This window comes from Pseudomonas sp. QTF5, assembly GCF_000512695.2.
GTDB lineage: Bacteria > Pseudomonadota > Gammaproteobacteria > Pseudomonadales > Pseudomonadaceae > Aquipseudomonas.
In genome coordinates this window covers 1-57278 of record NZ_AZRW02000027.1, presented here as the reverse complement: position 1 = coordinate 57278, position 57278 = coordinate 1, and the positions used below count along the sequence as shown (strand labels likewise).

Annotated in this window: 55 protein-coding genes and 1 pseudogene (1 of these 56 running past the window's edge); 35 read left to right on the top strand and 21 right to left on the bottom strand. The window is 58.6% G+C overall.

The window, feature by feature from the left end; genetic code table 11:
• Nucleotides 1–65, bottom strand: partial view of an NAD(P)-dependent oxidoreductase gene (locus IC37_RS19965; RefSeq protein WP_030128168.1) — the 5' portion only. It extends 928 nt beyond the left edge of the window; only the first 65 of its 993 coding nucleotides appear in the window; the start codon lies at nt 63–65; the stop codon falls past the left edge of the window.
• A gap of 103 nt (nt 66–168) precedes the next feature.
• A complete protein-coding gene (locus IC37_RS19960) occupies nt 169–1062 on the bottom strand; it encodes a LysR family transcriptional regulator ArgP (protein ID WP_030128169.1) in 894 nt (297 codons plus the stop codon).
• Nucleotides 1063–1158: 96 nt separating this feature from the next.
• On the opposite strand from IC37_RS19960, the gene IC37_RS19955 reads away from it, so the two are divergent.
• From IC37_RS19955 to IC37_RS19945, 3 genes are all read left to right on the top strand, one after another.
• Nucleotides 1159–1560 carry an ACT domain-containing protein gene (locus IC37_RS19955; RefSeq protein ID WP_030128170.1) on the top strand — a complete coding sequence of 134 codons (402 nt, stop codon included), beginning with the start codon at nt 1159–1161 and terminating at the stop codon, nt 1558–1560.
• 5 nt (nt 1561–1565) lie between these two features.
• Entirely contained in the window at nt 1566–2168 is a 603-nt protein-coding gene (locus tag IC37_RS19950) for a LysE/ArgO family amino acid transporter (RefSeq protein WP_030128171.1), read from the top strand.
• 175 nt (nt 2169–2343) lie between these two features.
• Nucleotides 2344–2940: a superoxide dismutase gene (locus tag IC37_RS19945; protein WP_007898423.1), complete on the top strand. Its 597-nt coding sequence runs from the start codon at nt 2344–2346 to the stop codon at nt 2938–2940.
• Nucleotides 2941–3156: 216 nt separating this feature from the next.
• Here IC37_RS19945 and IC37_RS19940 read toward each other — a convergent pair whose 3' ends face one another.
• A complete protein-coding gene (locus IC37_RS19940; protein WP_030128172.1) occupies nt 3157–3525 on the bottom strand; it encodes a DUF6124 family protein in 369 nt (122 codons plus the stop codon).
• 593 nt (nt 3526–4118) lie between these two features.
• On the opposite strand from IC37_RS19940, the gene IC37_RS19935 reads away from it, so the two are divergent.
• The 7 genes from IC37_RS19935 to IC37_RS19905 all read left to right on the top strand — a co-directional run bounded on the left by IC37_RS19935 (nt 4119) and on the right by IC37_RS19905 (nt 16181).
• Nucleotides 4119–6197 (top strand): putative bifunctional diguanylate cyclase/phosphodiesterase, encoded by a 2079-nt coding sequence (locus IC37_RS19935; protein ID WP_371916336.1) that lies wholly within the window; start codon nt 4119–4121, stop codon nt 6195–6197.
• Between the two features lie 337 nt (nt 6198–6534).
• Nucleotides 6535–7878 carry an imelysin family protein gene (locus tag IC37_RS19930; protein WP_030128174.1) on the top strand — a complete coding sequence of 448 codons (1344 nt, stop codon included), beginning with the start codon at nt 6535–6537 and terminating at the stop codon, nt 7876–7878.
• A gap of 276 nt (nt 7879–8154) precedes the next feature.
• The gene (locus IC37_RS19925; protein WP_030128175.1) at nt 8155–9582 is read left to right on the top strand and encodes a di-heme oxidoredictase family protein; all 1428 of its coding nucleotides are present in this window, start codon (nt 8155–8157) and stop codon (nt 9580–9582) included.
• 27 nt (nt 9583–9609) lie between these two features.
• Nucleotides 9610–10674, top strand: a complete 1065-nt coding sequence (locus tag IC37_RS19920) for an imelysin family protein (RefSeq protein WP_030128176.1) — start codon at nt 9610–9612, stop codon at nt 10672–10674.
• A 14-nt stretch (nt 10675–10688) separates the two neighbouring features.
• On the top strand, nt 10689–11786 hold the full coding sequence (locus tag IC37_RS19915) for a DUF1513 domain-containing protein (protein WP_030128177.1): 1098 nt from the start codon (nt 10689–10691) through the stop codon (nt 11784–11786).
• Nucleotides 11787–11992: 206 nt separating this feature from the next.
• Entirely contained in the window at nt 11993–13141 is a 1149-nt protein-coding gene (locus IC37_RS19910; RefSeq protein WP_030128178.1) for an efflux RND transporter periplasmic adaptor subunit, read from the top strand.
• Between the two features lie 13 nt (nt 13142–13154).
• Nucleotides 13155–16181, top strand: coding sequence for a multidrug efflux RND transporter permease subunit (locus tag IC37_RS19905; protein WP_030128179.1), 3027 nt, complete (start codon nt 13155–13157; stop codon nt 16179–16181).
• Between the two features lie 119 nt (nt 16182–16300).
• Here IC37_RS19905 and IC37_RS19900 read toward each other — a convergent pair whose 3' ends face one another.
• From IC37_RS19900 to colR, 4 genes and pseudogenes are all read right to left on the bottom strand, one after another.
• Complete coding sequence (locus IC37_RS19900) at nt 16301–16528, bottom strand: hypothetical protein (RefSeq protein WP_081729249.1); 228 nt, start codon at nt 16526–16528, stop codon at nt 16301–16303.
• A 2-nt stretch (nt 16529–16530) separates the two neighbouring features.
• A pseudogene (locus IC37_RS19895) lies at nt 16531–16635 on the bottom strand (InaA protein); the annotation flags it as partial.
• 168 nt (nt 16636–16803) lie between these two features.
• Entirely contained in the window at nt 16804–18078 is a 1275-nt protein-coding gene (locus IC37_RS19890; protein ID WP_030128180.1) for a HAMP domain-containing sensor histidine kinase, read from the bottom strand.
• Complete coding sequence (gene colR, locus IC37_RS19885) at nt 18068–18751, bottom strand: two-component system response regulator ColR (RefSeq protein ID WP_030128181.1); 684 nt, start codon at nt 18749–18751, stop codon at nt 18068–18070. The genes IC37_RS19890 and colR overlap by 11 nt, the downstream gene beginning before the upstream one ends.
• Nucleotides 18752–18969: 218 nt before the next feature.
• Between colR and IC37_RS19880 the strand changes: the two genes are divergently transcribed.
• A complete protein-coding gene (locus tag IC37_RS19880) occupies nt 18970–19713 on the top strand; it encodes a phosphatase PAP2 family protein (protein ID WP_030128182.1) in 744 nt (247 codons plus the stop codon).
• A gap of 217 nt (nt 19714–19930) precedes the next feature.
• On the opposite strand, the gene groL is transcribed toward IC37_RS19880, so the two are convergent.
• The 4 genes from groL to IC37_RS19860 all read right to left on the bottom strand — a co-directional run bounded on the left by groL (nt 19931) and on the right by IC37_RS19860 (nt 23439).
• Entirely contained in the window at nt 19931–21574 is a 1644-nt protein-coding gene (groL, locus tag IC37_RS19875; RefSeq protein ID WP_008032122.1) for a chaperonin GroEL, read from the bottom strand.
• Between the two features lie 49 nt (nt 21575–21623).
• Nucleotides 21624–21917, bottom strand: a complete 294-nt coding sequence (locus tag IC37_RS19870) for a co-chaperone GroES (RefSeq protein ID WP_030128183.1) — start codon at nt 21915–21917, stop codon at nt 21624–21626.
• Nucleotides 21918–22164: 247 nt separating this feature from the next.
• Complete coding sequence (locus tag IC37_RS19865) at nt 22165–22641, bottom strand: FxsA family protein (RefSeq protein ID WP_030128184.1); 477 nt, start codon at nt 22639–22641, stop codon at nt 22165–22167.
• Between the two features lie 66 nt (nt 22642–22707).
• Nucleotides 22708–23439 (bottom strand): HugZ family protein, encoded by a 732-nt coding sequence (locus IC37_RS19860; protein WP_030128185.1) that lies wholly within the window; start codon nt 23437–23439, stop codon nt 22708–22710.
• A gap of 166 nt (nt 23440–23605) precedes the next feature.
• On the opposite strand from IC37_RS19860, the gene IC37_RS19855 reads away from it, so the two are divergent.
• On the top strand, nt 23606–24364 hold the full coding sequence (locus tag IC37_RS19855; protein WP_030128186.1) for an SDR family oxidoreductase: 759 nt from the start codon (nt 23606–23608) through the stop codon (nt 24362–24364).
• Nucleotides 24365–24433: 69 nt separating this feature from the next.
• Here the strand turns inward: IC37_RS19855 and apbC are convergent, their stop codons facing one another.
• Nucleotides 24434–25528, bottom strand: a complete 1095-nt coding sequence (apbC, locus tag IC37_RS19850; RefSeq protein ID WP_030128187.1) for an iron-sulfur cluster carrier protein ApbC — start codon at nt 25526–25528, stop codon at nt 24434–24436.
• 367 nt (nt 25529–25895) lie between these two features.
• On the opposite strand from apbC, the gene metG reads away from it, so the two are divergent.
• The 8 genes from metG to IC37_RS19810 all read left to right on the top strand — a co-directional run bounded on the left by metG (nt 25896) and on the right by IC37_RS19810 (nt 32771).
• Entirely contained in the window at nt 25896–27947 is a 2052-nt protein-coding gene (gene metG, locus IC37_RS19845) for a methionine--tRNA ligase (protein WP_030128188.1), read from the top strand.
• Nucleotides 27948–28076: 129 nt separating this feature from the next.
• Entirely contained in the window at nt 28077–28646 is a 570-nt protein-coding gene (locus IC37_RS19840) for an Rnf-Nqr domain containing protein (RefSeq protein WP_030128189.1), read from the top strand.
• Nucleotides 28643–29650, top strand: a complete 1008-nt coding sequence (gene rsxB, locus IC37_RS19835; RefSeq protein WP_030128190.1) for an electron transport complex subunit RsxB — start codon at nt 28643–28645, stop codon at nt 29648–29650. The genes IC37_RS19840 and rsxB overlap by 4 nt, the downstream gene beginning before the upstream one ends.
• Entirely contained in the window at nt 29637–30629 is a 993-nt protein-coding gene (locus IC37_RS19830) for an RnfABCDGE type electron transport complex subunit D (RefSeq protein ID WP_030128191.1), read from the top strand. Before rsxB ends, IC37_RS19830 begins: the two co-directional genes overlap by 14 nt.
• Nucleotides 30626–31237, top strand: a complete 612-nt coding sequence (locus tag IC37_RS19825; protein ID WP_030128192.1) for an RnfABCDGE type electron transport complex subunit G — start codon at nt 30626–30628, stop codon at nt 31235–31237. Before IC37_RS19830 ends, IC37_RS19825 begins: the two co-directional genes overlap by 4 nt.
• Entirely contained in the window at nt 31230–31820 is a 591-nt protein-coding gene (locus IC37_RS19820) for an Rnf-Nqr domain containing protein (protein ID WP_030128193.1), read from the top strand. Before IC37_RS19825 ends, IC37_RS19820 begins: the two co-directional genes overlap by 8 nt.
• A 25-nt stretch (nt 31821–31845) precedes the next feature.
• Nucleotides 31846–32484, top strand: a complete 639-nt coding sequence (nth, locus tag IC37_RS19815; protein ID WP_007938911.1) for an endonuclease III — start codon at nt 31846–31848, stop codon at nt 32482–32484.
• Between the two features lie 107 nt (nt 32485–32591).
• Nucleotides 32592–32771, top strand: a complete 180-nt coding sequence (locus IC37_RS19810; protein WP_030128194.1) for a PA3496 family putative envelope integrity protein — start codon at nt 32592–32594, stop codon at nt 32769–32771.
• A 91-nt stretch (nt 32772–32862) separates the two neighbouring features.
• On the opposite strand, the gene IC37_RS19805 is transcribed toward IC37_RS19810, so the two are convergent.
• Nucleotides 32863–33489 carry a response regulator transcription factor gene (locus IC37_RS19805; RefSeq protein WP_008069501.1) on the bottom strand — a complete coding sequence of 209 codons (627 nt, stop codon included), beginning with the start codon at nt 33487–33489 and terminating at the stop codon, nt 32863–32865.
• Nucleotides 33490–34050: 561 nt separating this feature from the next.
• Between IC37_RS19805 and IC37_RS19800 the strand changes: the two genes are divergently transcribed.
• The gene (locus tag IC37_RS19800; RefSeq protein WP_030128195.1) at nt 34051–34632 is read left to right on the top strand and encodes a hypothetical protein; all 582 of its coding nucleotides are present in this window, start codon (nt 34051–34053) and stop codon (nt 34630–34632) included.
• 175 nt (nt 34633–34807) lie between these two features.
• Here IC37_RS19800 and IC37_RS19795 read toward each other — a convergent pair whose 3' ends face one another.
• A complete protein-coding gene (locus IC37_RS19795; protein ID WP_017738284.1) occupies nt 34808–36025 on the bottom strand; it encodes an argininosuccinate synthase in 1218 nt (405 codons plus the stop codon).
• A 129-nt stretch (nt 36026–36154) separates the two neighbouring features.
• On the bottom strand, nt 36155–37063 hold the full coding sequence (locus tag IC37_RS19790; protein WP_030128196.1) for an OmpA family protein: 909 nt from the start codon (nt 37061–37063) through the stop codon (nt 36155–36157).
• Between the two features lie 157 nt (nt 37064–37220).
• On the opposite strand from IC37_RS19790, the gene pyrC reads away from it, so the two are divergent.
• Both pyrC and rnt read left to right on the top strand, forming a co-directional pair.
• A complete protein-coding gene (gene pyrC / locus IC37_RS19785; protein ID WP_030128197.1) occupies nt 37221–38267 on the top strand; it encodes a dihydroorotase in 1047 nt (348 codons plus the stop codon).
• A complete protein-coding gene (gene rnt / locus IC37_RS19780; RefSeq protein WP_007898509.1) occupies nt 38264–38941 on the top strand; it encodes a ribonuclease T in 678 nt (225 codons plus the stop codon). The genes pyrC and rnt overlap by 4 nt, the downstream gene beginning before the upstream one ends.
• A 119-nt stretch (nt 38942–39060) precedes the next feature.
• Here the strand turns inward: rnt and IC37_RS19775 are convergent, their stop codons facing one another.
• Nucleotides 39061–39663 carry a peroxiredoxin gene (locus tag IC37_RS19775; protein WP_030128198.1) on the bottom strand — a complete coding sequence of 201 codons (603 nt, stop codon included), beginning with the start codon at nt 39661–39663 and terminating at the stop codon, nt 39061–39063.
• A 316-nt stretch (nt 39664–39979) separates the two neighbouring features.
• Here IC37_RS19775 and IC37_RS19770 point away from each other — a divergent pair, with 316 nt between their 5' ends.
• The gene (locus IC37_RS19770; protein WP_030128199.1) at nt 39980–40198 is read left to right on the top strand and encodes a bacterioferritin-associated ferredoxin; all 219 of its coding nucleotides are present in this window, start codon (nt 39980–39982) and stop codon (nt 40196–40198) included.
• Nucleotides 40199–40396: 198 nt separating this feature from the next.
• Nucleotides 40397–40870 (top strand): bacterioferritin, encoded by a 474-nt coding sequence (bfr, locus tag IC37_RS19765; protein WP_030128200.1) that lies wholly within the window; start codon nt 40397–40399, stop codon nt 40868–40870.
• 197 nt (nt 40871–41067) lie between these two features.
• Here the strand turns inward: bfr and grxD are convergent, their stop codons facing one another.
• From grxD to IC37_RS19750, 3 genes are all read right to left on the bottom strand, one after another.
• Nucleotides 41068–41409, bottom strand: a complete 342-nt coding sequence (gene grxD, locus IC37_RS19760) for a Grx4 family monothiol glutaredoxin (RefSeq protein ID WP_007898513.1) — start codon at nt 41407–41409, stop codon at nt 41068–41070.
• A 97-nt stretch (nt 41410–41506) separates the two neighbouring features.
• On the bottom strand, nt 41507–43615 hold the full coding sequence (locus IC37_RS19755; protein ID WP_030128201.1) for a molybdopterin oxidoreductase family protein: 2109 nt from the start codon (nt 43613–43615) through the stop codon (nt 41507–41509).
• Nucleotides 43616–43750: 135 nt separating this feature from the next.
• Nucleotides 43751–44041 carry a hypothetical protein gene (locus tag IC37_RS19750; protein ID WP_030128202.1) on the bottom strand — a complete coding sequence of 97 codons (291 nt, stop codon included), beginning with the start codon at nt 44039–44041 and terminating at the stop codon, nt 43751–43753.
• 388 nt (nt 44042–44429) lie between these two features.
• Here IC37_RS19750 and argF point away from each other — a divergent pair, with 388 nt between their 5' ends.
• Nucleotides 44430–45350, top strand: coding sequence for an ornithine carbamoyltransferase (argF, locus tag IC37_RS19745; protein ID WP_030128203.1), 921 nt, complete (start codon nt 44430–44432; stop codon nt 45348–45350).
• Complete coding sequence (locus IC37_RS19740; protein WP_030128204.1) at nt 45347–46456, top strand: ABC transporter ATP-binding protein; 1110 nt, start codon at nt 45347–45349, stop codon at nt 46454–46456. Before argF ends, IC37_RS19740 begins: the two co-directional genes overlap by 4 nt.
• 70 nt (nt 46457–46526) lie before the next feature.
• Here IC37_RS19740 and IC37_RS19735 read toward each other — a convergent pair whose 3' ends face one another.
• Nucleotides 46527–47309 carry a PhzF family phenazine biosynthesis protein gene (locus IC37_RS19735; protein ID WP_030128205.1) on the bottom strand — a complete coding sequence of 261 codons (783 nt, stop codon included), beginning with the start codon at nt 47307–47309 and terminating at the stop codon, nt 46527–46529.
• Between the two features lie 116 nt (nt 47310–47425).
• Complete coding sequence (gene ybaK, locus IC37_RS19730) at nt 47426–47896, bottom strand: Cys-tRNA(Pro) deacylase (protein ID WP_007898520.1); 471 nt, start codon at nt 47894–47896, stop codon at nt 47426–47428.
• 371 nt (nt 47897–48267) lie between these two features.
• On the opposite strand from ybaK, the gene IC37_RS19725 reads away from it, so the two are divergent.
• The 8 genes from IC37_RS19725 to IC37_RS19690 all read left to right on the top strand — a co-directional run bounded on the left by IC37_RS19725 (nt 48268) and on the right by IC37_RS19690 (nt 57131).
• The gene (locus IC37_RS19725; RefSeq protein WP_030128206.1) at nt 48268–49119 is read left to right on the top strand and encodes an MIP/aquaporin family protein; all 852 of its coding nucleotides are present in this window, start codon (nt 48268–48270) and stop codon (nt 49117–49119) included.
• A 76-nt stretch (nt 49120–49195) separates the two neighbouring features.
• Entirely contained in the window at nt 49196–50701 is a 1506-nt protein-coding gene (gene glpK / locus IC37_RS19720) for a glycerol kinase GlpK (protein ID WP_030128207.1), read from the top strand.
• A gap of 95 nt (nt 50702–50796) precedes the next feature.
• Nucleotides 50797–51552: a DeoR family transcriptional regulator gene (locus IC37_RS19715; RefSeq protein ID WP_030128208.1), complete on the top strand. Its 756-nt coding sequence runs from the start codon at nt 50797–50799 to the stop codon at nt 51550–51552.
• 329 nt (nt 51553–51881) lie between these two features.
• Nucleotides 51882–53420, top strand: coding sequence for a glycerol-3-phosphate dehydrogenase (glpD, locus tag IC37_RS19710; RefSeq protein WP_030128209.1), 1539 nt, complete (start codon nt 51882–51884; stop codon nt 53418–53420).
• 454 nt (nt 53421–53874) lie between these two features.
• Nucleotides 53875–54789: a glutamate/aspartate ABC transporter substrate-binding protein gene (locus tag IC37_RS19705; protein WP_030128210.1), complete on the top strand. Its 915-nt coding sequence runs from the start codon at nt 53875–53877 to the stop codon at nt 54787–54789.
• A gap of 193 nt (nt 54790–54982) precedes the next feature.
• Nucleotides 54983–55729, top strand: coding sequence for an amino acid ABC transporter permease (locus IC37_RS19700; RefSeq protein WP_030128211.1), 747 nt, complete (start codon nt 54983–54985; stop codon nt 55727–55729).
• Nucleotides 55729–56400 (top strand): amino acid ABC transporter permease, encoded by a 672-nt coding sequence (locus IC37_RS19695; RefSeq protein ID WP_030128212.1) that lies wholly within the window; start codon nt 55729–55731, stop codon nt 56398–56400. The genes IC37_RS19700 and IC37_RS19695 overlap by 1 nt, the downstream gene beginning before the upstream one ends.
• The gene (locus IC37_RS19690; RefSeq protein WP_030128213.1) at nt 56397–57131 is read left to right on the top strand and encodes an amino acid ABC transporter ATP-binding protein; all 735 of its coding nucleotides are present in this window, start codon (nt 56397–56399) and stop codon (nt 57129–57131) included. The genes IC37_RS19695 and IC37_RS19690 overlap by 4 nt, the downstream gene beginning before the upstream one ends.
• The last annotated feature ends 147 nt before the right edge of the window (nt 57132–57278 follow it).

The window sequence follows — 57278 nt, the reverse complement described above, 5'->3', positions numbered from 1 at the left end:
TCCAGGGCGAAACGCGCAAAGCGTCCGCCAATGAAGCCGCTTGCGCCGGTGACCAGAATCTTCATGAATTGCTCCGAATATTTCGTTTTGCGTTTTGCGTTTTGCGTTTTGCGTTTTGCGTTTTGCGTTTTGCATATTGCGTAGGGCGTGAGGTCTTGACGCTGCCGGTCAGTCCAACGGCACCAGCCATTGCTTCGACGAGCGCACCAATTGATCGGTGAGCAACCCCAAAAGCTGACCACCATTGCGCCAATGATGCCAGTACAGCGGCACATCGATCGGCTTATCTGGCAAAAGCTCCTGCAGGATTCCGCGCTCAAGTTGCTTATGCACCTGCAATTCAGGCACCAGCCCCCAGCCAAGCCCTGCTTCCGTGAGACGAAGAAACCCTTCGGACGATGGGCATAAATGGTGTTCGAAACCGCCATCCACCCCGAGGGATGCGAGGTAACGATGCTGTAGGAAATCGTCCGGGCCAAACACCAGGGCCGGGGTTTTGGCCAACTGATCGGCGCGCACACCTTCGGGAAAATGCCGGGCAATAAACGCCGGGCTCGCCATCGCACGGTAACGCATAGCCCCCAACAGAACGCTACGCGCACCGGCCACCGGCCGCTCACTGGCACAGACACACGCCGCCACTTCGCCTGCGCGCATGCGTTTGAGGCCGACGGTCTGGTCTTCGACCACCAGATCAAGCAGCAAATGTTGTTCCGCGCAAAAGTCCCCCACCGCCTCGGCCCACCAAGTCGCAAGACTGTCGGCATTGAGCGCGATACGCAGGCGTTCCGGCAGACCTTCTTCGTCCAGCGCCGGGACCAACGTTTGTAGATCCCGCTCAAGCAACCGCACCTGCTGCACATGGTTGAGCAATCGCCGGCCAATCTCCGTCGGCGCCGGGGGGGTGACCCGTACCAACACCGGTTGGCCGACCCGCGCCTCCAGCAGTTTGATGCGCTGGGAGATGGCCGATTGGGACAAACCCAACACCTGCGCGGCGCGTTCGAATCCGGCCTGCTCGATCACGGCGGCGAGCGCGGAAAGTAACTTGTAGTCGAACATCAGTTTTCCTAATGGGCGATCATCACTATTGGTTTTTCTTATACAGCGTTGAACCGGAGAATGACCAGCAAGAACTCTTGAACAAGGATCACCGACATGGCTGGCGAAACGTCATTGGCAACCCTGCTGCGCAGCATGAGCCCGCAACTCAACGACGGCGAATACGTGTTCTGCACGTTGCGCGACGGCAAGCTGCCCGAGGGCCTTGAGATTGTTGGCAGTTTTCGCGAGCAGGAAGGCCTGACGGTGATTCTGCAACGTTCCCACGCTGAGAAAGCCGGTTTCAGCTTCGACTACGTCGCCGCCTGGATCACCTTGAACGTGCACTCGGCCCTCGAAGCCGTCGGCCTGACCGCCGCGTTCGCCACGGCATTGGGCAAGGCCGGCATCAGTTGCAACGTGATCGCCGGGTATTACCACGACCATTTATTCGTCGGCCAGGCCGATGCCGAACGCGCCGTGCAGGTCCTGCGGGATTTGGCGTCCAACGCGGAGTAATACGTATGTGGCAAAGCTATGTGAACGGCCTGTTGGTGGCCGCGGGGCTGATCATGGCGATCGGCACCCAGAATGCGTTTGTGCTGGCGCAGAGCCTTCGGCGTGAACATCACCTGCCGGTGGCGGCGCTCTGCGTGACCTGCGATGCGTTGCTGGTGGCCGCCGGGGTGTTCGGCCTGGCGACGGTGCTGGCGCAAAATCCGACCCTGCTGGCTATCGCCCGTTGGGGTGGCGCGGCGTTTTTGATCTGGTACGGCAGCCTGGCGCTGCGTCGGGCCTGCACGAAACAAAGCCTGCAACAGGGTGAAAATCAGACGGTACGCTCACTGCGGGCGGTGCTGCTCAGTGCGTTGGCGGTGACGCTGCTCAATCCGCACGTCTATCTGGACACCGTGTTGCTGATCGGCTCCCTCGGCGCACAACAAACCGAACCCGGTGCTTATGTCGTGGGCGCGGCCAGTGCGTCATTGTTGTGGTTTTTTACTTTGGCCCTTGGCGCGGCATGGCTGGCGCCGTGGCTGGCACGGCCAAGCACCTGGCGAATCCTCGATCTATTGGTCGCCGTCATGATGTTCTCTGTGGCCTTTCAATTAATCGCGGCTGGCTGATTATTCCAAAAGGCTCTGGAACCTCTATTCCACACAGTTGTTGCGTGGTTATGCCGCACCCCCGGTGCTATGATCCGATCCCTGCGCCGCAAAGAGTACAAACTCCCCGGCGCATGTCTGGCCGCCCGTGATCGGCCTTGCGCTCACCGCAACTGACCTGATTAGGAGAATCATCATGGCTTTCGAATTGCCGCCGCTGCCTTACGCACACGATGCCCTGCAGCCGCACATTTCAGAGGAAACTCTGCAGTACCACCACGACAAGCACCACAACACCTATGTCGTGAACCTGAACAACCTGGTGCCAGGCACCGAGTTCGAAGGCAAGACCCTGGAAGAAATCGTCAAGACTTCCTCGGGCGGTATCTTCAACAACGCCGCTCAGGTCTGGAACCACACTTTCTACTGGAACTGCCTGGCGCCAAACGCCGGCGGTCAACCAACCGGCGCGCTGGCTGATGCCATCAACGCAGCTTTCGGTTCGTTCGACAAGTTCAAGGAAGAGTTCAGCAAAACCTCCATCGGTACCTTCGGTTCCGGTTGGGGCTGGCTGGTGAAAAAGGCTGACGGTTCCCTGGCCCTGGCCAGCACCATCGGCGCCGGCAACCCGCTGACCAGCGGCGACACCCCGCTCCTGACCTGCGACGTCTGGGAACACGCTTACTACATCGACTACCGCAACCTTCGTCCGAAGTACGTCGAAGCGTTCTGGAACCTGGTCAACTGGAAGTTCGTGGCTGAGCAGTTCGAAGGCAAAACCTTCACCGCTTAAGCTTCGCGCCAGTCAAGAAACCCGGCTTTTGCCGGGTTTTTTTATGGGCTGTGGGAAAGCTCGGGAACCTGGATTGCCTGACAAAAATGCGGCGCCTGCCAAGCCGCCTTCGCGAGCAAGCCCGCTCCCACAGGGGTTCATCGTCGTTCACAGATTCGGTTTACGACACAAATCAACTGTGGGAGCGGGCTTGCTCGCGAAGAACGATAACGCGGTCTATGCCGGATCGACGTTATCCAGCGCCCGATTCACCGCCAACTCCGCCACCATGATGATCTGCTGAATCGCCAACGCTATATGGCGCTGCGGGCCGATCAGATTGTTGGCGAAATCGCTGGCCAGGACACTCGCTGACGCCAACGATTCGTAGGCGTGGGCCAGCAGGCTTTCGGTGTCGGCACCCGGGGCGACCATGAACATCGTGCTGGGACGACGGTTTTTTTCAGTGTATTGCGCCGGGGGATCGAGGTAGTAGTCGAGGGCGCGTTTTATCGCTTCGCGGTCTTTGAGTAATTCTTCGGTGCGCGAAGCTTCGGCGTTGGGGGTGGTGGTGTTGAAGGGTGGGTCGGGGATTAACTTATCCATACAAACTCCTGCTGAAATGGTGCCACCACTCGCCGGATCTCAAGCGGCGAAGAGGTGGCAGCTATGTGCAGAGTGAGATCACCGGTAGCAGGCACCCGGCCAGACCGAAGTCTGCCCGCACACAGCCGCCATAACGCATTTACAGGCAGCGGATAAGCTGGCGCCAATTATGGTGGTATTGGCGCTAGATGCATACTAGTTGCCGGGGATCTCACGCCCGGTCGCTGAATTTGCAGCGACAGCCAAAGGTTAGGGAATCCGCTTCCCACCCGGCAACCTGAAAAATGCGTGGGAAAGATCTGCGTTCTGACAAGCCCATTAAACAACCCACGCCAGACGGTCTCTGTAGGAGAGAGCATTCCCACAACGCGAGTGGCATTCGCCCTCTTGCCCCCACATCACAGCCGTCTAACATCAACCACAAGGAAAAATTGTCCCGTTCCCCTCAAGTTGAGGGCCCCACCAACCGACACAGTGTTAATAGGGCAAATACTCCAAACAACAGCATATCCGCCAAGCTACCGGCAAAATCCCCTGGGTTGGATTGTCCCTTTGACTGACATCACGGGATTGCCAATACTCATGGCAACTTGATGCTACCGCACGGAACAAGGAATAACCCTTTGAAGCTGGAACTCAAGAACAGCTTGTCGGTGAAGTTGCTCCGGGTCGTGCTCCTGTCGGCATTGATCGTCGGCGTGGTCTTGAGCTGCGCGCAGATCGTTTTCGACGCCTATAAAACACGCCAGGCCGTGGCCAACGATGCTCAGCGCATACTCGATATGTTCCGTGACCCCTCCACCCAGGCCGTCTACAGCCTGGACCGGGAAATGGGTATGCAGGTGATCGAAGGCCTGTTTCAGGACGACGCCGTGCGCATGGCCTCCATCGGCCACCCTCACGAAGCCATGCTCGCGCAAAAAAACCGCGAGCTGCAGCACTCCAACAGCCGCTGGCTGACCGACCTGATCCTCGGTAAGGAGCGCACGTTCACCACCCAACTGGTAGGCCGCGGCCCTTACAGCGAGTACTACGGTGACCTGAGCATCACGCTCGACACCGCTACCTATGGCCAGGGTTTCATCGTCAGTTCGGTGATCATCTTCATCTCAGGCGTATTGCGCGCCCTGGCCATGGCTCTGGTGCTGTATCTGGTTTATCACTGGCTGCTGACCAAACCACTGTCGCGGATTATCGAACACCTGACCGAAATCAACCCGGACCGGCCCAGCGCCCACAAGATTCCGCAGCTCAAGGGTCATGAGAGAAACGAGTTGGGCGTCTGGATCAACACCGCCAACCAGTTGCTCGAATCCATCGAGCGCAACACCCACCTGCGCCACGAAGCGGAAAACAGCCTGCTGCGCATGGCCCAGTACGACTTCCTCACCGGTTTGCCGAACCGCCAGCAATTGCAGCAACAACTGGACAAAATTCTCGTCGACGCCGGCAAATTGCAGCGTCGGGTTGCGGTGTTGTGTGTCGGGCTCGATGATTTCAAAGGCATCAACGAACAGTTCAGTTATCAGACCGGTGACCAATTGCTGCTGGCCCTGGCCGATCGCCTGAGAGCCCACAGCGGCCGCCTCGGCGCCCTCGCCCGTTTGGGTGGCGACCAGTTCGCACTGGTTCAGGCCGACATCGAACAACCCTATGAAGCGGCCGAACTGGCCCAAAGCATTCTTGATGATCTGGAAGCGGCGTTCGCCCTCGACCATCAGGAAATCCGCCTGCGCGCCACCATTGGCATCACCCTGTTCCCCGAGGACGGTGACAGCACCGAGAAGTTGCTGCAAAAAGCCGAGCAGACCATGACCCTGGCCAAGACTCGCTCGCGCAACCGCTATCAGTTCTATATCGCCAGCGTCGACACGGAAATGCGTCGGCGTCGCGAGCTGGAAAAAGACCTGCGCGATGCCTTGATCCGCGACCAGTTCTACCTCGTTTATCAACCGCAGATCAGCTACCGCGATCATCGCGTGGTGGGCGTCGAGGCGTTGATTCGCTGGCAGCATCCCGAACACGGGCTGGTGCCGCCGGACCTGTTCATCCCGCTGGCCGAGCAGAACGGCACCATTATCGCCATCGGCGAATGGGTGCTGGATCAGGCCTGCAAACAATTGCGCGAATGGCACGATCAGGGTTTCGACCTGCGCATGGCGGTGAACCTGTCCACCGTGCAATTGCACCACGCCGAGTTGCCGCGGGTGGTCAATAACCTGCTGCAGATGTACCGCCTGCCACCGCGCAGCCTGGAACTGGAAGTCACCGAAACCGGCCTGATGGAAGACATCAGCACCGCCGCCCAGCATCTGCTGAGCCTGCGTCGCTCCGGCGCGCTGATCGCCATTGACGACTTCGGCACCGGTTACTCATCACTGAGCTATCTGAAAAGCCTGCCGCTGGACAAGATCAAGATCGACAAGAGCTTCGTTCAAGACCTGCTCGATGACGACGACGATGCGACCATCGTTCGGGCCATCATCCAGCTGGGCAAGAGCCTGGGCATGCAGGTGATTGCCGAAGGCGTGGAAACCGCCGAGCAAGAGGCCTACATCATCTCCGAAGGCTGCCATGAAGGTCAGGGCTATCACTACAGCAAACCGCTGCCGGCACGGGAATTGAGCGCCTACCTCAAGCAAGCCCAGCGCAGTAATGCAGTCATTCTTTGAAACAGCATTTGTAGCAGCTGGAAAAACCCTGTGGCGAGGGAGCTTGCTCCCGCCGGCCGATCCGCGCCCGGGCGCAGCAGTCGCAATCAGGATGACGCGATACTTCCGGCAGAACCGGGTTGCAGAATTTGGGACAGCTTCGTCGTCCAGCGGGAGCAAGCTCCCTCGCCACAGGGCTGCGCCAGCTGCTATAGATCATGTTCCTGGCATTCAACCGCGCGAATAAGAAATATTTACAAGCACAACCCTTTACACATAATGCGAAAGATTTGCATTATGTCGCAGTTTTGCGCGCCCTCCACGCGCGTCCATTAATCACCGAAGCAGGATGTTCGCCATGATTCGTATGCCTCTGGCCACCGCCAGTCTGCTGGCCATCGCTATTTCCCTCGCCGGTTGCGGCGAAGGCAAAGACAAGGCTGCCGCTCCACAAGCGCCGACCCCGGCCGCCAGCACCGCTGCCCCGGCTGCGCCTGCTGCTACCGGTAAAGTCGATGAAGCTGCCGCCAAGGCTGTGGTCGCGCACTACGCCGACATCGTCTTCGCCGTTTACAGCGACGCCGAATCCACCGCGAAAACCCTGCAAACCGCCGTCGACGCATTCCTCGCCAAGCCGAACGCCGACACTCTGAAAGCCGCCAAGGCGGCCTGGGTCGCGGCCCGCGTGCCTTACCTGCAGAGCGAAGTGTTCCGCTTCGGCAACACGATCATCGACGACTGGGAAGGTCAGGTGAACGCCTGGCCACTGGACGAAGGCCTGATCGACTACGTCGACAAATCCTACGAACACGCACTGGGTAACCCGGGCGCCACCGCCAACATCATCGCCAACACTAAAGTTCAGGTCGGCGAAGACAAGGTCGATGTGAAAGACATCACCCCGGAAAAACTCGCCAGCCTGAATGAGCTGGGCGGTTCCGAGGCCAATGTCGCGACCGGCTACCACGCCATCGAATTCCTGCTCTGGGGCCAGGACCTGAACGGCACCGGCCCTGGCGCCGGCAACCGTCCGGCTACCGACTTCCTGGAAGGCAAAGGCGCTACCGGCGGTCACAACGATCGTCGTCGCGCTTACCTGAAATCCGTGACCCAACTGCTGGTCAACGACCTGCAAGAAATGGTCGGTAACTGGAAGCCGAACGTGGCCGACAACTACCGCGCCACCCTGGAAGCGGAACCGGCTGAAACCGGCCTGCGCAAAATGCTGTTCGGCATGGGCAGCCTGTCCTTGGGCGAACTGGCGGGCGAGCGTATGAAGGTTTCCCTGGAAGCCAACTCCCCGGAAGACGAACAGGATTGCTTCAGCGACAACACCCACAACTCGCACTTCTACGACGCCAAAGGCGTGCGTAACGTGTACCTGGGCGAATACACCCGCGTCGATGGCACCAAAATGACCGGCGCCAGCCTGTCGTCGCTGGTGGCCAAAGCCGACCCGGCAGCCGACACCGCGCTGAAAGCCGACCTGGGCACCACCGAAGCCAAGCTTCAGGTCATGGTCGATCACGCCAACAAGGGTGAGCACTACGACCAACTGATCGCTGCCGGCAATACCGCTGGCAACCAGATCGTGCGCGACGCCATCGCCTCGCTGGTCAAGCAGACCGGTTCGATCGAAGCGGCCGCCGGCAAACTGGGCATAAGCGACCTGAACCCGGACAACGCTGATCACGAGTTCTGATCAACGCTGGCTAACTGAAAAAGGCGACCTTCGGGTCGCCTTTTTTGTTAGCCCGAACGCAGATCAAAATGTGGGAGCGGGCTTGCTCGCGAAGGCGGCGTGTCAGGCAACATTGATGTCGACTGACACTCCCTCTTCGCGAGCAAGCCCGCTCCCACATTTTGATCTGCGTTGAGAGTATTGCCCCACATCAACCAAACGATAATTCCTCTTATTCAAACTCCCCTGCCCTGTTAGACTTTGCGCCCTTGTTTTGCTCGTCTTGCAGGATGTCCGATGCCCTCGCTGCCTCTTCGCTTGTCCGCACTGTTGCTGGCCCTGGGCCTGAGTGCCTGCGATGACGCCCCGCGTTTTACCCAGGCCGAACCCGGTGAAGCCCGCTCCGGTGGCAGTGCGACGGTGCGCAAGACCGATCAGAACTCATTCTCCCTGCCTTCCGCCAATCTGCCGCCGTCACGGAGAGTCGATTTCAGCGTCGGCAACAGTTTCTTTCGCAGCCCTTGGGTGATTGCCCCGTCGACCACCACCGCCCGCGATGGCCTTGGTCCGTTGTTCAATACCAATGCCTGCCAGAACTGCCACATCAAGGACGGGCGCGGTCACCCGCCCGCACCCGATGCGCCGAATGCGGTATCAATGCTGGTGCGCCTGTCGATCCCCGATGCGCCGGCCTATGCCAAGGCCATCGAACAACTGGGTGTGGTTCCGGAGCCGGTCTACGGCGGGCAGTTCCAGGACATGTCGGTGCCCGGCGTCGCCCCGGAAGGCAAGGTGCGCGTCGATTACACAACGGTCCCGGTGCGTTTCAAAGACGGCAGCGAAGTCGAGTTGCGCAAGCCGACCCTGCAGATCACTCAACTCGGCTACGGCCCGATGCACCCCGACACGCGTTTCTCGGCGCGCATCGCACCGCCGATGATCGGCCTGGGCTTGCTTGAAGCGATCCCCGACGAAGCCATCCTGGCTAACGCCGAGGCCCAGGCCCGGGAGAAAAACGGCATCGCCGGACGGCCGAACCGGGTCTGGGACGACGCGCAGCAGAAAACCGTCCTCGGGCGATTTGGCTGGAAGGCCGGGCAACCGAACCTCAATCAACAAAACGTTCACGCGTTCTCTGGTGATATGGGCCTCACGACCAGCCTGAAATCCACCGATGACTGCACCGACGCGCAAACCGCTTGCAAGCAGGCGCCCAACGGCAATGGCCCGGATGGCGAGCCGGAAGTCAGCGATAACATCCTGCGTCTGGTGCTGTTCTACAGCCGTAACCTCGCGGTACCGGCCCGTCGCGATGTCGGCGCGCCGCAAGTGCTGGCCGGCAAGAATCTGTTTTTCCAGGCGGGATGCCAGTCCTGTCACACCCCTCAATACACCACCGCCGCCAACGCCGCGGAACCTGAATTGGCCAATCAAGTGATTCGCCCTTACAGCGACCTGCTGCTGCATGACATGGGCGACGGCCTGGCCGACAACCGCAGCGAATTCCAGGCCAGCGGCCGCGACTGGCGCACCCCGCCGTTGTGGGGCATCGGCCTGACGCAGGCGGTCAGCGGCCACACTCAGTTTCTGCATGACGGCCGCGCCCGCGACCTGCTCGAAGCCGTGCTCTGGCATGGCGGCGAGGCACAGGCGGCGCAGCAACAGGTTTTGTCTTTCAATGCCGAGCAGCGCGCGGCGTTGCTGGCGTTTTTGAATTCCCTTTAATACGTATTCCTTCCGCGGGAGCCCGACATGTTCCGTCCCAAATTGTTGTTCACCAGCCTGGCCGCCCTCGCCCTGGGCGCCTGTTCGCCCCAGGATCCGCAAGCGGTCACGTCGGCAGCCATCGCCAAGCAAGTGATCCTGCCGACCTATAGCCGCTGGGTCGAAGCCGATCGGCAACTGGCGGTCAGTGCCCTGGCGTTCTGCCAAGGCAAGGAAAACCTCGAAACCGCCCGCGCCGACTTCCTGCACGCGCAGAAAGCCTGGGCCGAGTTGCAACCGCTGCTGATCGGGCCGTTGGCCGAGGGCAACCGTTCGTGGCAGGTGCAGTTCTGGCCGGACAAGAAAAACCTCGTGGGCCGTCAGGTCGAGCAACTGGTCACCGCACAACCGCAGATCGATGCTGCTGCCCTGGCCAAGTCCAGCGTTGTGGTTCAGGGGCTCTCGGCCTATGAATACATCCTGTTCGACAGCAAGATCGACATGGCCGACAGCGCGCAGAAAGCCAAATACTGCCCGCTGCTGACCGCCATTGGCGAACGCCAGAAGCAACTGGCCGAAGAGATCTTGTCGCGTTGGAACACCAACGACGGCATGCTCGCGCAGATGAGCAAATTCCCGAACCAGCGTTACGCCGACTCCCACGAAGCGATCGCCGATCTGCTGCGCGTGCAAGTGACGGCGCTGGACACCCTGAAGAAAAAACTCGGCACGCCGATGGGTCGCCAGAGCAAGGGCACGCCACAACCGTTCCAGGCCGATGCCTGGCGCAGCCAATCGTCGCTCAAAAGCCTGGAAGCAAGCCTGAACGCGGCGCAAACCGTCTGGGTCGGTGTCGACAACAAAGGCCTGCGCGGTCTGTTGCCGAGCGAGCAAAAACCCTTGGCCGACAAGATCGACGCGGCCTACGCAGCGTCCCTGAAACTGCTCGCCAGCAACCAGCGCTCGCTGACCGACATGCTCACCGACGATGCCGGGCGCCAGCAGCTCAACGCAATCTACGACAGCCTCAACGTTGTCCATCGCCTGCACGAAGGCGAACTGGCCAAGGCGCTGGGCATCCAACTGGGCTTCAACGCCAACGACGGTGACTGATGAGGGCAAGTGCCATGCTGCGACGCCAGGCTCTGACGTTAGGGAGTTTGCTGCTGGGTGCGGTGACACTGGGCGGCTGGACGCTGTTCAAGCAAAAGGACAAAAGCCCGCTGCTGCTCTCGGCGCGGGACGATGGTGATGGCAAGCACTACGCCGTCGGTTATCGGCTGGATGGCACCCGGGTGTTTGCCACCCAGGTCGGCCAGCGTTGCCACGACATCATCAACCACCCGACGCTGCCGATAGCGTTGTTCGTCGCTCGGCGTCCGGGTACCGAGAGTTACCTGATCGACTTGCGCGATGGCACGTTGCTGCAAACCGTGAAGTCGCAGCCGAACCGGCACTTCTACGGTCACGCAGTGATTCACCAGAGCGGCGACTGGTTGTACGCCACCGAGAACGACACCTCCGATCCGGGTCGTGGCCTGCTCGGCGTGTATAAGTTCGAAGGTGAGCGCCTGGTGCACAGCGGCGAGCTTTCCACCCACGGTGTCGGCCCGCATCAGGTGTCGTGGATGCCCGATGGCGAGACGCTGATTGTCGCCAACGGTGGCATTCGCACCGAGGCGGAAAGCCGGGTCGAGATGAACCTTAACGCGATGGAGCCGAGCCTGGTGTTGATGCAGCGCGATGGCACGTTGTTGAGCAAGGAAACACTGGCTCAACAGATGAACAGCGTGCGGCACTTGGGCATCGCCAGCGATGGCACCATCGTCGCCGGCCAGCAGTTTATGGGCGCTGCCCACGAGTCATCGGAGCTGCTGGCGATCAAGCGGCCCGGCCAACCGTTCGTGGCGTTCCCGGTGCCTGAGCATCAGTTGCAGGCCATGGGGCATTACACCGCCAGCGTCGCCGTGCACAGCGAACTGCGTCTGGTCGCCCTGACCGCGCCGCGGGGTAACCGCTTTTTTATCTGGGACCTGGACAGCGGTGAAGTACGCCTGGACGCGCCACTTCCCGATTGCGCCGGCGTCGGGGCTGTGGCCGATGGTTTTGTCGTGACCTCCGGTCAAGGCCGATGCCGGTACTACGATTGCCGCCAGACAACCCTTGTTGCAAAACCTCTGGAGTTGCCTGCGGGGCTCTGGGACAACCATCTTCATCTGATCTGACTTCATCCTCCCTTGTAGGAGCGAAGCTTGCTCGCGAAAGCGGTGTATCAGTCAGTACATCAATTGGCTGACACACCGCTTTCGCGAGCAAGCTTCGCTCCTACAGGGTTTGCGTCATTCTGTAATAACTGCCAGTTGGAATCCCCTTCGCAGTGGGAGTAATGTTCCCGCCTGTCTCACCTGATTTTCTCCAAGGAACTGGAAATATGCTGCGTCGCCGCATGCTGATCATGTTGGGTGTTGTTCTGCTAATCGTGCTGGTCCTGGCCGGTTACAAAGCCTTCTCCATCTATACGATGATGCAGGGCTTCTCCGCGCCGAAACCGCCGATAAATGTCGCCGTGGCCACCGCCACCGAACGTCCGTGGCAAAGCCGTTTGCCAACGGTCGGCACTCTCACGGCGCTGCAAGGGGTCGACCTGAGTCTGGAGATCGCCGGCACCGTCAAAGAGGTGCAGTTCGAGTCGGGACAGAAGGTCAAGGCCGGTCAGCCTATCCTGCAACTCGACACCGCCGTGGAAACTGCCCTGCTGGCAACCGCTCAAGCCGACCTGGGACTGGCGCAACTGGATTACGGTCGCGGCAGCCAATTGGTGGGCAGCCAGGCTATTTCCAAAGGCGAGTTCGACCGACTCTCGGCGGTGTTGCAAAAGAGCCGGGCCACGGTCAATCAACTCAAGGCGGCACTGGAGAGAAAACGCATCCTCGCCCCGTTCAGCGGGACCATCGGCATTCGTCAGGTAGACGTCGGCGACTACGTGGCCAGCGGCACGATGATCGCCACCCTGCAAGACATCAGCAGCCTCTACGTCGACTTCTTTGTGCCCGAACAATCGGTGCCGAAAATCGCCCTCGGCCAACCGGTACAGATCATTGTCTCGGCCTACCCGACAGAGAGTTTCCCCGGCACTATCAGTGCGATCAACCCGAAGGTCGAGAGCAGCACCCGCAACGTGCTTGTGCGCGCAACCCTGGCCAACCCCGATGGCAAGCTGCTGCCGGGCATGTTCGCCAGCTTGCAGGTGCTGTTGCCCGATCCGCAACCACGCATCGTCGTGCCGGAAAGCGCGATCACCTACACCCTTTATGGCAATTCGCTGTACGTCGTCGCGCAGAAAAAGGCCGAAGACGGCAGCCTCGAAAAAGACGACAAGGGCGAGCCGATTCTGATTGCCGAACGACGTTTCGTCGAAACCGGCGAGCGCCGCGACGCAATGGTCATGATCACCAAAGGCGTGCAGAACGGCGAAAAAGTGGTCACGGGGGGCCAGATCAAACTGGACCACGGCGCGCACATTGCCATCAGCGACGACAAGACCCTAGCCGAGAAGAGCAGTCAGCCGCGCGCTGACTGATCAAGGAATCCCCATGGCTTTTACCGACCCGTTCATCCGCCGCCCGGTGCTCGCCACCGTGGTCAGCCTGTTGATTGTGCTGCTGGGCTTCCAGGCCTGGAGCAAATTGCCGCTGCGCCAATACCCGCAAATGGAAAACGCCCTGATCACGGTGACCACCGCTTACCCCGGGGCCAACGCCGAAACCATCCAGGGTTACATCACCCAACCGATGCAGCAGAGTCTGGCCAGCGCCGAAGGCATCGACTACATGACGTCGGTCAGTCGCCAGAACTTTTCGGTGATCTCGATCTACGCGCGCATCGGCGCCAACAGCGACCGCTTGTTCACCGAGCTGCTGGCCAAGGCCAACGAGGTCAAGAACCAGCTACCCCAGGACGCCGAAGACCCGGTGCTGAGCAAGGAAGCCGCCGACGCCTCGGCGCTGATGTACATCAGCTTCTTCAGCGACGAGCTGAGCAATCCACAGATCACCGATTACCTGTCACGGGTCATCCAGCCGAAACTGGCGACCTTGCCGGGCATGGCCGAAGCCGAGATTCTCGGCAACCAGGTGTTTGCCATGCGCCTGTGGCTGGACCCGGTGAAACTCGCCGGTTTCGGCCTGAGCGCCAGCGACGTGACCAACGCCGTGCGCCAGTACAACTTCCTCTCCGCCGCCGGCGAAGTGAAAGGCGAGTATGTGGTCACCAGCATCAACGCCAACACCGAACTCAAATCCGCCGAGGCCTTTGGCGCGATCCCGCTCAAGGTAGAGGGCGACAGTCGCGTACTGCTGCGGGACGTGGCGCGGGTCGAGATGGGCGCGGAGAACTACAACTCCGTCAGCTCCTTCGGCGGCACGCCTTCGGTGTACATCGGCATCAAGGCCACGCCCGGCGCCAACCCGCTCGACGTGATCAGGGAAGTACGCAAGATCATGCCGGAGCTGGAAGCCCAGTTGCCGCCGAACCTGAAAGGTGAAATCGCCTACGACGCCACGCTGTTCATCCAGGCCTCCATCGACGAAGTGGTGAAAACCCTGTTCGAAGCGGTGCTGATCGTGATCGTGGTGGTGTTTCTGTTCCTCGGCGCCCTGCGCTCGGTGGTGATCCCGGTGGTCACCATTCCGCTGTCGATGATCGGCGTGATGTTCTTCATGCAGATGATGGGCTACTCGATCAATCTGCTGACCTTACTGGCGATGGTATTGGCCATCGGGCTAGTGGTGGACGACGCCATCGTGGTGGTGGAAAACATCCATCGGCACATTGAAGAAGGCAAGACACCGCTGGATGCCGCGATTGAAGGCGCTGCGGAAATCGCCATGCCAGTGGTGTCGATGACCATCACCCTGGCGGCGGTCTATGCGCCGATCGGTTTCCTGACCGGCCTGACGGGGGCGCTGTTCAAGGAATTCGCCCTGACCCTGGCCGGGGCGGTGGTGATCTCCGGCATCGTTGCCCTGACGCTGTCGCCAATGATGTGCGCCCTGCTGCTGCGCCATGATGAAAACCCCACGGGCCTGGCCCATCGCCTGGATGTGATCTTCGAAGGCCTCAAGCGCCGTTACCAGAGTGTGCTTCATGGCACTCTCAATACCCGGCCGGTGGTGCTGGTGTTCGCGGTCATTGTGCTGTGCCTGATTCCGGTGCTGCTCAAGTTCACCAAGTCGGAACTGGCGCCGGACGAGGATCAGGGCGTCATCTTCATGATGGCGAACGCCCCGCAGACGGCCAACCTCGACTACCTGAACACCTACACCGACGAGTTCCTCGCGATTTTCAAAGAATTCCCCGAGTACTACTCCTCGTTCCAGATCAACGGCTTCAACGGCGTGCAATCGGGGATCGGCGGCTTCCTGCTCAAACCCTGGAACGAACGCGACCGGACTCAAATGCAGATCCTGCCCGAGGTCCAAGGCAAACTGGAGAGCATTCCCGGGTTGCAAATCTTCGGCTTCAACCTGCCTTCCCTGCCGGGCACTGGTGAAGGCTTGCCGTTTCAATTCGTGATCAACTCGGCCAACAGCTATGAGTCATTGTTGGAAGTGACGGACCGGGTGAAAAAAAGAGCGATGGAGTCCGGCAAATTCGCCTTCGTCGACGTCGATCTGGCCTTCGACAAACCCGAAGTCGTGGTGGATATCGATCGCGCCAAGGCTGCACAGATGGGTGTGTCGATGCAGGATCTGGGCGGCACCCTCGCAACTTTGCTGGGTGAAGCGGAGATCAACCGTTTCACCATCGAAGGCCGCAGCTACAAAGTCATTGCGCAGGTGGAACGGCCATTCCGGGATAACCCCGACTGGCTGAACCATTATTACGTCAAGAACACCAAGGGCGAATTGCTGCCCCTGTCGACCCTGATCACCGTGACCGACCGGGCGCGACCGCGCCAGTTGAATCAGTTCCAGCAACTCAATTCGGCGATTCTTTCCGGGGTCCCGCTGGTCAGCATGGGTGAAGCCATCGACACCGTGCGCCAGATCGCTCGGGAAGAAGCGCCGGCGGGTTATGCCGTCGACTATGCCGGTGCGTCACGGCAATACGTTCAGGAAGGCAGCGCGCTGTGGGTCACATTTGCCCTGGCGCTGGCGATCATCTTCCTGGTGCTGGCGGCCCAGTTCGAAAGCTTCCGCGATCCACTGGTGATTCTGGTGACCGTGCCGCTGTCGATCTGTGGCGCGTTGATCCCGTTGTTCCTCGGCTGGTCGAGCATGAACATTTATACCCAAGTGGGATTGGTGACGTTGATCGGGCTGATCAGCAAGCACGGGATCCTGATCGTCGAATTCGCCAACCAGCTACGCAAGGAGAAGGGGCTGTCGCCCCGCGAAGCGGTGGAGGAAGCGGCGGCCATTCGCCTGCGTCCGGTATTGATGACCACGGCGGCGATGGTGTTCGGCATGGTGCCGTTGATCATCGCCACGGGCGCGGGTGCCGTCAGCCGGTTCGACATTGGCACAGTGATCGCGACGGGGATGTCTATCGGGACGCTGTTCACGTTGTTCGTGTTGCCGTGTATTTACACGTTGCTGGCCAAGCCCGATAAACCTTGAAGAACAGCCATAATCCTGTGGAGCCTTCAATCCTATGGGCGACGCCGCTCCCACATTGAACGATCGGATACAAAAAAGGCCTCGCATTTGCGAGGCCTTTTATGTGGGCTTCAATCTGTTCAACTTTGTGGCCTCAGTCCCTGAGAAAGTCCGAACATGAACAGTAACAAGTCATGATCGGGTTGAGTGGCCACGGGTGCTTTGGCAACCCGGGGCAACGGGCAATGCGCGTCACCGCGCACGGAGCTGAGGACTTGCGTGCGGGGCTGTTCCCATGCCGCCACCGCCAATGAAGCAACTGCCAAGGCTCCGGCTAAAAACAAACCTCGTGCAATTTCGAGTTTCATTGTTATAAGCCTTTGATAGCGCTGCCAAACGCCGTCTTATAAAAATAGACGAGTTTTTTCCAGTCTGTATCGCTGAACGACGAGTGGCGACGCAGTTGCTTAAATTCGAGCTTGATCAGACCAGCCATCACTGCAGTCTCCTGAACATCTGATGACCACCACCCTAGGTAGCACCGTGTCAGCGTCAGGTCGTGCGTTTGTGAAAAAACTGTCATGTAAAACCCGGAATTATTTCAGGGTTTACAGAGCCGAATTCATTAAAAGCCCGCTCACCGCTATTCCTGATTGAACTCCACCTGAAAACGGCAGCCATTGGGTTCCATGTTCGTCAGGCTGACACTCCAGCCCTGGTTCTCGCAAATCCGCTGCACCAGCGACAGCCCCAACCCCAGGCCGTCGCCGCGTTTTTCATTGCCGCGCACGAAAGGCTCGAACATCGCCTCGCGTTTTTCCTCAGGAATGCCTACACCACTGTCCTCGACCACGAACCCTGTATCCGTCAGGGCGAGGCGGATATAGCCGCGCTCGGTATAATGCAGCGCATTGCGCAACAGGTTGCCCATCACCGCATGCAGAAGGGTCGCGTTATAGCGGGTGTCCGGCGGATTGCCCGGCTCAAAGTTCAGCGTCAGGCCCTTGGCTTCGATCGGCTCGCGCCATTGACTCAGCAGCCCGTCGGCTACCTGGCTCAGGGTCTGCTGGGGGGCCATGCTGGCGTCTTCATGTTGAGCACGCGCCAGCATAAGGAAGGTTTGCACCAGCTCGCGCATCTCGGCACACGCACGGGCGATTCGCTCCACCTGAGCACGGCCGCGCTGATCGATGCCGGGGTTTTCCAGCAACAGCTCACAGGAACTGGCCAACACCATCAACGGCGTGCGCAGCTCGTGGCTGACGTCACTGGTGAACAATCGCTCACGGGTCAATGCCTGACGCAAACGCCCGAGGGTGGCGTCGAAGGCCACGGCCAGTTCGCCCACTTCATCGGCGGCATAGTCCGGCGCCAGCGGCGGCGCCAGGCCCAGTAACTGATCGCGATGACGCACCTGACGGGCCAGTCGCACCACCGGCGCCATGACCTTGCGCGCCAGCACCCAGCCAAGAAATACCGCCAATGCCAGGCTCAGGACGAAACCTACCAGCACCACGGCAAACAGCACCCGTTCACGCTCTTCGAAATCACTCTGGTCCTGCAACAACACGTAACGCCGACCGTCGACGATTTCGACCATCGCGTGATACGACAGTTGCTCACGAAAAACTTCGTGAAAGCCCGAGTCCAGATGCCGCAAATCCTTGGGCAAATCGAAGTCGCCCGGCCCGCCGCTGAAATAGAACAGCTGGTCCGGCTCAGGGCGGTGGCTCCAGTCCGACACGCTGTCCATCAGCAACAGGCGTTGCAAATCGCCGCCCAGCCCCGCCGAAATCAGCTTTTCCTCCACCAGATGCACGGTCGCCACAATGCCCATGGCGAAGGCTCCCGCCACCAGTGCGCTCATCAACGCAAAGGCGATGATGATCCGCTGAGCAAGACTTTGCTTAAACTCCATCACGGCCCTCGGCCAAGCGATAACCGACGCCGTGCACCGTGTGCAGCAAGGGTTTGTCGAATGGTTTGTCGATCACCTGACGCAGTTGATGAATGTGGCTGCGCAGGCTGTCGCTGTCCGGGCAGTCATCGCCCCACAGGGCCTCTTCGAGAATTTCACGGCGCAGCACGTGTGGGCTTTTCTGCATCAACACGGCCAGCAACTTCAGGCCCACCGGGTTGAGTTTCAGCAGACGGCCTTCGCGCATCACTTCCAGAGTATCGAGGTCGTAGCTCAGATTACCGACTTGCAAGGCACGGCGACCGCCCCCTTGGGCACGGCGCATGACCGCCTCGACGCGCGCGGCCAGTTCGGACAGGGCAAAGGGCTTGATCAGATAGTCATCAGCACCGGATTTGAAGCCTTGCAAACGGTCGTCCAGTTGATCGCGCGCGGTGAGCATGATTACCGGCGTGTCGCGGCGGGCGTCCTCGCGCAAGCGTTTGCACAGGGTGTAACCGTCGATGCCAGGCAGCATGATGTCGAGCACGATCAAGTCGTAGTGCTCGGTGGCCGCCAGGTGCAGGCCCGACAGACCGTCCTGCGCGCAATCCACGGTGTAACCCTTGAGCCCAAGATAATCGGCCAGATTGGCCAGGATATCGCGGTTGTCTTCAACCAATAGAATTCGCATCGGCACCTCCTCCGTACACAGTAACGGCTGTCTTGGCGCGCAGCTTAAGGCCAAGTGTGGCTCAGGGATAGGGTGGCGTGCAGGGGTAAATCCGACAAAAAAAGCCTGAGATGGCCTTAACAACTTTTTCACCATCGATTCACAGGCTGACGACAGAGGCGTGTTCAGACTCCCCGCGGTTGCGCCCTTCAGAACATTTCACTCACCAAGGAATTGCCATGGTTTCGACCGCCGCCCGCCCCGCTTCCAGGCCACTGAATGCCTGGCTGTGCCTGGGAGTGCCCGCCATTGCGGCGATAACCCTGCTGTTGCTCGAACTGACGTCCCTGGACATGGACCTTGCCAAGCGGTTCTATGACCCGATCGCTGGCGAGTTCATCGGACGACACAGTTACTTCCTGGAAGACATCCTGCATGACCGGGCCAAGCAAGTGGTCATCGCCTTTTCGATGTTCGCCATCCTGGGCTTCGTCAGCTCCTTTTTCATGGAAAGGCTCAAACCGCTCAAACGTGAACTGGGTTGCCTGGTGCTGTCTCTGGCGCTGGCAACATCGTTCGTCACCCCGGTCAAAGCGGTGACGGCGGTGCAATGCCCATGGAGCCTGGAGCAATTCGGCGGGCACGAAACCTACAGCGAACTGCTCAGCCCGCGCCCGCACACCGATAAGCCTGGCCGCTGCTGGCCCGGTGGACATGCGGCGACCGGCTTCACGTTGTTTGCGCTGTTTTTCGTCCTGCGCGATCGTCGTCCGCGTCTGGCGCGCAAGGCGTTTGTCTTCGCCTTCGCGTTGGGCTCGGTGTTTTCCATCAGCCGGATGATGCAGGGCGCGCACTTCTTCTCGCACAATGTGTGGACGGCGATTTTCTGCTGGCTGATTTGTTTGGGGGTGTATTACTACATTCTTTATCGACCAGATGCCAAAGCTGAGCTAGTCACCAAGGCAGAACCAGTCAGTACCTGAAACACAAATCCAATGTGGGAGCGGGCTTGCTCGCGAAGGCGGTCCGACATTCAACATCTTCGGTGAATGTTAAGCCGCCTTCGCGAGCAAGCCCGCTCCCACAGGGGGCCGATGAAGATCTCACGATTGGGACAAACTCCGGACAATAAAAAACCCCGCCTACTCAACGCAGGCGGGGCTTTTTTATAGGGGTAAGCTCGTACGGGGTAAGGCTGGCTTACATCATGCCGCCCATGCCGCCCATACCGCCCATGTCTGGCATGCCGCCGCCAGCTGGTGCGTCTTCCTTGATCTCGGCGATCATGGCTTCGGTGGTGATCATCAGGCTGGCAATCGACGAAGCCGCTTGCAGAGCCGAACGAGTCACTTTGGCCGGGTCCAGGATACCCATTTCGATCATGTCGCCGTATTCGCCGGTCGCAGCGTTGTAACCGTAGTTACCCGAACCCTGCTTGACCTTGTCGACAACTACGCTTGGCTCGTCGCCGGAGTTGGCAACGATCTGACGCAGTGGCGCTTCAACAGCGCGACGCAGCAACTGGATGCCAACGTTCTGGTCATCGTTGTCGCCTTTCAGCTCGGAGATAGCCTGCAGAGCGCGAACCAGTGCCACGCCGCCGCCAGGTACCACGCCTTCTTCAACGGCTGCACGGGTAGCGTGCAGGGCGTCTTCAACGCGGGCTTTCTTCTCTTTCATTTCAACTTCGGAACCAGCGCCAACCTTGATCACTGCAACGCCGCCGGACAGTTTGGCCAGACGCTCTTGCAGTTTTTCACGGTCGTAGTCGGACGAAGTATCAGCCACTTGCTGACGGATCTGCAGAACGCGAGCCTGGATGTCAGCCTCAACGCCGGCACCGTCGATCACGGTGGTGTTTTCTTTGGACAGGATCACGCGCTTGGCATTACCCAGGTGTTCCAGGGTAGTGCTTTCCAGGCTCAGACCGATCTCTTCGGAGATAACGGTACCGCCAGTCAGAACAGCGATGTCCTGCAGCATGGCCTTGCGACGGTCGCCGAAGCCTGGAGCCTTGACGGCTGCGACTTTAACGATGCCACGCATGTTGTTCACAACCAGAGTCGCCAGGGCTTCGCCTTCAACGTCTTCGGCCACGATCAGCAGTGGACGGCCGGCTTTGGCAACGGCTTCCAGTACTGGCAGCATTTCGCGGATGTTGGAGATCTTTTTGTCGACCAGCAGGATCAGCGGACCGTCGAGCTCGGCAGTCATGGTCTCTGGTTTGTTGACGAAGTACGGGGACAGGTAGCCACGGTCGAACTGCATGCCTTCAACAACCGACAGTTCGTTTTCCAGGCCCGAGCCTTCTTCAACGGTGATCACGCCTTCTTTACCGACTTTTTCCATGGCTTCGGCAATGATGTCGCCGATGGAGTTGTCGGAGTTGGCCGAGATGGTGCCGACCTGAGCGATCGCCTTGGTGTCAGCGCAAGGCTTGGACAGGGCTTTCAGCTCTTTGACGATCGCGATGGTCGCTTTGTCGATACCGCGCTTCAGGTCCATCGGGTTCATGCCGGCAGCGACGGCTTTCAGGCCTTCGTTGACGATCGATTGAGCCAGAACGGTAGCGGTGGTGGTGCCGTCGCCTGCGTCATCGTTGGCACGGGAGGCAACGTCTTTAACCAGCTGCGCGCCCATGTTTTCGAAGCGATCTTTCAGCTCGATTTCTTTGGCAACGGAAACGCCGTCCTTGGTGATGGTCGGAGCGCCGAAGCTCTTCTCGATGATCACGTTACGGCCTTTAGGGCCCAGGGTCGCTTTTACTGCGTCAGCCAGGACGTTGACACCGGCGAGCATTTTCTTGCGGGCGGAATCGCCGAATTTAACTTCTTTAGCAGCCATGATCGATATTCCTTAAATACTTTGTAGTAGCGGGAAAATGAGCGGGGAATCAGCCTTCGATAACGGCGAGGATTTCGCTCTCGCCAATTACCAGCAGGTCTTCGCCGTCAACTTTCACAGTGTTGCTGCCGGAGTAAGGGCCGAACACAACCTTGTCACCCACTTTCACGGCCAGCGCACGCACTTCACCGCTGTCCAGTGCTTTGCCTGGGCCTACGGCGAGGACTTCACCCTGGTTTGGCTTTTCAGCAGCCGAACCTGGCAGGACGATACCGCCAGCGGTTTTCTTTTCTTCTTCGCTGCGACGGACGACGACGCGGTCATGCAGAGGACGAAGCTTCATTGTCGATCTCTCCTAATTGTGGTTTTCATCGGCCGGTGTAATCCCGGCGGGTTTAACAAATCCGGCGGAGCCGGGTGCGGTTCGTCGAGCGAACCGCGGAAGTCTGTCTGGCGCAATTGCCAGAAACCTTGCGGTGACCGTTACATAAGGGCGTACAAGCTTATTTCAAGGGCGCAGGGCGAAAATTTTTTACGTTGATGCCCTGAAAACGAACACGGCACCCGAAGGTGCCGTGTCGATGGAAGTGTTACTTGGAATCGCGGTGTTCAAACTCGCCTTCGATCACATTGGGCTCACGGCCCAGTGGCTGCTGCGGAGCGGGACCGCCCCGCGGCTGAAGGTCATCGGCGAATGCACGCTGACGCATCGCTTGTTCCTCGGCGCGCAGACGCATTTTGTTGGCCAGCAGTCGACGAGAGATGGGCAGCAACATGATCAGACCCAGCACGTCGGTGACGAAGCCCGGGAGGATCAACAGACCGCCAGCCAGGGCCAGCATCAGGCCTTCGAGCATGGTATGAGCCGGCAGCTCGCCGCGGTTCAGACTTTCACGGGCGCGCAGCGCAGTAGCCAGACCGGCGATACGCAGCACGAACACGCCGAGCATCGAGCCGAGAATGATCAGCAGCAAGGCCGGGAAAAACCCGATCGCCCCACTGACCTTGACGAATACGAACAGCTCCAACACCGGGAACAGTACAAAGAGCAACAAAAAAGGGCGCATCAAATGGTTCCTCAACGCAAGAATGCCTTGCCAGTCTTCCCTAGATGACGTCGCCGTTTCGTGAATTCAAGCGTCGGCCACTTCATTTTTCGGCCAATGCTCGGCATGAGCCAGGAAAACCAAGGCTTCCCGGACTTGTGTCGGCGTATTACAGGGCGTTTGAAACGGCAGCCAGTAGAGCCCTTGACCAATGCGCAAGTGCATGCCTTCGGTGTCGATGCCGGCCAATTGCGCCGGTGCAGTTTTCGGCAGCCCCGCCAGCTCGACGTAGTGGGCGATGGCTTTGGCGTGATCGGCATTCATGTGCTCGACCATGCTCACTTCGGCCTTGCCGACGAACGGATTGGCGAGGGTCAACTGATCGATCCAGTGGATCGCGCCGAAGCCACCGATATAGCGGTGGCGTACCTCGTTGAGCACCCAGAAATCGAAATCATGGGCCTTGTGATAGTTCTGCGAATCGGGGAAATAGCGGTAGTAACGCTCGGCGGCCGCTTCGATGGCAGCGGGGTCTTGAAGCTTTTCTGCCGCCGCGAGGTAAGTCAGGCGACCAACGGCTTGTACGTCTTCGGCTTCACGTTCACCCACCAGCAGCGAACATTTCGGATCTTTCTGCAGGTTGTGAGTGTGTTGAGCGATGCGGCTGATAAGGATCAGCGGCCGGCCCTGCTCGTCCAGGCAGTAGGGAACCACGGAGCCAAACGGGAAACCGGGCATCGCTTTGGAGTGCGTCGAGAGCACTCCACGGTATTCCTTGAGAAGCAATTCTCGTGCATGCTTAGCCACTACAACGCTCAATTTATGACTCCTTATATTGATTCCGTCAAAAAAACGGACAGGCACCTGGATTAAAGTTCCAGCACGCCACAGGGGCAGTTCTCATGTGCAGCCAAGCCATATCAGGCTCAGATCGAGAGGCCCTCTAGAAGGAGAAACCACTGCGATCTGCTATGGGGCTATGCGAATGCAACTCACTGACAAAGTAATCATTATCACCGGCGGTTGCCAGGGTTTAGGTCGTTCCATGGCCGAGTATCTCGCAGGCAAAGGCGCGAAGCTCGCGCTAGTGGACCTGAATCAGGAAAAACTCGACGCCGCCGTCGCGGCTTGCAAAGCCAAGGGTGTCGAGGCCCGTGCCTACCTGTGCAACGTCGCCGATGAAGAGCAAGTGACCCACATGGTCACCCAGGTGGCCGACGACTTCGGCGCGATCCATGGTCTGATCAACAACGCCGGCATTCTGCGCGACGGCCTGCTGTTGAAGGTCAAGGACGGCGAAATGACCAAGATGAGCCTGGCCCAATGGCAGGCAGTCATCGACGTCAATCTGACCGGTGTGTTCCTGTGCACCCGTGAAGTCGCGGCAAAAATGGTCGAGCTGAATAACAGCGGCGCGATCATCAATATCTCGTCGATTTCGCGTGCCGGCAACGTTGGCCAGACCAACTACTCAGCCGCCAAGGCCGGTGTCGCTGCGGCGACCGTGACCTGGGCCAAGGAGCTGGCACGTTACGGCATTCGCGTGGCGGGCATTGCGCCGGGCTTCATCGAGACCGAGATGACCCTGAGCATGAAGCCCGAAGCCCTGGAGAAAATGACGTCGGGGATTCCACTCAAGCGCATGGGCAAACCCGAAGAGATCGCCCAGTCGGCGGCCTACATTTTCGAGAACGACTACTACACCGGTCGGATTCTGGAATTGGATGGCGGGTTGCGGATTTAAGGTTGGCGTAAACCCAATGTGGAATCGTCGCACCGCCGCTCCCACATTGGATCGCATTTCTTCAGCGAATCAATCGTCGCTGACGGTGATGTTCGGCATCGCCGGCGTTGCCGCTTCCTGCAACACAATCCGCGCGCCGACATGGCGGGCCAGTTCCTGGTAAACCATCGCAATCTGACTGTCAGGCTCGGCGATCACCGTTGGCTTGCCACCATCGGCCTGTTCGCGAATCAGCATCGACAGGGGCAACGAAGCCAGCAGTTCGACACCGTACTGATTGGCCAGCTTCACACCGCCGCCCTCACCGAACAGATGCTCGGCATGTCCGCAGTTGGAGCAGATGTGCACGGCCATGTTTTCCACCACGCCCAGCACCGGGATGTTGACCTTGCGGAACATCTCCACGCCCTTGCGCGCGTCCAGCAATGCCAGATCCTGTGGGGTGGTCACGATTACCGCACCGGCCACCGGGACTTTCTGCGCCAGGGTCAACTGGATATCGCCGGTGCCTGGCGGCATGTCGATGACCAGGTAATCCAGGTCGCCCCAGGCTGTTTGCGTGACCAGTTGCAACAGGGCGCCGGACACCATCGGACCGCGCCAGACCATCGGTGTGTTGTCGTCGGTCAGGAAGGCCATGGACATCACTTCGACGCCATGGGATTCAATCGGAATGAACCACTTCTGATCCTTGACCTGTGGTCGGGTGCCTTCAGGGATACCGAACATGATGCCCTGACTCGGGCCGTAGATATCCGCGTCGAGGATCCCGACTTTAGCGCCTTCACGGGCCAGCGCCAGGGCCAGGTTGGCAGCCGTGGTGGACTTGCCCACGCCACCCTTGCCGGACGCCACGGCCACGACGTTCTTGACGTTGGCCAGCCCCGGAATCTGTGCCTGGGCCTTGTGCGCGGCGATCACGCTGGTGATCTCGACACGCGCAGTGACGACGCCGTCCAGGCCTTCGATGGCCAGTTGCAGCAACTGCGCCCAGCCGCTCTTGAACAGACCGGCGGCATACCCCAGCTCCAGCTGGACGCTGACGCGATCACCCTGAATATCGATACTGCGCACAAACCCGGCGCTGACTGGGTCCTGGTTCAGATAAGGGTCGGTGTATTGGCGAAGGACGGCTTCCACCGCTGCGCGATTGACGGCGCTCATGGGCAACTCCGATAGCAAGACTGGAAAATCAGGCGGGTATCCTAACCGTTCTACATCATAGACGGCATGCCCCACGATGATTTGAGGCACACACATCCCTGTGGCGAGGGAGCTCGCTCCTGCTCGGCTGCGCAGCAGTCGTAATCATGTTGACGCAATCCTTCTGTCGGAACCGGGTTGCAGGGGTTGGGGTGGCTTTGCCACCCAGCGGGAGCAAGCTCCCTCGCCACCAAAGCCCTTTTGCACCCGGCAAACTCATCACCACCTTTTTCAGGGGCGATGCATCCGGAAACAGGCCCGAAGGGTGAAAAATATGCGCCGGCGCTTTATAGTGGCCGACCTCCGTTTCATCAAGTAGCCGAGCCCCATGTCCGAGCCACGCAAGATCCTCGTCACCAGCGCCCTGCCCTATGCCAATGGTTCGATCCACCTCGGCCATATGCTGGAATACATCCAGACCGATATGTGGGTGCGCTTCCAGAAGCATCGCGGTAATCAATGCATTTATGTCTGCGCCGACGACGCCCACGGTTCGGCCATCATGCTGCGCGCGGAAAAGGAAGGCATCACCCCGGAACAACTGATCGCCAATGTCCAGGCTGAACACAGCGCCGACTTTGCCGAGTTCCTGGTGGACTTCGACAACTTCCACTCCACTCACGCCGAAGAAAACCGTGAGCTGTCGAGCCAGATCTACCTGAAGCTGCGCGACGCCGGGCACATCGCCCAGCGCTCGATCACTCAGTACTTCGACCCGGAAAAGAAAATGTTCCTGGCCGACCGCTTCATCAAGGGCACCTGCCCGAAATGCGGCACCGAAGACCAGTACGGCGACAACTGCGAAAAATGCGGTGCGACCTACGCGCCGACCGACCTGAAGGATCCGAAGTCGGCGATTTCCGGCGCCACCCCGGTGCTCAAGGATTCCCAGCACTTCTTCTTCAAACTGCCGGACTTCCAGGAAATGCTGCAAACCTGGACCCGCAGCGGCACCTTGCAAGAAGCCGTGGCCAACAAGATCGCCGAATGGCTGGATGCCGGCCTGCAACAGTGGGACATTTCCCGCGATGCGCCGTACTTCGGCTTCGAGATTCCCGACGAGCCGGGCAAGTATTTCTACGTGTGGCTGGACGCGCCGATCGGCTACATGGCCAGCTTCAAGAACCTCTGCGCCCGCCGTCCGGAACTGGACTTCGACGCGTTCTGGGGCAAGGATTCCACCGCCGAGCTGTACCATTTCATCGGCAAGGACATCGTCAACTTCCACGCCCTGTTCTGGCCAGCCATGCTTGAAGGCTCCGGTTTCCGTAAGCCGACCGGCATCAACGTCCACGGCTACCTGACCGTCAACGGCCAGAAGATGTCCAAGTCCCGCGGCACGTTCGTCAAGGCGCGGACTTACCTGGATCACCTGTCGCCGGAATACCTGCGTTACTACTACGCCGCCAAGCTGAGCCGTGGCGTCGACGACCTGGACCTGAACCTCGAAGACTTCGTGCAGAAGGTCAACTCCGACCTGGTCGGCAAAGTCGTCAACATCGCCAGCCGTTGCGCCGGTTTCATCCATAAAGGCAACGCCGGTGTACTGGTAGCCGGCAACGCCGCGCCGGAACTGACCGACGCCTTCCTGGCCGCGGCCCCAAGCATTGCCGAAGCCTATGAAGCTCGCGACTTCGCACGTGCCATGCGCGAAATCATGGGCCTGGCCGACCGCGCCAACGCCTGGATTGCCGACAAGGCGCCGTGGTCGCTGAACAAACAGGAAGGCAAGCAGGATGAAGTCCAGGCCATTTGCGCCCTGGGCATCAACCTGTTCCGCCAGCTGGTGATTTTCCTCAAACCGGTACTGCCGCTGCTGGCCGCCGATGCCGAGGCGTTCCTGAACGTCGCACCGCTGACCTGGAACGACCACGCCACCTTGCTCAGCAACCATCAGCTGAACGAGTTCAAACCGTTGATGACCCGCATCGACCCGGTAAAAGTGCAAGCCATGACCGACGCCTCGAAAGAAGACCTGACCGCCAGCGCAACTGACACCGGCGAAGCGGCACCCGTGGGCAACGGTGAACTGACCAAGGATCCGTTGTCGCCAGAGATCGAGTTCGACGCCTTTGCCGCCGTAGACCTGCGCGTTGCGCTGATCGTCAAGGCCGAAGCCGTGGAAGGTGCCGACAAGCTGCTGCGCCTGACCCTGGACATCGGTGACGAGCAACGCAACGTGTTCTCCGGGATCAAGAGCGCTTACCCGGACCCGTCCAAGCTCAATGGTCGCCTGACCATGATGATTGCCAACCTCAAGCCCCGCAAAATGAAATTCGGGATCTCCGAAGGTATGGTGATGGCGGCCGGCCCTGGCGGTGAAGAAATCTACCTGCTGAGCCCCGACAGCGGCGCCAAGCCGGGTCAGCGCATCAAGTAAGGTTCTGCGGTAAACCGATCCCACAGTCGTGCCCGGCGCGACTGTGGGATTTTCATGTCTGGCCCACCCTCCTTCCTTGCCGGATAATGCCTAACCTTGTAAGACAGGCCTCCTTTTGCCGGCACGATCATGACCGAACTGCTTCTTACGCTTATCAGCGCTGCCCTGATCAACAATCTCGTGTTGCATTGGCCGCTGGGCGTCGATCCGGTGCTGGGCAGCGAGCGGCCACAGGTCCACGCTCTGGGCATCGCGACGACGTGCCTGATGCTGATCGTCGGCACGCTCGGCTATGCGCTCTACCACTGGCTACTGGTGCCGTTGGGGCTGACGTCGCTGCGTCTGTTCGTATTCCTGCCGCTGAGCGTTCTGCTGATCGGCCCGCTGCTGAAGCTGCTTTCACGATTACTGGCGAAGCTTTCATTCGACGGCCTCTGGCCCCTGCTGCTGGGGAATGCCGGCGTGCTTGGGCTGACGTTGCTCAACGCTCAGAACGACAAGGGAATTTTCCACGCCATAGCCCTGAGCCTTGGCGCCGGGCTGGGTTTCTGGCTGGTACTGAGTCTGTTCAGCGACTTGCGCCAGCGCACACTCGATAACGATATCCCCCTACCCTTTCGTGGCCTGCCGATCGAGTTGATCGGCGCCGGATTGATCGCGGTAGTTTTTCTCGGATTCAGCGGGCTGATCAAAACATGAGTCTGATTCAACGCATCGATGCCCTCTTGCCGCAGACCCAATGCGGCAAGTGTGGCCACCCCGGATGCAAACCCTACGCCGAAGGCATTGCCAGCGGCGAACCGATCAACAAGTGCCCACCAGGCGGCAGCGAAACCATCGCGGCCCTGGCCGACCTGCTGAAAGTGCCGGTGCTGGAACTGGACGTCAGTCGCGGTTCGGCACCAGCGCAGATCGCTTACATCCGCGAAGCCGAATGCATCGGCTGCACCAAGTGCATTCAGGCCTGCCCGGTCGACGCCATTGTCGGCGCGGCGAAATTCATGCACACGGTCATCATCGACGAATGCACCGGTTGCGACCTCTGCGTGGCGCCCTGCCCGGTGGATTGCATCGAGATGCATCCGTTACCGCTGGCCACGGTGCTGCCGATTGTCGGCGGGCTGGCGTTCAGCCTGGAGGAACAACAGGCCCGGGCCGCCAAGCGCAATCACGCGCGACGCCGTTTCGAACAGCGCAATGCCCGTTTGCATCGCGAAGAGCAACAGAAACTCGCCGAACGCCAGGCCCGTGCCCAACGCGCCGTGCAGCACAGCGAAGTGACGCTCGACCCGGTTCAGGCTGCACTCGAGCGCGTCCGCGCACAGAAGGCCGCCAATGCCGATGCGGCACTGAAAAAGGCCAAGGTCGATCTGGCGATGAGTCGGGCGCAGCTGAACAAATCGCTCAAGGCTTTCGGGCATCCGCCAACCTTCGAACAGCAATCGCAACTGATCGTGCTGCAACAGCAGTTCGAAGCCGCCGAACAGGCGCTGGCACAACTGGAGAGCAGCGCACCGCCGGTCTCTGCACCACCTGCCCCGGCAAAAGATGCCGAACTGAAACGGGCGAAGATCCAGCTGGCCATGCGCCGCGCCGAACTCAAGAAAGCCCAAACAAGCGAGGCGCCGGCCGAACAGATCGAAGCGTTGCAACATGCGCTCAGCGAAGCCGAGCGTCAGGTGGATGCCCATGTCACCCCTTGAATCGGTGGACGAACGCCTTCAGCAAGCCATGAAGCTGGTATTGCTGGCCACCGTGCCGGGGATGCTGATGTTGTTCTGGCTGTACGGCTGGGGCGTGTTGATCAACCTGATTCTGGCGGCTGCCACCGCGCTGGCCGTTGAGGCGGCGGTATTGCAGCTGCGTAAGCAACCGGTAAAACCGACACTGAGCGATGGCAGTGCGCTGGTCAGTGCGACGCTGTTGGCGCTGGCCTTGCCGCCTTATTGCCCGTGGTGGCTGACGGTCAGTGCTGCGGCGTTCGGACTGTTTTTCGGCAAGCACTTGTATGGCGGCGTCGGCAAGAATCCGTTCAATCCGGCGATGCTCGGTTTCGCGCTGGTCCTGGTGATGTTTCCCCAGCAAATGACCCACTGGCCAGCGTCCCATGGCATGGATTTGTTCGGTGGGTTGCAACAGGTGTTCGGCTTCAGCTTCGGTCAGATCCCCGATGCGTGGGCTCAGGCCACGGCGCTGGACAGTCTGCGAATCAACAAAAGCCTGACCATGGAAGAACTGTTCGCCGGCAATCCGGCATTCGGCCGTTTTGGCGGCCGAGGCGTGGAATGGGTCAACCTGGCGTTTCTGGCAGGCGGTGCGTTTCTGCTGCAGCGGCGGGTATTCAGTTGGCATGCACCGGTCGGCATGCTCGCCAGCCTGTTCATCATCAGCCTGTTGTGTTGGAACGGGACGGGCTCCGACTCTCATGGCTCGCCACTGTTTCATCTGCTCACCGGCGCGAGCATGCTCGGTGCTTTCTTCATCGTGACGGAACCGATATCCGGCGCGAAAAACCCGACTGCCCGATTACTGTTCGGTGCAGGCGTGGGGTTACTGACTTACCTGATTCGGACGTGGGGCGGGTATCCGGACGGCGTGGCCTTTGCGGTTTTACTGATGAACCTCTGTGTACCGGCGCTGGAGCGGTTTGCCGCCATCAGACAGGAGCAGGTTGCCCCATGAACCGAGCGACGAGCGTTGTAATCCTGGTAGTGCTGGCAAGCCTGGGGATGGGCGCGACTTACCTCGTGCAGCACACCAGCGCCGCGCGCATTGCTGCCGAACAACGCCTGATCGACAGCCGTCAGTTACTGGATCTGCTACCGCCCGGCAGCTACGACAATCAGCCACTGGAACACCCCCTCAGTCTCGAAAGCACTCGCCTGGCCAATAGCACACTGCTGGGTGGCTACCTGGCGTCCAAGGCCGGCCAACCGAGCACCGTGTTGCTGCGCAGCCAGACTCTGGGCTACGCCGGCTCCATCGAATTGCTGATCGCCATCGACCCCCAAGGCAAGTTAGTGGGGGTCAAAACGCTAAAGCAATCGGAAACCCCGGGGCTGGGCGGCAAGCTCGCCGACTGGCCCAATGCCTGGCTTCAGGTGTTTACCGGCAAGTCCCTGACCGACCCCGATGACAATGGCTGGGCCCTGAAAAAAGACCAAGGGCAATTCGATCAGATCGCAGGCGCGACCATCACTTCAAGAGCGGTGATCAATGCCACCCATGACGCGCTGCGCTACTTCGATGAACACCGGCAACCGCTGATCGGGAGCAGCGCCCATGAATAAGTCATCAACACTGCAGAACTCGCTGATGCTTACGCCGTTGATCGGCGTCACTGATTCATTGGTAACGGCCCTGGGTCTGTGGCTGATGTTCGCCCTGGTGCTCAGCGCTTACGGTGTGAGCATGAGCGTCTTGCGCTCGCGACTGATTCCGGCAACACATTTGCTTGCCAGCCTCTTGCTGGCCGCCACGCTGACCAGTTGCGCAGAACTCGCCACGCAAGCCTGGTCGCTCCAATGGCACCAGCATCTGGGTTTCTACGCAGGATTGATCGCCTTGCAATGCGTCGTGCTGGAACACAACGGTTTTTTCCAAAGCGCATGGCGTGATCGATTGCGTCTGTGTGGCCTGTTCGGCGCCTTGATGGTGGGCCTGGGCCTGCTGCGCGAGTTCATCGGCAACGGGACACTTGGTAGCCATCTGTCCTGGATGGCCGGTGCCACGCAACCGGACTGGCAAGGCTGGACGCTGATCGCCGACGGTGGCCTGCACCTTGCCACGCTGGCCCCTGGCGGGTTTATTCTGCTGGGACTGCTGATCGCCGCACATCAGGCCTGGACCCGCCGCCCGGCAGCCTCACATTGACCGCCTTCGAGGAAACGCATCGCCCATGAATGCCGCAAAACGTCTTGAGATATTCCGCAGGTTTCACGAAGACAACCCTGAACCAAAGACCGAACTGGCCTACTCCTCACCGTTCGAATTGCTGATCGCCGTGATTCTCTCGGCGCAGTCGACCGATGTCGGCGTGAACAAGGCCACCGCCAAACTGTTCCCGGTGGCCAACACGCCAGCGGCGATCCATGCCTTGGGCGTCGAAGGGCTGTCGGAGTACATCAAGACCATCGGCCTGTTCAACAGTAAAGCGAAAAACGTGATCGAAACCTGTCGCTTGCTGGTGGAGCGCCATGGCGGTGAAGTGCCGCAGACCCGCGAAGCGTTGGAGGCATTGCCCGGCGTCGGTCGCAAGACCGCCAACGTGGTGCTCAATACCGCGTTTCGTCAGTTGACCATGGCCGTGGACACCCACATTTTCCGGGTCAGCAACCGTACCGGCATTGCTCCGGGCAAGAATGTGGTCGAGGTGGAGCAGAAACTGATGAAATTCGTGCCGAAGGAATATCTGCTCGACGCTCATCACTGGCTTATTCTCCATGGGCGCTACGTGTGCCTGGCCCGCAAGCCGCGGTGTGGCAGTTGCAGGATCGAGGACTTGTGCGAATACAAGCAAAAGACCTCGGACGATTGAGGCGCTATTAGTTTTTTTGATTGATCGATTGAAAAAATCTTTTTTACCCGCCGGGAAATTGTCGATATAAGGAGCGCCAAAGGCAGCCTTAGCCTGGAGTTAACCTTATGAGTACTGGCAAAGAGCAATTGGACGTAGAAGACGACTTCACTCCCGTTGAGGCCGATGACGCTGAGCCGGTAGTGGAAGTGGCGAAGACCAACCTGAGCAAACGTCGCACCATCGACAATATGCTGGAGGAGCGCCGACTGCAGAAGCAATTGGCCGATTACGATTTTGACTTGTGACGCTTAAAAGCCTCCCGAAACGGAGGCTTTTTACTAAGTGCCGACCCCTGATAAACGCCCGTTCATCGCGCCTCGTCAAACGCTGGCAGCGTCATACCAGGCCATTACGTTGGGCCAATTCGATCAGGTCGACCAGTGAGCGAGCATTGAGCTTTAATAGAAGACGAGTCTTGTAAGTACTAACGGTTTTATTGCTGAGGAACATTCCATCGGCGATCTCCTTGTTTGTCTTTCCTCGGGCCAACTGTTGCAGGACCATCATCTCTCGCCCGGACAAACGATCCACCATATCAGCTTCACTGGCGTTCCCAAGACTGGAACGCACGGTATGCAGAGCCTGATTTGGAAAGTAGCTGTAACCTGACAGTACGGCTTTTATTGCACTGAGCAACTCGGTGAGATCCTGTTGTTTGCAGACATATCCGGCGGCACCCGATTGCATGCAGCGCATGGAAAAGTGCCCTGGCGCCTGGGAAGTCAATATCAGTACTTTTAGAGGCATCGCCGTTGATGTCAGGCGCGCGATGACTTCCAACCCATCCAGTTTCGGTATTCCAATATCCAGAATGACAATATCCGGCATCAGGTCACGGGCAAGTTGTAATGCGTCCACACCATTATCTGTTTCTGCAATGACTTCGTAGCCATGACGTTCCATTAGCATACGTACCGCAAGACGAATGACGGGGTGATCATCCACGATCAGCACTTTATTCATGGGCAAGTCCAATTTTCGCTGTTCGAATTTTTAGAGCCCGCACCATAGCCTAGTCGTTTCACCCATGGCATGCCGTCACCCCCGGCCACTCGCAGCGAGAGACATAGCCTACAAACAACACGGATTATTCCTACAAAAAATCATTGCCACACGAAGAGCCAGAGATGTTACTGGTCCAACATTGTTCAGCGCTCCGACATTTTTTCTGTATCGCCTTACAACAAAAAAACACAAAACCAAGGTTTGACGCCGATAATTCAACATACATCGACTATTGAGCTACCCTTAAAAGTAACGGGCATTTACCAGCACTCTCCGCAACCTGACTCAAACAACCAAGAAAAGCTCACATACCGTAATACTTCACCAGCAATACACTTCTTATAAATCTAAAATAAACAAGCAGCCATACCCGACCCGACAACAACACAGCGACTATAGTAATCTTCACTACCAGAGCAAAAAAAAAAACAGTTAACCACAATAGAAAAAACTCAACGAATCAGTTATTACCCTCCCGCAAACCAATCGAGAAAGTACAATACTTCATGAGCATAAAACATGATAAAACTCAGAAAAAGAATCACCAACCCCATGACAATCATCGCAATTTTTGCAGCATTATCTGAAACTTCGGCCGCTGTATCCCTCCCCTTTCTCGATGATGAGGAAAGAGAGCTTTATGTTTGGTTCCTGATCAGCTTCCCCTTTTATTTACTTTTCCTTTTCTTCATCACACTCAACTTCAACTATCGGTCGCTTTACGCGCCCTCCGATTTCGAGAAGGGAAAACATTTCATAAAAGTCATGGACAACGCTGATCACTCGGGAAACAGCCCACCCAAGGTAACGCCTGAAAGCTCGGCCCCACACCATGTGCACCTGCCTGCTTCCGTAAAGGATCTGCACATCGTTGATGCACGGTGGGTACGCAAAAAAATGGCGCTCAGCGTCCTGATGGAGAGTATTCAGCACCCTCCGGAAAACCCTGCACAAGTGATCGTATTTCTCACGTGTGCCGACTCGGATAAATTACTGAAGGACAACACACTCAAACATTGGAAACAAATAAAGAAACAGAACAGCGCAACATTCTGTATTTCTTACAACTTGAGTTCACAGGGCGTGACGATTATGGGCTAGGTATTGAACTGTCGCACATCAGAAGACAGCCCTTGAAGCAAACTCAAGGACAGGAAGCAGAAGGAACGGTTAGCAGAAACAAGAAGAAAGCGAAACGCAATATGCAGCAGCCCCCTTTCAGATTTTGTGGCCTTGTCATCAACAAGGCCACAAATCCATTACCGACTCAAAGGTCTCAGAAAAGCTTCCGGCCTTTGTTCGCCGCGATACGCATGCGCAAGGCGTTGAGCTTGATGAAGCCCGCCGCATCGGCCTGGTTGTAGGCGCCGCCATCTTCTTCGAAGGTCGCGATGTTGGCGTCGAACAACGACTCGTCGGACTTGCGGCCAGTGACGATCACATTGCCCTTGTACAGCTTCAGGCGCACTACGCCGTTCACATGAGCCTGGGAAGCGTCAATCATCTGTTGCAGCATCAGACGCTCAGGGCTCCACCAGTAACCGGTGTAGATCAAGCTGGCGTATTTAGGCATCAGCTCGTCTTTGAGGTGAGCCACTTCGCGGTCCAGGGTGATCGATTCGATCGCACGGTGAGCGCGCAGCATGATGGTGCCGCCTGGAGTTTCGTAGCAGCCACGGGACTTCATGCCCACGTAGCGGTTTTCGACGATGTCGAGACGGCCGATACCGTGTTCGCCACCGATACGGTTCAAGGTCGCCAGCACGGTGGCCGGAGTCATTTCGACGCCGTCCAGTGCGACGATGTCGCCGTTGCGGTAGGTCAGCTCCAGGTACTGCGGTTTGTCAGGAGCGTTCTCCGGGGAGACGGTCCATTTCCACATGTCTTCTTCGTGCTCGGTCCAGGTGTCTTCCAGCACGCCGCCTTCATAGGAGATGTGCAGCAAGTTGGCGTCCATCGAGTACGGGGATTTTTTCTTGCCGTGACGCTCGATCGGAATTGCGTGCTTCTCGGCATAATCCATCAGCTTCTCGCGGGACAGCAGATCCCATTCGCGCCACGGAGCGATCACTTTCACGCCTGGTTTCAAGGCGTAGGCGCCCAGTTCGAAACGAACCTGGTCGTTGCCCTTACCGGTCGCGCCGTGGGAAATGGCGTCAGCGCCGGTTTCGTTGGCGATTTCGATCAAGCGCTTGGCGATCAACGGACGAGCGATGGAAGTACCCAACAGGTACTCGCCTTCGTAAACGGTGTTGGCGCGGAACATCGGGAACACGAAATCGCGCACGAATTCTTCGCGCAGATCGTCGATGTAGATTTCTTTTACGCCCATGGCCTGTGCCTTGGCGCGGGCCGGTTCGACCTCTTCGCCCTGACCCAGGTCAGCGGTGAAGGTCACTACTTCACAGTTATAAGTATCCTGCAGCCACTTGAGGATCACCGAAGTGTCCAGGCCGCCGGAATACGCCAGAACGACCTTGTTTACGTCCGCCATGCCATCACTCCACGGGGTTCTACGGAAAGCCGTCAAGTCTACCGCTCATGCAGAATAATTTACAGAGGCGCGACAGCTTATGACGACGAAGCGACAGATTATGTCGAGTGAGCGACGATTTCAGCAGGTTCAGGAGTTCGGCGCGCTGCCTGCGGAAGCGGTGGCTTGAGACGCCGGTTTTTCAGTCGGCGCTACCCGTTCAAGGCGTACGGCAACCCGACGGTTCTTCGCCCGATTGGAGGCGTTGTTGTTCGGCGCCAAAGGATAGCGCTCACCGTGAAAACGCAGGGTGATCTGCGATTCCTGGATACCATTGGCCTTGAAGAAGTCCATCACGGCCAGCGCCCTGCGTCGTGACAGTTCACGGTTGGTCAGGCGGTTGCCGCTGTTGTCGGAATGGCCGTCGAGCTCAATGTGGTTGACCGTCGGATCGGCTTTCATGAACTCCAGCATCACCTGCAAATGGGCCTTGGCTTGAGTATCGAGATCGATGCCCTCCCCCGGAAAGCCAATTTCGGATTGCTTCACTTGCTCGAAATTCTGCGGCAGCAACTTGGCCACGCAACCCTGATAGTCACTGTAGGCCTTGCTGAATTTGACCGGCAGCAGACGGACTTCAGATACCCGACCGTCACCCGAAGAGTGTCGAACCACCGGGCTGCGACCGTCCATCAAACCGTTGATCAGGCGCCCGGCCTGAACTTGCGAGCTGTTTAACAGCACGTTGCCACTGCCGATTCGCACCGAGCCCAGGTTGATGTCGCCACGTCCCGGTTGCCATGGCGCAGCGGCCGCCAGCAAGGTTGCGGAACCGCCACCGATCATCGAGTTGTAGGCCTTCAAGCGAAATGTCGCCTGCTCCCCTGCGCGACGCACAAACTCCCCCGAGCCGAAATCAGTGATCGGTTGAGTCAGGCGGCATTCGAACTTGTCACCTTCGACCGTCCACTCAATGCTCTCCAGACGAGTCTGGAAAGTGAGCGCCATCGCAGGAAGGCTGGCAAACACACTGAGCAAGGCTAAATAACGCTGGCGCACGGGAGGCTCCACTGGCTTTTGCAACAAAAAGACCGACACACATATTTACGGCGTACCTGTTGGATATCGGAAGCTTGCCGCAAAACTTGATAGCGAGTGCCTGGGAGAGTCTTTTCCGGTAGCATTCCCCTGAGTTTGACCCGCCTGGAATCCCCTCATGTCCGACCGCCTGACCCTGCTGCGTCCCGACGACTGGCATATTCATCTTCGCGATGGTGCTGTGTTGACCAATACCGTCGCGGATGTCGCGCGCACCTTTGGTCGCGCCATTATCATGCCCAACCTGGTACCGCCGGTGCGCAACGCTGCTGAAGCCAATGGCTATCGCCAGCGGATTCTTGCCGCCCGTCCGGCCGGCAGCCGTTTCGAACCGCTGATGGTTCTGTACCTGACCGACCGCACCCAGCCCGAAGAAATTCGTGAAGCCAAGGCCAGCGGTTTCGTTCACGCCGCCAAGCTGTACCCCGCCGGCGCGACCACCAACTCGGACTCTGGCGTCACCAGCATCGACAAGATTTTCCCTGCACTCGAGGCCATGGCCGAAGTCGGGATGCCCTTGTTGGTTCACGGTGAAGTCACCCGTGGCGATGTCGACGTTTTCGATCGCGAAAAAATCTTCATCGATGAGCACTTGCGTCGTGTGGTCGAGCGTTTCCCGACCCTCAAAGTGGTGTTCGAACACATCACCACCGCCGACGCCGTGCAGTTCGTCAACGCGGCTTCGGCCAACGTCGGCGCAACCATCACCGCACACCACCTGCTGTACAACCGCAACCACATGCTGGTGGGCGGGATTCGGCCGCACTTCTATTGCCTGCCGATCCTCAAGCGCAATACCCACCAGGAAGCCCTGCTAGACGCCGCCACCAGTGGCAGCGACAAGTTCTTCCTCGGCACCGACTCCGCGCCCCATGCCCAGCACGCCAAAGAAGCGGCTTGCGGCTGTGCCGGTTGCTACACCGCTTATGCCGCGATCGAGATGTATGCCGAAGCCTTCGAACAGCGCAACGCGCTGGACAAGCTCGAAGCTTTCGCCAGCCTCAATGGCCCGCGTTTCTACGGCCTGCCGGCGAACACCGATCGCATCACCCTGGTCCGCGATGAGTGGACCGCCCCAACCAGCCTGCCGTTTGGCGAGCTGACCGTAATCCCGCTGCGCGCCGGTGAAAAACTGCGCTGGCGCCTGCTGGAGGAACACGCGTGAGTGAAGACCATTTCGACGACGAACAGGACGGTAATGGCGGCGGAGGCGGTTCCCGCCATCCAATGGCAGCCAGGTTCCGTGGTTACCTGCCGGTCGTTGTCGACGTAGAAACCGGTGGCTTCAACTCGGCCACCGATGCCCTGCTGGAAATCGCCGCCACCGTGATCGGCATGGATGAAAAAGGCTTCGTGTACCCTGAGCACACCTATTTCTTCCGGGTCGAACCGTTCGAAGGCGCGAACATCGAAGCGGCAGCCCTGGAGTTCACCGGGATCAAGCTCGATCACCCATTGCGCATGGCCGTGAGTGAAGAAGCGGCTCTGACCGATATCTTCCGCGGTGTGCGCAAGGCCCTGAAGGCCAACGGTTGCAAACGGGCGATTCTGGTCGGGCACAACAGCAGCTTCGACCTGGGCTTCCTCAACGCCGCTGTCGCGCGCCTGGACATGAAACGCAACCCGTTTCACCCCTTCTCCAGTTTCGATACGGCGACCCTCGCCGGTCTGGCCTACGGTCAAACCGTATTGGCCAAGGCCTGCCAGGCAGCGGATATCGACTTCGACGGTCGCGAGGCCCACTCGGCCCGTTACGACACCGAGAAGACGGCTGACCTGTTCTGCGGCATCGTCAATCGCTGGAAACAAATGGGCGGCTGGGAAGACTACAACGACTGATCCGCCACTGACCTGTGGCGAGGGGGCTTGCTCTCTCACCACAAGTGAACAGCATGGGTTTATCCCGCCCATAAAAAAACCGGCCTCATCAGCCGGTTTTTTTATGCCTGGAACGTGCCTTACAGCGCAGCAGCGTTCTCGGTCAGGTAAGCCGCAACACCTTCGGTGGAAGCGGTCATGCCTTTGTCGCCTTTTTTCCAGTTGGCAGGGCAAACTTCGCCGTGCTCTTCGTGGAATTGCAGAGCGTCGACCAGACGGATCAGCTCTTCGATGTTACGGCCCAGCGGCAGGTCGTTGATGATCTGCGAGCGGACAACGCCTTTGTCGTCGATCAGGAACGCACCACGGAAAGCCACGCCGCCTTCGGACTCAACGTCGTAGGCCTTGGCGATTTCGTGCTTCAGGTCGGCCGCCATGGTGTAGCGAACTTCGCCGATGCCACCATTGTTGACCGGGGTGTTGCGCCAGGCGTTGTGGGTGAAGTGCGAGTCGATCGAAACGGCTACCACTTCCACGTTGCGTGTCTTGAAGTCAGACATGCGGTTGTCCAGAGCAATCAGCTCGGACGGGCAAACGAAGGTGAAGTCCAGTGGGTAGAAGAACACCAGGCCGTATTTGCCTTTGATGGCCGAGGACAGGGTGAAGCTGTCTACGATTTCGCCATTGCCGAGTACGGCCGGTACGGTGAAGTCAGGGGCTTGTTTGCCTACGAGTACGCTCATTGGATATCTCCTGGTGTAATAACGGTGAAGTACAGGGTTCGTATCAGCCTGCCACCCTCAGGCGACAGCCCTGTGGCACGATCCCCTTCGCAAAAGGCCGACCATCATACACCGCGTTTTTGGCCTGTCCTTAACGGTTTTTTGCTGGCTGGTAAAAAGGCCGCTGCTATATTTTCCTTATGGAAGGTATGAGAAGAGGCCGTTCGTCAGTCACAGCCCCTTATGACGAAAAGCTTTCAGAAACCACTTTGACAATCATTCTCGTTAACATTAAGATCCATCGCAATTGAGTCACAACCAGCGACGGTTCTCACTTATGTATGTCTGCCTCTGCACTGGCGTCACCGACGGTCAAATCCGCGATGCAATCTATGAAGGTTGCTGCAGCTATAAGGAAGTCCGTCACGCCACCGGCGTTGCCAGCCAATGCGGTAAATGCGCCTGCCTGGCCAAGGAAGTGGTGCGCGAGACCCTGGGCAAACTGCAAACGACCCAGGCGGCAATCCCCTACCCCGTAGAATTCACGGCCGCATAACTACCGTATTTAAAAGAACCGGACTTGATGTCCGGTTTTTTTATGTCTGAAAATCAATCGCTTAGGCGCTAGACGCGGAACACAAACATTCTTATTCCGATTAATTTTCATATAAGTTTCAATAACTTAGGTTTGACACCCTTAATTACCCGGCTCAAACTCTGCCTTATAGACAGCTACTCAGGGCAGGACCCCATCATGAAAGGCGACGTTACAGTCATCCAGCATCTCAACAAGATCCTTGCCAATGAGCTGGTCGCGATCAATCAATACTTTTTGCATGCACGCATGTACGAAGATTGGGGCCTGAACAAGCTCGGCAAGCACGAGTACCACGAATCGATCGACGAGATGAAGCACGCTGACAAGCTGATCAAGCGCATTCTGTTCCTTGAAGGCCTGCCGAACGTCCAGGACCTGGGCAAGCTGCACATCGGCGAACACACCAAGGAAATGCTTGAGTGCGACCTGAAGATCGAACGCGATGGCCATGCCGACCTGAAAGTCGCTATCGCTCACTGCGAAAGCGTCGGCGACTTCGGTAGCCGCGAACTGCTCGAAGACATTCTTGAATCCGAAGAAGAACATATCGACTGGCTGGAAACCCAACTGGGCCTGATCGATAAAGTCGGTCTTGAGAACTATCTGCAGTCGCAGATGGGCGAAGAGTAAATTCTACGCCGCTAATCGCGATGCAATAAAAAAGCCCCGCTCTCTTTCAAGAGGCGGGGCTTTTTAATAACCGAATTTCAGGCTCACTTTGGAACAAATGTGGGAGCGGGCTTGCTCGCGAAAGCGGTAGGTCAGTCAACTTATCTGTTGAATGTTGTACCGCCTTCGCGAGCAAGCCCGCTCCCACACACAGCGAATCAGGCGTCGGTCTTGTTGGCAGCAGCAGCTTCAACAGCGGCTTTGATCGTCGCCTGCAACGAACCGTCAGCAGCCATTTCAGTCATGATGTCGCTACCGCCGACCAGCTCACCACCGACCCACAGTTGCGGGAAGGTTGGCCAGTTGGCGTACTTTGGCAGGTTGGCGCGGATTTCCGGGTTCTGCAGGATGTCCACATAGGCAAACTTTTCACCACAGGCCATCACAGCCTGAGCGGCTTTCGCGGAGAACCCACACTGTGGGGCATTCGGCGAGCCTTTCATGTAAAGCAGAATGGTGTTGTTGGCAATCTGCTCTTTAATCGTTTCGATGATATCCATGGAGCACCTCGGCTGAACTTTCCGACTCAGTGGTCGGCACGGTGGCGCATTGTAACGGAAACCCGAGCGCCATGCTCGGCCTCCCCGACAGTCATGTTCACGCCGCCGCCACGGTCACCGGTACGCCATTCAACGCCGCATTGCCCGACAACTCATCGAGCTGACATTCGTCAGTCAGGTCATTGGCGCTGGAGCCGGGTTGACCGCTGGCAATCGTCATCTGCACACCCGGTCGCGCATGACCCCAACCGTGAGGCAGGCTGACCACACCTTTCATCATATCCAGGCTGGCGACCACTTCAACCTCGATCACGCCGACCCGCGAACTAACGCGCACCCGCTGCCCATCACTGAGCCCCCGGCTGGCCAAATCGTCCGGGTGCATCAGCAGTTGATGGCGCGGTTTGCCCTTCACCAGACGGTGATAGTTGTGCATCCATGAGTTGTTACTACGCACATGACGGCGGCCGATCATCAGCAGCTCATCGGCGGCCGGTGCTTGCAGTGCCGCGAAGCGCGCCAGGTCGGCGAGGATCTCGACAGGCGCTGCCTGGACTCGCTGATTGGCCGTTTTCAAACGTGGTGCCAGGTTGGGTTTAAGCGCGCCCAGATCGATACCGTGAGGATGATCGAACAAGGTCGCCAGTGACAGTTTATGCTCCGAAGCGTCGCCATACAGGCCCATCCGCAGCCCTCGGTCGATCATCTGTGCCGGCGCGATGGTCGGTTTCAGTTCCTTGCCGGTCTTGGTCGCAAAGGCTTTGGCCAGCCCCACGAAGATTTCCCAGTCATGCAACGCGCCCTCGGGCTTGGCGAGGATCGCCCGGTTGAAGCGGCTGACGTTACGCACTGCGAACATATTGAATGTGGTGTCGTAATGATCGTTTTCCAGCGCCGAAGTCGACGGCAGGATCAGGTCGGCATAACGCGTGGTTTCATTGATGTACAGATCGACGCTGACCATGAATTCCAATCCATCCAGTGCCCGCTCGAGTTGTCGGCCATTGGGCGTGGACAGCACCGGATTACCCGCCACGGTGATCAGCGCGCGAACCTGCCCTTCCCCTTCGGTGAGCATCTCTTCGGCCAGCGTCGATACCGGCAGTTCTCCCGCGTATTCCGGACGCCCGGACACCCGGCTCTGCCACCGGTTGAAATGCCCGCCCGAGGTCGACGCCACCAGATCCACCGCAGGCTCGGTGCACAACGCACCGCCCATTCGGTCGAGGTTGCCGGTGACCAGATTGATCAGTTGCACCAGCCAATGGCACAGGGTGCCGAAAGCCTGAGTCGAAACGCCCATGCGGCCGTAACAGACCGCTGTCGGCGCTGCCGCGAAGTCCCGTGCCAGTTGGCGGATCTGCTCGGCGGGCACTGCGCACAGCGGGCTCATGGCCTCGGCGGTGAAACCTGCGATCACCTCACGCACCTCCTCCAGACCATCGACCGGCAAATGGCTGTCGCGGGTCAGGCTTTCAGCGAACAAGGTATTGAGCAGCCCGAACAACAGCGCCGCATCGCCACCGGGGCGCACGAACAGATGCTGATCGGCAATCGCCGCCGTTTCGCTGCGACGCGGATCGACCACAACCACTTTGCCACCCCGGGCCTGAATCGCCTTGAGGCGCTTCTCTACATCCGGCACGGTCATGATGCTGCCGTTGGAGGCCAGTGGATTGCCACCCAGGATCAGCATGAAATCGGTGTGATCGATGTCCGGGATCGGCAGCAGCAAGCCATGGCCGTACATCAAATGACTGGTCAGGTGGTGGGGCAACTGATCGACCGAGGTCGCGGAAAACCGGTTACGGGTTTTCAACAGGCCAAGGAAGTAATTGCTGTGGGTCATCAACCCGTAGTTATGCACGCTGGGGTTGCCCTGATAAACCGCCACCGCGTTCTGCCCATGACGTTCCTGAATCTCCGCCAGGCGTTCGGCCACAAGACTGAAAGCATCTTCCCACTCGATAGGCTGCCATTCACTGCCCACTCGCAGCATCGGCTGACGCAGGCGATCCGGATCGTTCTGAATGTCTTGCAGGGCAACCGCTTTGGGACAGATATGCCCGCGGCTGAAGGTGTCCTGAGGGTCACCCTTGATCGAGGTGATCTGTACGCCGCTGCCCTCGACCTCGGTGGTTTCGATGGTCAGGCCGCAGATGGCTTCACACAGGTGGCACGCACGGTGATGGAGAGTCTTGGTCATGGCCAGTCTCTGTTTTGTTCTGGGCGGGCGTTATCGGCCGCGGGAACAAAACTATGGCGCGTGACTCGCCCCTTTGCCAGCGACGTTCGTCTTGTGAATCGATAACCATCAGGCCAGCCGATAGCCGCTGGGGGATCAGTTCGACGGCAGACTCGGCGGCGCCTCCAGCTGGATTTCCTCGACGGTTTCGATCTGCTCGTGGGCAATATGTACGCCGGTGAGCTCGCCGATCAGCCGCCAATGCTCGTCGAGCTCGGCGCTGATGGTGGCCATGCGGTTGATCATGCGCCGGCCAGCCTCCTTCGTGATTTCGTCTTCACTGCGCAACAACTCGAAAGACATCGAGGTCATGGAAGCAGTGAGGTGGGTCAGGGAGCGTGCCGTAAAGCCGAGTAGCTCCATCAACAGCTGTTCTTTCGATTCCATTCCAAGGGCTTCCCGCGTCGCTCGTGTCCTAGTTATAGCAAATATTTCGAGCAAGACACATTGCCCGCCAAAGGCTCGAATGACAGGTCAAAAACCGACCACCAACGAGTCGTCCTCGCCCCGTTAGATTGCCAAGCCCGGCGAGCCCAGTGTACAAATGGTCAGCTGCTGTCAGGAAACAGGCTTCAAAAGCGCTACCGCGGTCATCCCGTAGCCCCTCTGAAATCCTCCAAACACCGTAGCCTATTGGCATAACGCGACATTTAATGTCAGTATCGCGCCTTCCCCTATTTCGTCGCCCCGTGCGGCTTACGCCGCAGGTCTCGCCCGTTTTTCAGTTAAACAAGGCTTTGAGTATCTGCGGTCTGTTGCAAAAAGGTAGTCAATGATGAGCGCAAGGCACTTTCTCTCCCTGATGGATTGCACGCCCGAAGAGCTGGTCAGCGTGATCCGTCGAGGCGTTGAGCTCAAAGACCTGCGTAACCGCGGCGTACTGTTCGAGCCTTTGAAGAACCGCGTCCTGGGGATGATTTTCGAGAAGTCCTCGACCCGCACCCGTATCTCGTTCGAAGCCGGCATGATCCAGCTCGGTGGCCAGGCGATCTTCCTGTCGCCACGCGATACCCAATTGGGTCGCGGCGAGCCGATCGGCGACGGCGCCATTGTCATGTCGAGCATGCTCGACGCAGTGATGATCCGTACCTTTGCCCATAGCACCCTGACCGAATTCGCCGCCAACTCCCGTGTGCCAGTGATCAACGGCCTGTCCGATGACCTGCACCCGTGCCAGCTGCTGGCCGACATGCAAACCTTCCTCGAACACCGGGGTTCGATTCAAGGCAAGACCGTGGCCTGGATCGGCGACGGCAACAATATGTGCAACAGCTACATTGAAGCGGCGATCCAGTTCGACTTCCAGTTGCGCATCGCCTGCCCGGAAGGCTACGAACCCAACCCAGAGTTCGTGGCTAAAGCCGGCGATCGGGTGACCATCGTCCGCGACCCGCAAGCAGCTGTGCGTGGCGCGCACCTGGTGAGCACCGACGTCTGGACCTCCATGGGCCAGGAAGAGGAAACCGCCAAGCGCCTGAAGTTGTTCGCACCGTTCCAGGTCAACCGCGCCCTGCTCGACCTGGCCGCGCCGGACGTACTGTTCATGCATTGCCTGCCGGCCCACCGCGGCGAGGAAATCAGCCTCGACTTGCTCGACGACTCACGCTCGGTGGCGTGGGATCAGGCCGAAAACCGTCTTCACGCACAAAAGGCCCTGCTTGAGTTTCTCGTCGAACCTTCGTACCACCACGCATGAGCCAGCCTTTACTGCTTAATCTGCGCAACCTGGCCTGCGGTTATCAAAACCAGCGTGTCGTGCAGAACCTCAACCTGCATTTGAATGCCGGCGATATCGGTTGCCTGCTGGGGTCTTCAGGCTGCGGCAAAACCACCACCCTGCGGGCAATTGCCGGTTTCGAACCCGTGCACGAAGGTGAAATCCAGTTGGCGGGCGAGACCATCTCCAGCGCTGGCTTCACCCTTGCTCCTGAGAAACGCCGGATCGGCATGGTGTTCCAGGACTACGCACTGTTTCCGCACTTGAGCGTGGCCGAGAACATCGCCTTCGGGATCCGCAAGCACCCGCAAAAGGATCGCATCACCGAAGAACTGCTCGAACTGGTCAACCTGAAAAACCTCGGCAAGCGTTTCCCCCACGAACTGTCGGGCGGCCAGCAGCAACGGGTCGCATTGGCCCGCGCGTTGGCGCCGGAACCGCAACTGCTGTTGCTCGACGAACCATTCTCCAACCTCGACGGCGAATTGCGACGCAAGCTCAGCCATGAAGTACGCGGCATTCTCAAGGCTCGCGGCACCAGTGCAATCCTGGTGACCCACGATCAGGAAGAAGCCTTCGCGGTCAGCGACCACGTGGGCGTTTTCAAGGAAGGTCGCCTGGAGCAGTGGGACACGCCCTACAACCTCTATCACGAACCCCTGACGCCATTCGTGGCCAGTTTCATTGGCCAGGGTTACTTCATTCGCGGTCAGTTGAGCAGCCCGGAGTCGGTGCAGACCGAGTTGGGTGAATTGCGCGGTAACCGTGCCTACACCTGGCCAATCGGTTGTGCCGTGGATGTGTTGTTGCGTCCGGACGATATCGTCTATGCGCCGGACAGCCCACTGAGGGCGCAGATTGTTGGCAAGAGCTTCCAGGGGGCATCAACCCTGTACCGCTTGCAGTTGCCTACGGGCGCACAGTTGGAGTCGATTTTCCCGAGTCATGCCGATCATCTGGTCGGTGCTGAAGTAGGCATTCGGGTGGCGGCTGAACACCTGGTGTTGTTCCAGGCGTCCGGCAGCACGGCGGCGCAGATTCCGGTGATCGAATCCGGTGTTCGGCGGTACAGCACCGCCAGCTGACACCAGAATCTGTGTAGGAGCGAGCGGTGCGGGCAAGTCGGATCGCCGCACCGCTCGCTCCTACACACGATCATCCGAGCAATAATTTGCCGCTTGCAACCAGCGTCGCATTCCCGCCAATATTCACTCGACCCCCTTCCAGCTGGCAGAACAACTCCCCGCCTCGTGCCGAACACTGATAAGCCGTCAAACTCGACTTGCTCAAGCGTTCCGACCAATACGGAATCAGGCTGCAATGGGTCGATCCGGTCACCGGGTCTTCGTTGATGCCGATTGCCGGGGCAAAGTACCGCGACACAAAATCATGCTTGTCGCCCTTGGCCGTCACAATGGCACCCGGCCATGGCAGTTTTGCCAGCGCAACCATGTCCGGCTGACAATCGAGCACCGCTTGCTCGGACTCCAGCACCACGAACAATTCTTTCGAACCCAGCACTTCGACTGTTTTCACACCCAAGGCGCGCTCGACATCCAGGGTCACGCCCACTTCTGTCGGCACGATGGCCGGGAAATCCAGCCACAAGCGCTTGCCCTCACGGCTGACACTCAGCGGGCCGGACTTGCAGATGAAGTCCAGCCGTTCGACCGGCTCCTGATAGATTTCAAACAGAACATAAGCACTGGCCAAGGTCGCATGACCGCATAACGGGACTTCGGTGGTCGGGGTAAACCAGCGGATGTGCCAGACGGGACCCTCACGTACCAGAAATGCAGTTTCGGCGAGGTTGTGTTCGGCGGCGATTTTTTGCATCAACTCATCGTCGAGCCAGGCATCGAGCCGGTACACCACCGCCGGGTTACCACTGAATGGACGGTCACTGAATGCATCAACCTGATGAAACTCCAATTGCATGGCACTTCTCCCTTTTTTAAGGTCACGAGCATGAAGCCATGAAGAGCCCTTCACCAGTGACAGAACGAATCATTTTTCACAATACAGCGCCGGTCTAAACGCCCGAGGCCTTCTGCTCAGGCGCGACCGATATCGGCGAACTTCGCTTGGGTGTGCTCGGCCAACACGGCGGGCGCCAGTTCAACTTCCAGACCACGCCGTCCGGCGCTGACGAAGATGCTGGAAAAAGGCTGAGCTGAACTGTCAATAAAGGTACGCAGGCGCTTCTTCTGCCCGAGCGGACTGATGCCACCTAACAGATACCCCGTCGAACGTTGCGCGGCGGCAGGATCAGCCATTTCGACTTTTTTCACGCCAGCGGCATGCGCCAGCGCCTTCAAGTCCAGACTTCCGACGACCGGCACCACCGCCACCAACAATTCCCCCTTTTCGCTGGCCGCCAGCAATGTCTTGAACACCTGAGCCGGGTCCAATCCCAGTTTTTCCGCGGCCTCCAGACCATAGGACGCTGCCTTCGGATCATGTTCGTAACTGTGCACGCGATGTTCGGCACGAACTTTTTTCAACAAATCCAATGCGGGGGTCATAGCAGCTCCAAGCTTGGCGGCAGAAGAAAAATACTGCGCAGGATTCTAGGTCATTGATCGATAAAGGGCTCGATTGCGGCGCCATTTCAAAGGCTTGGCCGGCCCCCTCTGCCGTTCGTCCACGGTCGGTCGGCCTGATGAACGATGTGGTCATTCACGTGACTCATAGTTGAAATGTGACCGACAGTTCACTTTCGACCTTTGACAGCAGCGTTTCTTGTCTATATTTTTTCGAATCTGAATACTGTACGAATGTCTCACCGCAGCACCCAGCAGTAAGCCGAGCACAGGATGGGGATTCTTGCCTTGGTGAAAATCGCGCTTTGACTTTGATGAATAAGCGCCAGACAACAACAAAAAAGAGGTTTTCAATGACAACTGCTTTACAACAACCGTCGCTCTCGAGCCAATGCATGGCCGAGTTTCTGGGTACTGCACTGCTGATTTTTTTCGGTACCGGCTGCGTTGCCGCGCTCAAGGTGGCGGGTGCCAGCTTCGGCCTATGGGAAATCAGCATCATCTGGGGGGTGGGCGTCAGCATGGCGATCTATCTCACCGCCGGCGTTTCCGGCGCGCACCTCAATCCTGCCGTGAGTATCGCGCTAAGCATTTTCGCTGACTTCGAAAAGCGCAAACTGCCTTTCTATATCTTCTCCCAGGTGGCTGGCGCCTTCTGCGGGGCCTTGTTGGTTTACACGCTGTACAGCAACCTTTTCTTCGATTTCGAACAAACTCACCAAATGGTTCGTGGCACCGAGGCCAGCCTTGAATTGGCTTCGGTGTTCTCCACCTTCCCAAACCCTGCCCTGACCACAGCCCAGGCCTTTTTGGTTGAAGTGATCATCACCGCCATCCTGATGGGCGTGATCATGTCGCTGACCGACGACAACAATGGTCTGCCCAAAGGGCCGCTGGCGCCGCTGCTGATCGGCCTGCTGATTGCCGTGATTGGCAGCTCGATGGGCCCGCTGACCGGTTTCGCGATGAACCCGGCCCGCGACTTCGGTCCTAAACTGATGACTTTTTTCACCGGTTGGGGTGAAATTTCCTTCACTGGCGGGCGCGATATCCCGTACTTCCTGATCCCGATTTTTGCACCGATTGTCGGTGCCTGCCTCGGTGCTGCAGCTTATCGCGGGCTGATTGCCCGTCATCTGCCCAGCGCCATACCTGCTACAAAGGATGCAGCACCGGCCATTGACGGCAAACCAAGAACGTCTTGAAACCGTTGGCGCGCGATCCTGCCCATTTGGTCCCACGCCTGACCTCACTTCCTAATTCTCGTCCAAGGCAATCGACATGACCGACATTCAGAATAAGAACTACATCATTGCCCTCGATCAGGGTACGACCAGCTCCCGCGCGATCATTTTCGACCGTGACGCGAACGTGGTCTGCACCGCCCAGCGCGAATTCGCACAGCATTACCCGCAAGCCGGCTGGGTCGAACATGACCCGATGGAAATCTTCGCCACCCAAAGCGCCGTGATGGTCGAGGCCCTGGCTCAAGCCGGCCTGCATCACGATCAGGTCGCGGCCATCGGCATCACCAACCAGCGCGAAACCACTGTGGTCTGGGACAAGACCACCGGCCGCCCGATCTACAACGCGATCGTCTGGCAGTGCCGCCGTAGCACCGAAATCTGCCAGCAGCTCAAGCGCGATGGTCACGAGCAATACATCAGCGACACCACTGGCCTGGTCACCGACCCATACTTCTCCGGCACCAAACTCAAGTGGATCCTCGACAACGTCGAAGGCAGCCGCGAGCGTGCGCGCAAGGGTGAACTGCTGTTCGGCACCATCGACAGCTGGCTGATCTGGAAATTTACCGGCGGCAAGGTGCATGTCACCGACTACACCAACGCCTCGCGCACCATGCTCTTCAACATCCACACGCTGGAGTGGGACGCGAAGATGCTGGAAGTCCTCGACATCCCGCGCGAGATGCTCCCGGAAGTTAAATCCTCGTCCGAAATCTACGGCCACACCAAAAGCGGCATCGCCATTGGCGGTATCGCCGGCGACCAGCAGGCTGCTCTCTTCGGCCAGATGTGCGTCGAGCCAGGCCAGGCGAAAAACACCTACGGCACCGGTTGCTTCCTGCTGATGAACACCGGCGACAAAGCGGTGAAATCCAAACACGGCATGCTCACCACCATCGCTTGCGGGCCGCGCGGCGAAGTGGCCTACGCCCTCGAAGGCGCGGTATTCAACGGTGGCTCCACCGTGCAGTGGCTGCGTGACGAGTTGAAAATCATCAACGACGCCCACGACACCGAATACTTCGCCAACAAGGTCAAGGACAGCAACGGTGTGTACCTGGTGCCGGCCTTCACCGGTCTGGGCGCTCCGTACTGGGACCCGTATGCCCGTGGCGCGCTGTTCGGCCTGACCCGCGGCGTACGCGTGGATCACATCATTCGTGCCGCGCTGGAGTCGATTGCCTACCAGACCCGCGACGTTCTGGACGCCATGCAGCAGGATTCCGGCGAACGCCTCAAGTCCCTGCGGGTGGACGGCGGCGCTGTCGCGAACAATTTCCTGATGCAATTCCAGGCCGACATCCTCGGCACTCAGGTCGAGCGTCCGCAAATGCGCGAAACCACCGCATTGGGCGCGGCGTACCTGGCTGGCTTGGCTTGCGGCTTCTGGGCCAGCCTGGACGAGTTGCGCGGCAAGGCAGTGATCGAGCGCGAATTCGAACCGACGCTGGACGAAACCGCGAAGGAAAAACTCTACGCTGGCTGGAAAAAAGCTGTCAGCCGCACTCGCGACTGGGAACCGCACGAGGGTGCTGAATAAGCCGAGGACCGGACTCGTATCTGGTTGTAACTGGTAGGGAGCGGATTCCTGCGGCATCATGGGCAAATTTTGCATGGCAGCCCAAAGGAAGCCCCATGAATCTGCCTCCCCGTCAGCAGCAAATCCTCGAACTTGTCCGCGAACGCGGCTATGTCAGCATCGAAGAAATGGCTCAGCTGTTCGTCGTTACACCGCAAACCATCCGCCGCGATATCAATCAACTGGCGGAAGTGAATCTGCTGCGTCGCTACCACGGCGGCGCAGCCTACGACTCCAGCGTCGAAAATACCGCCTACGCCATGCGCGCCGATCAGATGCGCGATGAAAAGCAGCGCATCGGCGAAGCCATTGCCGCTCAAATTCCCGATCACGCCTCGCTGTTCATCAATATCGGCACCACCACCGAATCCATCGCTCGGGCGTTGCTCAACCACAACCACCTGAAGATCATTACCAACAACCTGCATGTGGCCTCGATGCTCAGCGCCAAGGACGACTTCGACGTGCTGCTGACCGGTGGCAACGTACGGCGTGACGGGGGCGTGGTCGGTCAGGCCAGCGTCGACTTCATTAACCAGTTCAAGGTCGACTTCGCGTTGGTCGGCATTAGCGGCATCGATGAAGACGGTAGCTTGCTGGACTTCGATTATCAGGAAGTGCGGGTGTCCCAAGCGATTATCGCCAATGCCCGGCAGGTGATTCTGGCGGCTGACTCCAGCAAATTCGGGCGCAATGCCATGATTCGTCTGGGGCCGATCAGCCTGATCAATTGCCTGGTCACCGATCAGCAGCCCTCGCCGGCCTTGGCGCAGTTGTTGAGCCAGCACAAGATTCGGTTGGAAGTGGTTTAACCCCCCGCGAAAACAGCGCGCTCCCTTGTGGCGAGGGAGTTTGCTCCCGCTGGGCTGCGCAGCAGACGCAAATCAGACAATTTGTTCTTCCTGAAAAACCGCGTTCACCGGTTTTAGGGCTGCTTCGCAGCCCAGCGGGAGCAAGCTCCCTCGCCACAAAAGCACTCCCACGCTCATTCAATGTTCGTAAATTTTCCTTTAACCGCCCTTCGATCAGTATTTTCAATCGAAGTTGACTGGCTGCGGGCGTCTTTATGGGCTAATATTTTCGCAAATGAACATTAATGTTCGAATTCAAATATAGAAATTCAAAAGCCCGAGGCCAGACGATGCCCACTTCTACCTTGCCTACGCCCCCTCTCGCCGAGGTTTACGATATCGCCGTCATCGGTGGTGGGATCAATGGCGTGGGGATCGCAGCGGATGCCGCCGGTCGCGGTCTTTCGGTGTTCCTTTGCGAAAAAGATGACCTGGCCAGCCATACCTCCTCCGCCAGCAGCAAGCTGATCCACGGCGGCCTGCGCTACCTCGAACATTACGAATTCCGCCTGGTGCGCGAAGCCCTCGCCGAGCGCGAAGTGCTGCTGGCCAAGGCGCCGCACATCGTCAAACAGATGCGCTTCGTGCTGCCGCACCGCCCGCACCTGCGTCCGGCCTGGATGATCCGCGCCGGCCTGTTCCTTTATGACCACCTCGGCAAACGAGAAAAACTCGAAGGCTCGAAAAGCCTGAAGTTTGGTCCGGACAGCGCACTGAAAAGCGAAATCACCAAAGGCTTCGAATACTCCGATTGCTGGGTCGACGACGCCCGCCTGGTCGTACTGAACGCCATGGCCGCCCGCGAGAAAGGCGCTCACGTCCATACCCAAACCCGGTGCGTCAGTGCCCGTCGCACCAAGGGCCTGTGGCACCTGCACCTGGAACGCGTCGATGGCAGCCTGTTTTCGATCCGCGCCAAAGCGCTGGTGAATGCAGCCGGCCCGTGGGTCGCCAAGTTCATCCGCGACGACCTGAAGATGGAGTCGCCGTACGGCATCCGTTTGATCCAGGGCAGCCACTTGATCGTGCCAAAGCTGTATGAAGGCGAACATGCGCACATTCTGCAAAACGAAGATCAGCGCATCGTCTTCACCATCCCGTACCTGAACCACTTCACCCTGATCGGCACCACCGACCGCGAGTACACCGGCGACCCGGCTGCAGTTGCGATCACCGAAGGCGAAACCGATTACCTGCTCAAAGTGGTCAACGCCCACTTCAAGAAGCAAGTCAGCCGCGACGACATCCTGCACAGCTATTCCGGCGTTCGTCCGCTGTGCAACGACGAATCCGACAATCCATCGGCCGTCACCCGCGATTACACATTGGCGTTGTCGGGCAGTGGCGAAGAAGCGCCGCTGCTGTCGGTGTTCGGCGGCAAGCTGACGACTTACCGCAAACTGGCCGAGTCGGCGCTGGCGCAACTGGCCCCGTACTTCACGCACATCAAGCCAAGCTGGACCGCCAGCGCCACCCTGCCCGGCGGTGAAGACATGACCACCCCGCAGGCCTTGAGCTCGCGGATCCGCGACCAGTTCGACTGGGTACCCACCGAAATAGCCCGACGCTGGGCCACCACTTACGGCAGCCGCACCTGGCGCATGCTCGAAGGCGTGCAAAACCTCAGTGACCTGGGCGAACACATCGGCGGTGGTCTCTACACCCGCGAAGTCGATTATCTGTGCAGCGAAGAGTGGGCGACCACCGCCCACGACATTCTGTGGCGCCGCACAAAGCTTGGGCTGTTCACCACCCCGGCGGAACAGCAAAAGCTCAAGGATTACCTGAACAAGGTCGAACAGAACCGCAGCAAGATCGAAGCGGCCTGATCGAGAATCCGGTTGAACCAAAGCCCCTGAATCGAAAGATTCAGGGGCTTTTTGCATTCTAGAGAACACCATTGATCAACTGTGGGAGCGGGCTTGCTCGCGAAGACTGACTAACATTCAACCTATCCGTCGGCTGATAGACCGCTTTCGCGAGCAAACCCGCTCCCACAGGGTACGGTACGTGCAAGTCATGGAATTGCATTCGGTTTTCCGAACACGACTTGTCGGTCGATTCGGATAACCGGATTTACTGATCGTGAAAAATCACGCCATAAATATTTAATATCCTTATAAATCAACAATTTGATCTATACCGCCTGGCCTGGCACGAGTCATGCTCTACACTCTTGAACGAATGCCTGTTGCGCCAACACTTCAGGAGCCGTCAGGCATTCGAAGCACCAAAAGGCCGATGAACTGGCTCCATAAAAAAAACAATGTCGAGGAAAATTTGATGCGCATCGTTCCCCATATCCTGGGCGCAGCCATTGCTGCCGCTCTGATTAGCACTCCAGTTTTCGCTGCCGAACTCACCGGCACACTGAAGAAGATCAAAGAGTCCGGCACCATCACCCTCGGGCATCGTGACGCTTCCATTCCGTTTTCCTACATCGCGGACGCTTCCGGCAAACCGGTTGGCTACTCCCACGACATCCAGCTGAAAGTCGTCGAAGCCCTGAAAAAAGAACTGGACCTGCCCAACCTCCAGGTCAAATACAACCTGGTCACCTCGCAAACCCGTATCCCGCTGGTGCAGAACGGCACCGTGGACCTCGAGTGCGGCTCCACCACCAACAACGTCGAACGTCAGCAACAAGTTGACTTCTCCGTCGGCATCTTCGAAATCGGCACCAAACTGCTGGCCAAGAAAGACTCGCCCTACAAAGATTTCGCCGACCTCAAAGGCAAGAACGTCGTGACCACCGCCGGCACCACGTCCGAGCGCATCCTCAAGTCGATGAACGCCGACAAGCAGATGGGCATGAACGTGATCTCCGCCAAAGACCATGGCGAGTCCTTCCAGATGCTGGAAACCGGCCGCGCAGTGGCTTTCATGATGGACGACGCCTTGCTGGCCGGTGAAATGGCCAAGGCCAAGAAGCCGACCGACTGGGCCGTGACCGGCACTCCACAGTCCTTTGAAGTCTACGGTTGCATGGTTCGCAAAGGCGATGCGCCGTTCAAGAAGGCTGTGGATGACGCCATCAAGGCGACCTACGCTTCGGGCGAGATCAACAAGATCTACGAAAAATGGTTCATGCAGCCAATCCCGCCAAAGGGCCTGAACCTGATGTTCCCGATGAGCGAAGAGCTCAAGACCCTGATCGCCAATCCGACCGACAAAGCGGCTGACGAAAAGAAGTCCTGATTTCTGACTAACCTTATCCCCTGAGAGGGCCTGCGCCCTTTCAGGGATTTGTCACTCCCTGCTGGCTTTTCTGGAAACACTCGAACCGGTGGTTGTCGAGCCGCTCGTGTGTGCCTGATCATCAAGATTGGGCGGGAACGGAGCTTCCCCAGGCGGGCATTTGTAAATCGAACGAATCCGAGGGGAGACCCTAATGAATTACAACTGGGACTGGGGCGTGTTCTTCAAGTCCACCGGCGTGGGCAGCGAAATTTATTTCGACTGGTACCTCTCCGGTTTGGGCTGGACCATCGCCATTGCCGTCGCAGCCTGGATCATCGCGCTGCTGCTGGGCTCGATTCTGGGCGTCATGCGCACGGTGCCGAATCGCATCGTATCGGGCATCGCGACCTGCTACGTCGAACTCTTCCGTAACGTGCCGCTGCTGGTTCAGCTGTTCATCTGGTACTTCCTGGTGCCCGACCTGCTGCCTGCGGACATCCAGGAGTGGTACAAGCAAGATCTCAACCCGACCACCTCGGCCTTCCTCAGCGTCGTCGTGTGCCTGGGTCTGTTCACCACCGCTCGGGTTTGCGAACAAGTGCGCACCGGTATCCAGGCGCTGCCCCGCGGCCAGGAATCCGCTGCCCGCGCCATGGGTTTCAAGCTGCCGCAGATCTACTGGAACGTGCTGCTGCCCCAGGCTTACCGCATCATCATTCCGCCGCTTACCTCGGAATTCCTGAACGTGTTCAAGAACTCCTCCGTGGCATCGCTGATCGGCCTGATGGAGCTGCTCGCGCAGACCAAACAGACCGCCGAGTTCTCCGCCAACCTGTTCGAAGCCTTCACCCTGGCAACGCTGATCTACTTCACGCTGAACATGGGCCTGATGCTGCTGATGCGCGGTGTCGAGAAGAAAGTCGCCGTACCGGGCCTGATCTCCGTAGGGGGTAAATGATGGAATTCGACTTCTCGGGCATCATCCCGTCCCTGCCGGGTTTGTGGAACGGCATGGTCATGACCCTACAACTGATGGCGCTGGGCGTCGTCGGCGGGATCATCCTCGGTACGATCCTGGCACTGATGCGCCTGTCCCACAGCAAACTGCTGTCGAACATTGCCGGCGCCTACGTCAACTACTTCCGCTCGATCCCGCTGCTGCTGGTCATCACCTGGTTCTACCTGGCGGTGCCGTTCGTACTGCGCTGGATCACTGGCGAAGACACCCCGATCGGCGCGTTCGCCTCGTGCATCGTGGCGTTCATGATGTTTGAAGCGGCGTACTTCTGCGAAATCGTCCGCGCCGGCGTGCAGTCGATTCCCAAGGGCCAGATGAGTGCAGCCCAGGCCATGGGCATGACGTATAGCCAGATGATGCGCCTGATCATCCTGCCGCAAGCGTTTCGCAAGATGACCCCGCTGCTGCTGCAACAGAGCATCATCCTGTTCCAGGACACCTCGCTGGTTTACGCGGTGGGTCTGGTGGATTTCCTCAATGCCTCGCGCGCCAGTGGCGACATCATCGGCCGCTCCAATGAGTTCCTGATCTTTGCAGGTCTCACGTACTTCACAATCAGCTTTGCCGCCTCGCTGCTGGTCAAGCGTCTGCAAAAAAGGTTTGCCGTATGATCTCTATCAAGAATGTCAACAAGTGGTATGGCGACTTCCAGGTACTGACGGATTGCAGCACCGAGGTCAAAAAAGGCGAAGTGATCGTGGTGTGCGGGCCGTCCGGTTCCGGCAAATCCACCCTGATCAAATGCGTCAACGCGCTGGAACCGTTCCAGAAAGGCGACGTGATCGTCGATGGCACGTCCATCGCCGACCCGAAGACCAATCTGCCGAAACTGCGTTCGCGCGTGGGCATGGTGTTCCAGCATTTCGAACTGTTCCCGCACCTGAGCATCATGGATAACCTGACCATCGCGCAAGTCAAGGTGCTGGGTCGCAGCAAGGATGAAGCCAGCAAAAAAGCCCTGCAACTGCTTGAGCGCGTCGGGCTCTCCGCCCACGCCAAAAAGCACCCGGGCCAACTCTCCGGCGGTCAGCAACAGCGTGTGGCGGTTGCCCGTGCGCTGGCGATGGATCCGATCGTCATGCTGTTCGACGAACCAACCTCGGCGCTTGACCCGGAAATGGTCAACGAAGTACTCGACGTGATGGTGCAACTGGCCCACGAAGGGATGACCATGATGTGCGTGACCCACGAAATGGGCTTCGCCCGTAAAGTAGCGGACCGGGTGATTTTCATGGACCAGGGCAAGATCATCGAAGACTGCAGGAAAGAAGAGTTCTTCGGCGACATCAACGCCCGTGCCGAGCGTACACAGCACTTCCTCGCGAAAATTTTGCAGCACTAAGAAAGGCACCGCTCCCCTACTGTGGGAGCGGGCTTGCTCGCGAAGGGGCCATTACATTCAACAGTGATGTTGGCTGATACACCCCTTTCGCGAGCAAGCTGATCTGGCCTAATGAAATTGGACACCTCAATAGGGCGCTATGATGGC

Coding starts and splice junctions, on each gene's coding strand:
- IC37_RS19960 (WP_030128169.1), bottom strand. CDS start 1,062: ATGTTCGACTACAAGTTACTTTCCGCGCTCGCCGCCGTGATCGAGCAG.
- IC37_RS19955 (WP_030128170.1), top strand. CDS start 1,159: ATGGCTGGCGAAACGTCATTGGCAACCCTGCTGCGCAGCATGAGCCCG.
- IC37_RS19950 (WP_030128171.1), top strand. CDS start 1,566: ATGTGGCAAAGCTATGTGAACGGCCTGTTGGTGGCCGCGGGGCTGATC.
- IC37_RS19945 (WP_007898423.1), top strand. CDS start 2,344: ATGGCTTTCGAATTGCCGCCGCTGCCTTACGCACACGATGCCCTGCAG.
- IC37_RS19940 (WP_030128172.1), bottom strand. CDS start 3,525: ATGGATAAGTTAATCCCCGACCCACCCTTCAACACCACCACCCCCAAC.
- IC37_RS19935 (WP_371916336.1), top strand. CDS start 4,119: ATGCTACCGCACGGAACAAGGAATAACCCTTTGAAGCTGGAACTCAAG.
- IC37_RS19930 (WP_030128174.1), top strand. CDS start 6,535: ATGATTCGTATGCCTCTGGCCACCGCCAGTCTGCTGGCCATCGCTATT.
- IC37_RS19925 (WP_030128175.1), top strand. CDS start 8,155: ATGCCCTCGCTGCCTCTTCGCTTGTCCGCACTGTTGCTGGCCCTGGGC.
- IC37_RS19920 (WP_030128176.1), top strand. CDS start 9,610: ATGTTCCGTCCCAAATTGTTGTTCACCAGCCTGGCCGCCCTCGCCCTG.
- IC37_RS19915 (WP_030128177.1), top strand. CDS start 10,689: ATGCTGCGACGCCAGGCTCTGACGTTAGGGAGTTTGCTGCTGGGTGCG.
- IC37_RS19910 (WP_030128178.1), top strand. CDS start 11,993: ATGCTGCGTCGCCGCATGCTGATCATGTTGGGTGTTGTTCTGCTAATC.
- IC37_RS19905 (WP_030128179.1), top strand. CDS start 13,155: ATGGCTTTTACCGACCCGTTCATCCGCCGCCCGGTGCTCGCCACCGTG.
- IC37_RS19900 (WP_081729249.1), bottom strand. CDS start 16,528: ATGAAACTCGAAATTGCACGAGGTTTGTTTTTAGCCGGAGCCTTGGCA.
- IC37_RS19890 (WP_030128180.1), bottom strand. CDS start 18,078: ATGGAGTTTAAGCAAAGTCTTGCTCAGCGGATCATCATCGCCTTTGCG.
- colR (WP_030128181.1), bottom strand. CDS start 18,751: ATGCGAATTCTATTGGTTGAAGACAACCGCGATATCCTGGCCAATCTG.
- IC37_RS19880 (WP_030128182.1), top strand. CDS start 18,970: ATGGTTTCGACCGCCGCCCGCCCCGCTTCCAGGCCACTGAATGCCTGG.
- groL (WP_008032122.1), bottom strand. CDS start 21,574: ATGGCTGCTAAAGAAGTTAAATTCGGCGATTCCGCCCGCAAGAAAATG.
- IC37_RS19870 (WP_030128183.1), bottom strand. CDS start 21,917: ATGAAGCTTCGTCCTCTGCATGACCGCGTCGTCGTCCGTCGCAGCGAA.
- IC37_RS19865 (WP_030128184.1), bottom strand. CDS start 22,641: ATGCGCCCTTTTTTGTTGCTCTTTGTACTGTTCCCGGTGTTGGAGCTG.
- IC37_RS19855 (WP_030128186.1), top strand. CDS start 23,606: ATGCAACTCACTGACAAAGTAATCATTATCACCGGCGGTTGCCAGGGT.
- apbC (WP_030128187.1), bottom strand. CDS start 25,528: ATGAGCGCCGTCAATCGCGCAGCGGTGGAAGCCGTCCTTCGCCAATAC.
- metG (WP_030128188.1), top strand. CDS start 25,896: ATGTCCGAGCCACGCAAGATCCTCGTCACCAGCGCCCTGCCCTATGCC.
- IC37_RS19840 (WP_030128189.1), top strand. CDS start 28,077: ATGACCGAACTGCTTCTTACGCTTATCAGCGCTGCCCTGATCAACAAT.
- rsxB (WP_030128190.1), top strand. CDS start 28,643: ATGAGTCTGATTCAACGCATCGATGCCCTCTTGCCGCAGACCCAATGC.
- IC37_RS19830 (WP_030128191.1), top strand. CDS start 29,637: ATGTCACCCCTTGAATCGGTGGACGAACGCCTTCAGCAAGCCATGAAG.
- IC37_RS19825 (WP_030128192.1), top strand. CDS start 30,626: ATGAACCGAGCGACGAGCGTTGTAATCCTGGTAGTGCTGGCAAGCCTG.
- IC37_RS19820 (WP_030128193.1), top strand. CDS start 31,230: ATGAATAAGTCATCAACACTGCAGAACTCGCTGATGCTTACGCCGTTG.
- nth (WP_007938911.1), top strand. CDS start 31,846: ATGAATGCCGCAAAACGTCTTGAGATATTCCGCAGGTTTCACGAAGAC.
- IC37_RS19810 (WP_030128194.1), top strand. CDS start 32,592: ATGAGTACTGGCAAAGAGCAATTGGACGTAGAAGACGACTTCACTCCC.
- IC37_RS19805 (WP_008069501.1), bottom strand. CDS start 33,489: ATGAATAAAGTGCTGATCGTGGATGATCACCCCGTCATTCGTCTTGCG.
- IC37_RS19800 (WP_030128195.1), top strand. CDS start 34,051: ATGATAAAACTCAGAAAAAGAATCACCAACCCCATGACAATCATCGCA.
- IC37_RS19795 (WP_017738284.1), bottom strand. CDS start 36,025: ATGGCGGACGTAAACAAGGTCGTTCTGGCGTATTCCGGCGGCCTGGAC.
- pyrC (WP_030128197.1), top strand. CDS start 37,221: ATGTCCGACCGCCTGACCCTGCTGCGTCCCGACGACTGGCATATTCAT.
- IC37_RS19775 (WP_030128198.1), bottom strand. CDS start 39,663: ATGAGCGTACTCGTAGGCAAACAAGCCCCTGACTTCACCGTACCGGCC.
- IC37_RS19770 (WP_030128199.1), top strand. CDS start 39,980: ATGTATGTCTGCCTCTGCACTGGCGTCACCGACGGTCAAATCCGCGAT.
- bfr (WP_030128200.1), top strand. CDS start 40,397: ATGAAAGGCGACGTTACAGTCATCCAGCATCTCAACAAGATCCTTGCC.
- grxD (WP_007898513.1), bottom strand. CDS start 41,409: ATGGATATCATCGAAACGATTAAAGAGCAGATTGCCAACAACACCATT.
- IC37_RS19755 (WP_030128201.1), bottom strand. CDS start 43,615: ATGACCAAGACTCTCCATCACCGTGCGTGCCACCTGTGTGAAGCCATC.
- IC37_RS19750 (WP_030128202.1), bottom strand. CDS start 44,041: ATGGAATCGAAAGAACAGCTGTTGATGGAGCTACTCGGCTTTACGGCA.
- argF (WP_030128203.1), top strand. CDS start 44,430: ATGAGCGCAAGGCACTTTCTCTCCCTGATGGATTGCACGCCCGAAGAG.
- IC37_RS19740 (WP_030128204.1), top strand. CDS start 45,347: ATGAGCCAGCCTTTACTGCTTAATCTGCGCAACCTGGCCTGCGGTTAT.
- IC37_RS19735 (WP_030128205.1), bottom strand. CDS start 47,309: ATGCAATTGGAGTTTCATCAGGTTGATGCATTCAGTGACCGTCCATTC.
- ybaK (WP_007898520.1), bottom strand. CDS start 47,896: ATGACCCCCGCATTGGATTTGTTGAAAAAAGTTCGTGCCGAACATCGC.
- IC37_RS19725 (WP_030128206.1), top strand. CDS start 48,268: ATGACAACTGCTTTACAACAACCGTCGCTCTCGAGCCAATGCATGGCC.
- glpK (WP_030128207.1), top strand. CDS start 49,196: ATGACCGACATTCAGAATAAGAACTACATCATTGCCCTCGATCAGGGT.
- IC37_RS19715 (WP_030128208.1), top strand. CDS start 50,797: ATGAATCTGCCTCCCCGTCAGCAGCAAATCCTCGAACTTGTCCGCGAA.
- glpD (WP_030128209.1), top strand. CDS start 51,882: ATGCCCACTTCTACCTTGCCTACGCCCCCTCTCGCCGAGGTTTACGAT.
- IC37_RS19705 (WP_030128210.1), top strand. CDS start 53,875: ATGCGCATCGTTCCCCATATCCTGGGCGCAGCCATTGCTGCCGCTCTG.
- IC37_RS19700 (WP_030128211.1), top strand. CDS start 54,983: ATGAATTACAACTGGGACTGGGGCGTGTTCTTCAAGTCCACCGGCGTG.
- IC37_RS19695 (WP_030128212.1), top strand. CDS start 55,729: ATGGAATTCGACTTCTCGGGCATCATCCCGTCCCTGCCGGGTTTGTGG.
- IC37_RS19690 (WP_030128213.1), top strand. CDS start 56,397: ATGATCTCTATCAAGAATGTCAACAAGTGGTATGGCGACTTCCAGGTA.